This is a genomic window from Castellaniella sp., from assembly GCF_049673105.1.
GTDB lineage: Bacteria > Pseudomonadota > Gammaproteobacteria > Burkholderiales > Burkholderiaceae_B > Castellaniella.
In genome coordinates this window covers 1-56,573 of record NZ_JBATXG010000032.1, presented here as the reverse complement: position 1 = coordinate 56,573, position 56,573 = coordinate 1, and the positions used below count along the sequence as shown (strand labels likewise).

The 56,573-nt window shown below is 63.6% G+C and carries 56 protein-coding genes; 29 read left to right on the top strand and 27 right to left on the bottom strand.

Annotated elements, in window-relative coordinates; all coding sequences use genetic code 11:
• Positions 1–19: 19 nt before the first annotated feature.
• From groL to WBF69_RS12000, 4 genes are all read left to right on the top strand, one after another.
• Positions 20–1,666, top strand: a complete 1,647-nt coding sequence (groL, locus tag WBF69_RS12015; RefSeq protein WP_424264382.1) for a chaperonin GroEL — start codon at positions 20–22, stop codon at positions 1,664–1,666.
• A gap of 173 nt (positions 1,667–1,839) precedes the next feature.
• Positions 1,840–2,223 (top strand): diacylglycerol kinase, encoded by a 384-nt coding sequence (locus WBF69_RS12010; protein ID WP_424264381.1) that lies wholly within the window; start codon positions 1,840–1,842, stop codon positions 2,221–2,223.
• 36 nt (positions 2,224–2,259) lie between these two features.
• Positions 2,260–3,087, top strand: coding sequence for an orotidine-5'-phosphate decarboxylase (gene pyrF / locus WBF69_RS12005; RefSeq protein ID WP_424264380.1), 828 nt, complete (start codon positions 2,260–2,262; stop codon positions 3,085–3,087).
• Between the two features lie 151 nt (positions 3,088–3,238).
• Positions 3,239–4,702, top strand: coding sequence for a diguanylate cyclase (locus tag WBF69_RS12000; protein WP_424264379.1), 1,464 nt, complete (start codon positions 3,239–3,241; stop codon positions 4,700–4,702).
• Between the two features lie 56 nt (positions 4,703–4,758).
• On the opposite strand, the gene WBF69_RS11995 is transcribed toward WBF69_RS12000, so the two are convergent.
• From WBF69_RS11995 to ftsY, 7 genes are read right to left on the bottom strand one after another with little or no spacing between them, the layout of a single operon-like run.
• The gene (locus WBF69_RS11995; RefSeq protein WP_424264378.1) at positions 4,759–5,268 is read right to left on the bottom strand and encodes a CinA family protein; all 510 of its coding nucleotides are present in this window, start codon (positions 5,266–5,268) and stop codon (positions 4,759–4,761) included.
• On the bottom strand, positions 5,265–5,795 hold the full coding sequence (locus WBF69_RS11990; RefSeq protein WP_424264377.1) for a phosphatidylglycerophosphatase A family protein: 531 nt from the start codon (positions 5,793–5,795) through the stop codon (positions 5,265–5,267). Before WBF69_RS11990 ends, WBF69_RS11995 begins: the two co-directional genes overlap by 4 nt.
• Positions 5,792–6,772, bottom strand: coding sequence for a thiamine-phosphate kinase (thiL, locus tag WBF69_RS11985; RefSeq protein ID WP_424264376.1), 981 nt, complete (start codon positions 6,770–6,772; stop codon positions 5,792–5,794). The genes WBF69_RS11990 and thiL overlap by 4 nt, the downstream gene beginning before the upstream one ends.
• A 6-nt stretch (positions 6,773–6,778) precedes the next feature.
• Positions 6,779–7,261 carry a transcription antitermination factor NusB gene (gene nusB, locus WBF69_RS11980; RefSeq protein ID WP_424264375.1) on the bottom strand — a complete coding sequence of 161 codons (483 nt, stop codon included), beginning with the start codon at positions 7,259–7,261 and terminating at the stop codon, positions 6,779–6,781.
• Entirely contained in the window at positions 7,254–7,775 is a 522-nt protein-coding gene (ribH, locus tag WBF69_RS11975; protein ID WP_424264374.1) for a 6,7-dimethyl-8-ribityllumazine synthase, read from the bottom strand. Before ribH ends, nusB begins: the two co-directional genes overlap by 8 nt.
• Before the next feature lie 15 nt (positions 7,776–7,790).
• Positions 7,791–8,972, bottom strand: coding sequence for a bifunctional 3,4-dihydroxy-2-butanone-4-phosphate synthase/GTP cyclohydrolase II (gene ribBA / locus WBF69_RS11970; protein ID WP_424264373.1), 1,182 nt, complete (start codon positions 8,970–8,972; stop codon positions 7,791–7,793).
• A 36-nt stretch (positions 8,973–9,008) separates the two neighbouring features.
• A complete protein-coding gene (gene ftsY, locus WBF69_RS11965) occupies positions 9,009–10,226 on the bottom strand; it encodes a signal recognition particle-docking protein FtsY (RefSeq protein ID WP_424264372.1) in 1,218 nt (405 codons plus the stop codon).
• Positions 10,227–10,288: 62 nt separating this feature from the next.
• On the opposite strand from ftsY, the gene WBF69_RS11960 reads away from it, so the two are divergent.
• Both WBF69_RS11960 and coaD read left to right on the top strand, forming a co-directional pair.
• The gene (locus WBF69_RS11960; RefSeq protein WP_424264371.1) at positions 10,289–10,918 is read left to right on the top strand and encodes an RsmD family RNA methyltransferase; all 630 of its coding nucleotides are present in this window, start codon (positions 10,289–10,291) and stop codon (positions 10,916–10,918) included.
• A complete protein-coding gene (gene coaD, locus WBF69_RS11955) occupies positions 10,915–11,418 on the top strand; it encodes a pantetheine-phosphate adenylyltransferase (RefSeq protein ID WP_424264370.1) in 504 nt (167 codons plus the stop codon). The genes WBF69_RS11960 and coaD overlap by 4 nt, the downstream gene beginning before the upstream one ends.
• A 47-nt stretch (positions 11,419–11,465) precedes the next feature.
• On the opposite strand, the gene WBF69_RS11950 is transcribed toward coaD, so the two are convergent.
• Positions 11,466–11,852, bottom strand: a complete 387-nt coding sequence (locus WBF69_RS11950; RefSeq protein WP_424264369.1) for an MOSC N-terminal beta barrel domain-containing protein — start codon at positions 11,850–11,852, stop codon at positions 11,466–11,468.
• A gap of 26 nt (positions 11,853–11,878) precedes the next feature.
• On the bottom strand, positions 11,879–14,470 hold the full coding sequence (locus WBF69_RS11945; RefSeq protein ID WP_424264368.1) for an AsmA family protein: 2,592 nt from the start codon (positions 14,468–14,470) through the stop codon (positions 11,879–11,881).
• Between the two features lie 324 nt (positions 14,471–14,794).
• Between WBF69_RS11945 and WBF69_RS11940 the strand changes: the two genes are divergently transcribed.
• From WBF69_RS11940 to WBF69_RS11910, 7 genes are all read left to right on the top strand, one after another.
• Positions 14,795–15,913 (top strand): Re/Si-specific NAD(P)(+) transhydrogenase subunit alpha, encoded by a 1,119-nt coding sequence (locus WBF69_RS11940; protein ID WP_424264367.1) that lies wholly within the window; start codon positions 14,795–14,797, stop codon positions 15,911–15,913.
• On the top strand, positions 15,913–16,221 hold the full coding sequence (locus tag WBF69_RS11935) for an NAD(P) transhydrogenase subunit alpha (protein WP_322997762.1): 309 nt from the start codon (positions 15,913–15,915) through the stop codon (positions 16,219–16,221). The genes WBF69_RS11940 and WBF69_RS11935 overlap by 1 nt, the downstream gene beginning before the upstream one ends.
• Positions 16,218–17,654: an NAD(P)(+) transhydrogenase (Re/Si-specific) subunit beta gene (locus tag WBF69_RS11930; RefSeq protein WP_424264366.1), complete on the top strand. Its 1,437-nt coding sequence runs from the start codon at positions 16,218–16,220 to the stop codon at positions 17,652–17,654. The genes WBF69_RS11935 and WBF69_RS11930 overlap by 4 nt, the downstream gene beginning before the upstream one ends.
• Positions 17,655–17,790: 136 nt before the next feature.
• On the top strand, positions 17,791–18,534 hold the full coding sequence (locus WBF69_RS11925) for a flagellar brake protein (protein ID WP_424264365.1): 744 nt from the start codon (positions 17,791–17,793) through the stop codon (positions 18,532–18,534).
• Between the two features lie 187 nt (positions 18,535–18,721).
• A complete protein-coding gene (locus WBF69_RS11920) occupies positions 18,722–19,990 on the top strand; it encodes an NAD(P)/FAD-dependent oxidoreductase (protein ID WP_424264364.1) in 1,269 nt (422 codons plus the stop codon).
• Positions 19,987–20,922 carry a 4-hydroxyproline epimerase gene (locus WBF69_RS11915; protein WP_424264363.1) on the top strand — a complete coding sequence of 312 codons (936 nt, stop codon included), beginning with the start codon at positions 19,987–19,989 and terminating at the stop codon, positions 20,920–20,922. Before WBF69_RS11920 ends, WBF69_RS11915 begins: the two co-directional genes overlap by 4 nt.
• A gap of 2 nt (positions 20,923–20,924) precedes the next feature.
• A complete protein-coding gene (locus WBF69_RS11910) occupies positions 20,925–21,578 on the top strand; it encodes a GntR family transcriptional regulator (protein WP_424264362.1) in 654 nt (217 codons plus the stop codon).
• Here the strand turns inward: WBF69_RS11910 and WBF69_RS11905 are convergent.
• From WBF69_RS11905 to dctP, 5 genes are all read right to left on the bottom strand, one after another.
• Positions 21,575–23,056, bottom strand: a complete 1,482-nt coding sequence (locus WBF69_RS11905) for an aldehyde dehydrogenase (RefSeq protein ID WP_424264361.1) — start codon at positions 23,054–23,056, stop codon at positions 21,575–21,577. The genes WBF69_RS11910 and WBF69_RS11905 overlap by 4 nt on opposite strands.
• A gap of 10 nt (positions 23,057–23,066) precedes the next feature.
• On the bottom strand, positions 23,067–23,942 hold the full coding sequence (gene dapA, locus WBF69_RS11900; RefSeq protein WP_424264360.1) for a 4-hydroxy-tetrahydrodipicolinate synthase: 876 nt from the start codon (positions 23,940–23,942) through the stop codon (positions 23,067–23,069).
• 72 nt (positions 23,943–24,014) lie between these two features.
• Positions 24,015–25,334, bottom strand: coding sequence for a TRAP transporter large permease (locus tag WBF69_RS11895; RefSeq protein WP_424264359.1), 1,320 nt, complete (start codon positions 25,332–25,334; stop codon positions 24,015–24,017).
• Positions 25,334–25,864 (bottom strand): TRAP transporter small permease subunit, encoded by a 531-nt coding sequence (locus WBF69_RS11890; RefSeq protein ID WP_424264358.1) that lies wholly within the window; start codon positions 25,862–25,864, stop codon positions 25,334–25,336. Before WBF69_RS11890 ends, WBF69_RS11895 begins: the two co-directional genes overlap by 1 nt.
• A gap of 12 nt (positions 25,865–25,876) precedes the next feature.
• Entirely contained in the window at positions 25,877–26,932 is a 1,056-nt protein-coding gene (dctP, locus tag WBF69_RS11885) for a TRAP transporter substrate-binding protein DctP (RefSeq protein ID WP_424264357.1), read from the bottom strand.
• Positions 26,933–27,103: 171 nt separating this feature from the next.
• Between dctP and WBF69_RS11880 the strand changes: the two genes are divergently transcribed.
• On the top strand, positions 27,104–27,292 hold the full coding sequence (locus tag WBF69_RS11880; RefSeq protein WP_424264356.1) for a 4-oxalocrotonate tautomerase: 189 nt from the start codon (positions 27,104–27,106) through the stop codon (positions 27,290–27,292).
• A 12-nt stretch (positions 27,293–27,304) separates the two neighbouring features.
• Here WBF69_RS11880 and WBF69_RS11875 read toward each other — a convergent pair whose 3' ends face one another.
• Positions 27,305–27,682, bottom strand: coding sequence for a DUF4168 domain-containing protein (locus tag WBF69_RS11875; RefSeq protein ID WP_424264355.1), 378 nt, complete (start codon positions 27,680–27,682; stop codon positions 27,305–27,307).
• A gap of 241 nt (positions 27,683–27,923) precedes the next feature.
• On the opposite strand from WBF69_RS11875, the gene WBF69_RS11870 reads away from it, so the two are divergent.
• The 6 genes from WBF69_RS11870 to WBF69_RS11845 all read left to right on the top strand — a co-directional run bounded on the left by WBF69_RS11870 (position 27,924) and on the right by WBF69_RS11845 (position 35,203).
• Positions 27,924–28,595 (top strand): thiopurine S-methyltransferase, encoded by a 672-nt coding sequence (locus tag WBF69_RS11870; protein ID WP_424264354.1) that lies wholly within the window; start codon positions 27,924–27,926, stop codon positions 28,593–28,595.
• Between the two features lie 82 nt (positions 28,596–28,677).
• Positions 28,678–28,986, top strand: coding sequence for a high-potential iron-sulfur protein (locus WBF69_RS11865; RefSeq protein ID WP_424264353.1), 309 nt, complete (start codon positions 28,678–28,680; stop codon positions 28,984–28,986).
• A gap of 77 nt (positions 28,987–29,063) precedes the next feature.
• Positions 29,064–30,083 (top strand): UDP-glucose 4-epimerase GalE, encoded by a 1,020-nt coding sequence (gene galE / locus WBF69_RS11860; protein WP_424264352.1) that lies wholly within the window; start codon positions 29,064–29,066, stop codon positions 30,081–30,083.
• Between the two features lie 116 nt (positions 30,084–30,199).
• Positions 30,200–31,936 (top strand): methyl-accepting chemotaxis protein, encoded by a 1,737-nt coding sequence (locus WBF69_RS11855; RefSeq protein WP_424264351.1) that lies wholly within the window; start codon positions 30,200–30,202, stop codon positions 31,934–31,936.
• A 184-nt stretch (positions 31,937–32,120) separates the two neighbouring features.
• Positions 32,121–33,932, top strand: a complete 1,812-nt coding sequence (locus WBF69_RS11850) for a methyl-accepting chemotaxis protein (protein ID WP_424264350.1) — start codon at positions 32,121–32,123, stop codon at positions 33,930–33,932.
• Between the two features lie 122 nt (positions 33,933–34,054).
• A complete protein-coding gene (locus WBF69_RS11845) occupies positions 34,055–35,203 on the top strand; it encodes an ABC transporter substrate-binding protein (RefSeq protein WP_424264349.1) in 1,149 nt (382 codons plus the stop codon).
• Positions 35,204–35,251: 48 nt separating this feature from the next.
• Here the strand turns inward: WBF69_RS11845 and WBF69_RS11840 are convergent, their stop codons facing one another.
• The 3 genes from WBF69_RS11840 to WBF69_RS11830 form a co-directional block, all read right to left on the bottom strand.
• Complete coding sequence (locus WBF69_RS11840; protein ID WP_424264348.1) at positions 35,252–36,103, bottom strand: DsbC family protein; 852 nt, start codon at positions 36,101–36,103, stop codon at positions 35,252–35,254.
• 142 nt (positions 36,104–36,245) lie between these two features.
• Positions 36,246–37,430: an FAD-dependent monooxygenase gene (locus WBF69_RS11835; protein ID WP_424264347.1), complete on the bottom strand. Its 1,185-nt coding sequence runs from the start codon at positions 37,428–37,430 to the stop codon at positions 36,246–36,248.
• A 13-nt stretch (positions 37,431–37,443) separates the two neighbouring features.
• Positions 37,444–38,724, bottom strand: a complete 1,281-nt coding sequence (locus tag WBF69_RS11830; RefSeq protein WP_424264346.1) for a murein transglycosylase A — start codon at positions 38,722–38,724, stop codon at positions 37,444–37,446.
• 73 nt (positions 38,725–38,797) lie between these two features.
• Here WBF69_RS11830 and rpe point away from each other — a divergent pair, with 73 nt between their 5' ends.
• The 4 genes from rpe (at position 38,798) to WBF69_RS11810 (ending at position 43,481) form a co-directional block, all read left to right on the top strand.
• Positions 38,798–39,511: a ribulose-phosphate 3-epimerase gene (gene rpe, locus WBF69_RS11825; protein ID WP_424264345.1), complete on the top strand. Its 714-nt coding sequence runs from the start codon at positions 38,798–38,800 to the stop codon at positions 39,509–39,511.
• A 98-nt stretch (positions 39,512–39,609) separates the two neighbouring features.
• Positions 39,610–40,290, top strand: coding sequence for a phosphoglycolate phosphatase (locus WBF69_RS11820; RefSeq protein WP_424264344.1), 681 nt, complete (start codon positions 39,610–39,612; stop codon positions 40,288–40,290).
• A gap of 175 nt (positions 40,291–40,465) precedes the next feature.
• Complete coding sequence (trpE, locus tag WBF69_RS11815; protein ID WP_424264343.1) at positions 40,466–41,986, top strand: anthranilate synthase component I; 1,521 nt, start codon at positions 40,466–40,468, stop codon at positions 41,984–41,986.
• 148 nt (positions 41,987–42,134) lie between these two features.
• On the top strand, positions 42,135–43,481 hold the full coding sequence (locus WBF69_RS11810; RefSeq protein ID WP_424264342.1) for an autotransporter outer membrane beta-barrel domain-containing protein: 1,347 nt from the start codon (positions 42,135–42,137) through the stop codon (positions 43,479–43,481).
• Positions 43,482–43,498: 17 nt separating this feature from the next.
• Here the strand turns inward: WBF69_RS11810 and lldD are convergent, their stop codons facing one another.
• Complete coding sequence (gene lldD / locus WBF69_RS11805) at positions 43,499–44,635, bottom strand: FMN-dependent L-lactate dehydrogenase LldD (protein WP_424264341.1); 1,137 nt, start codon at positions 44,633–44,635, stop codon at positions 43,499–43,501.
• 420 nt (positions 44,636–45,055) lie between these two features.
• Here lldD and WBF69_RS11800 point away from each other — a divergent pair, with 420 nt between their 5' ends.
• The 5 genes from WBF69_RS11800 (at position 45,056) to WBF69_RS11780 (ending at position 49,549) form a co-directional block, all read left to right on the top strand.
• Positions 45,056–45,622: an anthranilate synthase component II gene (locus WBF69_RS11800; RefSeq protein ID WP_424264339.1), complete on the top strand. Its 567-nt coding sequence runs from the start codon at positions 45,056–45,058 to the stop codon at positions 45,620–45,622.
• 26 nt (positions 45,623–45,648) lie between these two features.
• Entirely contained in the window at positions 45,649–46,683 is a 1,035-nt protein-coding gene (gene trpD / locus WBF69_RS11795) for an anthranilate phosphoribosyltransferase (RefSeq protein ID WP_424264338.1), read from the top strand.
• A complete protein-coding gene (gene trpC, locus WBF69_RS11790; RefSeq protein ID WP_424264337.1) occupies positions 46,680–47,477 on the top strand; it encodes an indole-3-glycerol phosphate synthase TrpC in 798 nt (265 codons plus the stop codon). The genes trpD and trpC overlap by 4 nt, the downstream gene beginning before the upstream one ends.
• 50 nt (positions 47,478–47,527) lie before the next feature.
• The gene (locus WBF69_RS11785) at positions 47,528–47,992 is read left to right on the top strand and encodes an HIT family protein (RefSeq protein WP_424264336.1); all 465 of its coding nucleotides are present in this window, start codon (positions 47,528–47,530) and stop codon (positions 47,990–47,992) included.
• Positions 47,993–48,088: 96 nt separating this feature from the next.
• Positions 48,089–49,549, top strand: coding sequence for an amino acid permease (locus WBF69_RS11780; protein WP_424264335.1), 1,461 nt, complete (start codon positions 48,089–48,091; stop codon positions 49,547–49,549).
• Positions 49,550–49,761: 212 nt separating this feature from the next.
• Here the strand turns inward: WBF69_RS11780 and WBF69_RS11775 are convergent, their stop codons facing one another.
• The 8 genes from WBF69_RS11775 to atpB form a co-directional block, all read right to left on the bottom strand.
• On the bottom strand, positions 49,762–50,187 hold the full coding sequence (locus tag WBF69_RS11775; protein WP_424264334.1) for a F0F1 ATP synthase subunit epsilon: 426 nt from the start codon (positions 50,185–50,187) through the stop codon (positions 49,762–49,764).
• A 9-nt stretch (positions 50,188–50,196) separates the two neighbouring features.
• On the bottom strand, positions 50,197–51,618 hold the full coding sequence (atpD, locus tag WBF69_RS11770; protein WP_424264333.1) for a F0F1 ATP synthase subunit beta: 1,422 nt from the start codon (positions 51,616–51,618) through the stop codon (positions 50,197–50,199).
• Positions 51,619–51,660: 42 nt separating this feature from the next.
• Positions 51,661–52,560, bottom strand: a complete 900-nt coding sequence (gene atpG / locus WBF69_RS11765; protein ID WP_424264332.1) for a F0F1 ATP synthase subunit gamma — start codon at positions 52,558–52,560, stop codon at positions 51,661–51,663.
• 52 nt (positions 52,561–52,612) lie between these two features.
• Positions 52,613–54,154: a F0F1 ATP synthase subunit alpha gene (atpA, locus tag WBF69_RS11760; RefSeq protein WP_424264331.1), complete on the bottom strand. Its 1,542-nt coding sequence runs from the start codon at positions 54,152–54,154 to the stop codon at positions 52,613–52,615.
• Positions 54,155–54,190: 36 nt separating this feature from the next.
• The gene (locus WBF69_RS11755) at positions 54,191–54,730 is read right to left on the bottom strand and encodes a F0F1 ATP synthase subunit delta (RefSeq protein WP_424264330.1); all 540 of its coding nucleotides are present in this window, start codon (positions 54,728–54,730) and stop codon (positions 54,191–54,193) included.
• 12 nt (positions 54,731–54,742) lie between these two features.
• Positions 54,743–55,213, bottom strand: a complete 471-nt coding sequence (locus WBF69_RS11750; protein ID WP_424264329.1) for a F0F1 ATP synthase subunit B — start codon at positions 55,211–55,213, stop codon at positions 54,743–54,745.
• Positions 55,214–55,336: 123 nt separating this feature from the next.
• The gene (gene atpE, locus WBF69_RS11745; RefSeq protein WP_298014239.1) at positions 55,337–55,579 is read right to left on the bottom strand and encodes a F0F1 ATP synthase subunit C; all 243 of its coding nucleotides are present in this window, start codon (positions 55,577–55,579) and stop codon (positions 55,337–55,339) included.
• Positions 55,580–55,630: 51 nt separating this feature from the next.
• Positions 55,631–56,509: a F0F1 ATP synthase subunit A gene (atpB, locus tag WBF69_RS11740; RefSeq protein WP_424264328.1), complete on the bottom strand. Its 879-nt coding sequence runs from the start codon at positions 56,507–56,509 to the stop codon at positions 55,631–55,633.
• Between the last annotated feature and the right edge of the window lie 64 nt (positions 56,510–56,573).

The following is a 56,573-nucleotide window of genomic DNA, read 5'->3' as shown; positions in this document are numbered from 1 at the left end:
AATCCCAAGGAATTTCAACATGGCTGCAAAGCAAGTTTATTTCGGTGACGATGCTCGTACCCGCATCGTCCGCGGCGTCAACATCCTGGCTAACGCCGTCAAAACCACGATGGGCCCCAAGGGTCGCAACGTGGTCCTGGACCGCTCCTTCGGCGCCCCCACCGTGACCAAGGACGGTGTGTCCGTGGCCAAGGAAATCGAACTGAAAGACAAGTTCGAAAACATCGGCGCCCAGCTGGTCAAGGAAGTCGCTTCCAAGACCTCCGACAATGCCGGTGACGGCACCACCACCGCCACCGTGCTGGCTCAATCCATCGTCGAAGAAGGCCTGAAGTACGTGGCCGCCGGCATCAGCCCCATGGACCTGAAGCGCGGCATCGACAAGGCTGTGATCGCCGCCGTGGCCGAACTGCACGCCCTGTCCAAGCCTTGCACCACCAGCAAGGCCATCGCTCAAGTCGGCTCGATCTCGGCCAACAGCGACTCGTCCGTCGGTGAGATCATCGCCAACGCGATGGACAAGGTCGGCAAGGAAGGCGTCATCACCGTCGAAGACGGCAAGTCGCTGGAAAACGAACTGGACGTCGTCGAAGGCATGCAATTCGACCGCGGCTACCTGTCGCCCTACTTCATCAACAACCCGGACAAGCAAGTCGCCGTCCTGGAAGACCCGTTCATCCTGATCTTCGACAAGAAAATCAGCAACATCCGCGACCTGCTGCCGGTGTTGGAACAAGTCGCCAAGTCCAGCCGCCCGCTGCTGATCGTGGCTGAAGACGTCGAAGGCGAAGCCCTGGCTACCCTGGTCGTCAACAACATCCGTGGCATCCTGAAGACCACCGCCGTCAAGGCGCCTGGCTTCGGCGACCGCCGCAAGGCCATGCTGGAAGACATCGCCATCCTGACGGGCGGCACGGTGATCTCCGAAGAAACCGGCCTGTCGCTGGAAAAAGCCACGCTGGAACTGCTGGGCCAAGCCAAGCGTATCGAAGTGGCCAAGGAAAACACCACCATCATCGACGGCGCCGGCCAAGCCGCCAACATCGAAGCGCGCGTCAAGCAGATCCGCGCCCAGATCGAGGAAGCCACGTCCGACTACGACCGTGAGAAGCTGCAAGAACGCGTGGCCAAGCTGGCCGGCGGTGTGGCCGTGATTCGCGTGGGTGCCGCCACCGAAGTCGAAATGAAGGAAAAGAAGGCCCGCGTCGAAGACGCCCTGCACGCCACGCGCGCAGCCGTCGAAGAAGGCATCGTCCCGGGCGGCGGTGTTGCGCTCATTCGCGCCAAGGCCGCCGTGGCCAAGGTCAAGGGCGACAACGCCGACCAGGACGCCGGCATCAAGCTGGTCCTGCGCGCCATCGAAGCCCCGCTGCGCACCATCGTCACCAACGCCGGCGACGAAGCCAGCGTGATCGTCAATGCCGTTGAAAAGGGCGAAGGCAACTTCGGCTACAACGCGGCTACCGGCGAATACGGCGACCTGGTCGAGCAAGGCGTGATCGACCCGACCAAGGTGACCCGCACTGCGCTGCAAAACGCAGCGTCCGTGGCCAGCCTGCTGCTGACGACCGAAGCCGCTGTGGCTGAAATCGTCGAAGACAAGCCGGCCCCGGCCATGCCCGACATGGGCGGCATGGGTGGCATGGGCGGTATGGGCGGCTTCTAAGCCCCTACCTTCCCGGTCCCCGGCCAGGCGGTTCATCCGCCTGCGGGGACAGCCTTCAAGATCCCCGTTGCGGTTCGCCGCAGCGGGGATTTTTCATGGCCCGGCCCAAGAAGGTCAAAGCATTGCGCCGAGCCGTACCTTACAATGCGGGCATCCTGCAGACATCTCGACCCATGACCCAGCCTTCCCCCTATAAAAGCACCGGCGGCCTGATCCGCATTGCACGCGCTTTCGGCTATTCGCTGCAAGGGCTTGGCGCGGCATGGCGGCACGAAGCCGCCTTCCGCCAGGAAGTCGCGCTGGCGATCGTACTGATCCCTCTGGGCCTCTGGCTGGGCGATACCGTCCTGGAACGGCTGCTGCTGGTCGGTGTGCTGGTGCTGGTCCTGATCGTGGAACTGATCAATTCCGCGATCGAAGCCTTGGCCGACGCCATCAGCACGGATCACCATCCCCTGCTGGGGCGCGCCAAGGACATCGGCAGCGCCGCCGTCCTGTTGATGCTGATCCTGGCCGGTGTTGCCTGGGCCTGCGTGCTGCTCCCCCGCTGGCTATAGCCCTCCCCTTCAATCCGCTCTCTTCCAAAGCCTCTCATGACTTTCATCGACAAATTGAATCGCGCCTGGGCCAGCCAGGATTCTCTGCTGATGGCTGGGCTGGACCCGGATATCCGCCGCTTTCCGGCGGAACTGGCCGAGCGACCGGATGCCGTGTTCGAGTTCTGCCGCCGCATTGCGGACGCCACCGCCCCCTATGTGTGCGGGTTCAAGCCGCAAATCGCCTATTTCGCAGCGCTGGGCGCGGAAGACCAACTGCAGGACCTGTGCCGCTATCTGCGCGAACACCACCCCGCGCTGCCCATTGTGCTGGACGCCAAGCGCGGCGACATCGGCAGCACCGCCGAACAATATGCCCGCGAAGCCTTTGAACGCTATGGCGCCGATGCCGTCACGGTCAATCCTTACATGGGCCGCGACTCGGTCCAGCCCTATATCGACTATGGCGACCGAGGCGTGATCATTTTGTGCCGCACCTCGAATATGGGCGGCGCCGATCTGCAGGATATGCGCCTGGCCAACGGCACGCCGCTGTACCTGCATGTCGCTGACCAAATCGCCCGCGTCTGGAACACGACCGGGCAATGCGCCCTGGTCGTGGGGGCGACCTTTCCCGAGGAAATCGCCCAAGTGCGCCGCCGTGTGGGCGATATGCCGCTGCTGATCCCCGGCATCGGCGCCCAAGGAGGCAACATCCCGGCCACCGTCCAGGCAGGCCGGACCGCAAGCGGCTACGGCATGATGATCAATTCATCCCGCGCCATCCTGTATGCCAGCCAGGGCGACGACTGGGTCGAAGCAGCCGCGAAAACCGCGCGCGCCACCCGCAGCGCCATCCGGCTGGCCCTGGGCAGTGCCACCTAGGCGTCGGATCACGCCAGCATTTCGCATTATGCAAAAAACGCATGCTTCATCCGCATGATTTGAGCGAACATCCATCACAATTCGCATATAAGCCCGTAAAAGAAAGAAACCAGTTCTACATTTGTAATATTGTTCAGTAGAATCCGGCATCATGCACCGGACCATCAGCAGCAGCCTGTCCAGTACGCGACAGGTATGGCGGTTTATCTTAGTCGCTGCATTGGCCTCTCTGCTCATCCACCTCAGTCTCGTCTTTCGACCCGCCCTGGGAGAGATCGGCTTCTGGCCAGCGACCGCGCTCTTGGCCGGCGTGCTGCTGCGCATGCCCCGATCTCAGGATCTGCCCACATGGCTGATGGTGCTGGCCGGCACCATCTTGGCCTACGGCAACTGGTACGGTTCCTTGCAAGCGGCCCTGATGCACACGGTGGTCGATCTATCCGGGGTGTGTGCGACCTGGTATTTGTTGGGCCGGATCTGGCATCTGGAGACCCTGCGCACCCCACAGGCCATCGCCAGAGTCCTGGTGGCAGGACTGGCAGGCGCCTTCTGTACAGCCCTGGCGGGGCTGATCGCCCAGATCCGGACGGACGCGCAGCTGCAAATTGCCATCGAGGTGTTCTTTCGCCAATGGCTGGGTTACAGCGCCATCCTGCCCGTCTGTCTGCAAGCGGCGCTGTCCCGCCGCCCTGCGACGGACAAACGCGGTCGTGCCTGGGCGCACCTGCCGCACCATCTGAAAATCGGCAGCCGCCACTGGCCGCTGCTGTCGCTGCTGGCGGCGGTCTCTCTTGCCGCTTTGCTGGGCGGTCCCGGTGCCGTGGCCTTTCCGATTCCCGCCCTGCTGTTCTGCGCCTATGCGTATCAGCAGCAGACGACCACCTGGCTGACCCTGGCATCCGTCCTGACCCTGGTGCTCTGCCATGCCCACGGTTTGGTCGTGATCGAGCCGCTATCACCCACGCTCTGGACACAGGTGTCGCTGCAAATGGGCCTGCAGCTGATGGTCGCCACGCCCTTGTTGGTGTCCAGTTCTCTGGCCGCCCGCAACGACCTGATCATGGCGCTCAACCAGGCGCTGGACCACGACGAACTGACGGAAGCCCTGTCGCGCCAGGCCTTCATGCGCGGCGCCGTGGAATACCTGCAGCAATCGCCTGCGTCGTTCTACGGCAACGGCGTCATGATGCTCGATATCGATCACTTCAAACGCCTGAACGACAATCACGGCCATGCAGCCGGAGACAGCGTGCTGCGCGAGTTTTCCCGCATCACCCAGTCCGCCATCCGTCCGGCGGATTTGTTCGGTCGCCTGGGGGGCGAGGAATTCGGCATTCTGCTGCCCAATACGACCCTGCAAGACAGCCTGGACATTGCAGAAAGACTGCGCGCCTGCGTGGAACAGATCCGCCTGTACTACGACAGCGACGAACCCTTGCGCGTGACGGTCAGTATCGGGGTGGTACACGATTCGCAAGCGCCTGGAGGCGCCCTGAGCACGCTGCTGGCCCTGGCGGATCAGGCGATGTACCGCGCCAAACATCAAGGCCGCAACCAGGTGTATTCGCCAGCGCAGGAAGAAATACGCGACCTCAGCCCCGTGCCGCAGATCTAGTATGCTGCGATACCGGGCGGCCTGCTCACAAATCTTTGACCGGTCCAGCAGCAGGTTCAGCTGCCGTGCCGCAGATCGTCCAGCGCCGCCTGCAAGGCAAAACGCACCGCCGCCAAGCGAACGGCTTCCCGATCGCCTTCAAAGATCCGGGTGACGGCCCGCGTCGTGATGCCGGCGCCGACCCGGCGCGCGATCCCAAAGCACACCATGCCGACGGGCTTGCCCGCTGTGGCGCCGCCCGGCCCGGCGATCCCGGTGGTGGCCAGAGCCAGCCGCGCCGAAGACACGGCCCCCAAGGCCCCGCCGGCCATTTCCATCGCGGTTTCCTCGCTGACGGCGCCGTAATGCTCCAGCGTATCCGCCGAGACCCGCAACTGCTCGATCTTGGCGACATTGCTGTAGGTGATGAAACCCCGCTCGAACCATTGACTGGACCCTGGGCAGGATGTGATGGCACCCGCCAGCAAGCCGCCCGTGCAGGATTCAGCGGTCACGCACAAACTACCCGCTGCCCGCAGCGCGGCCCCCAGTTCGCCCGCCAGGGCGCGCAGATCACGATCCATCATGGCAGAACCCCAAAGTGGATAAGCACGGCTGCCGCCAGCAAGGCATATAAGGCCGCCAGAATATCGTCGATCATGACGCCGAAGCCATTCTTGAAGCGCCGATCCAGGATGCTGACCGGCGGCGGTTTCAGAATATCAAACACACGAAACAGCACGACGCCGATCAATTCGGGCCAGAAGCCTGGCGGCATCAGCCACAGCACCAGCCAGATGGCGACGATCTCATCCCAGTTGATGCCGCCGTGATCGGCAACCCCCAGATCATCGCCGCAGCGCTGGGTGGCCCAACAGCCCAATACAAATGACGCCAGCAAGATGACGGCCATCCAGCCATCCGGGACATCGCGCAGAAACACGGCCCATAACAGCCAGCCCGCCAAAGTGCCCCACGTGCCAGGCGCCGGATGGATCAGGCCGGACCCGAAACCGAACGACAGGATGCGTTCCGGGCGGGCGAACACCCAGGCGGCGGAGGGCCGCTCGGGATTGTCGGGCGCGCGGCCCGGACCGGGATGATCGGACATCATGCGGTTTCTGAAAAATGGTCAAAACCCCGGTGCGTGATGGGCAATGCCTGCCCATCCGCATCCAGCACGCGCACCCCGGTCCCGCGCTGGATCGTGCCAACCCGCGACACGGCCAGGCCCAGTTGTCGTCCCAGGGTCTCGATCTGCTCGCGGCGGCGCGGATGCGCCATGAAGCATAGTTCGTAGGCGTCCCCCCCAGCCAACAGGGCATCGAGACGGATGGACTCATCCAGACCGTCGAGCACGGGATCGGCAGGCAAGGCATCCAGCCACACCTCGGCAGCGCATTGGCTGGCATCGAGAACGTGCCCAAGATCCTGCAACAGACCATCTGAAATATCGATGGCGGCGTGCGCCACCCCGGCCAGATAGCGGCCCAGTTTCAGCCTCGGTACCGGGAGTTCCAGGAAAGTACGAGCTGCCTGCCAACGCGCCGGGTCCGGCGGCATGCGGCCCTGAGCCAGACGCAGTGCAATATCCGCCCCACCCAGCGTGCCGGACACCCAGATGTCATCGCCGACTCGGGCCGCATCGCGACGCAGCGCCTGATGGCGACGGACTTCGCCCATGACGGTGACGCACAGCACCACCCCGGGAGATCCTCCGGTGGTGTCGCCGCCGACCAGAGGGCAGCGGGATTCGCGCGACAAGGCATGAAAGCCATCGGCAAACGCCTGCAGCCAGGCCTCGTTGATGCTCGGCAGGGAAATCGCCAGGGTGCATGCCAGGGGGCGCGCGCCCATCGCAGCCAGATCCGACAGGTTCACCGCCAGCGTCTTGTGGCCCAGCAGGCGGGGGGCGATATCCGGAAAAAAATGCCGGCCCTCGATCAGCATATCGGTGCTGACGGCCAGCTCGCAGCCCTGGGCGGGCGACAGCAGCGCACAATCATCACCCACCCCCAACATGCCGCTGGGGGCCGGCCGGTCAAAATACCGGGAGATCAGATCGAATTCGCCACCTGACGGCATAGGCATGGCGCGTCAACGACGCGCAGTGGATTGCACCTCGGCTGCGCGGACTTCGGCAGCCAGTTTGTCCAGGACCCCATTCACAAAACGATAGCCATCGGTGCCGCCGAAGGACTTGGCCAGTTCAACGGCCTCGTTGATGGCGACCCGGTAGGGCACTTCGACATGATGAACCAGTTCGAAACTGCCGATCAGCAGGACCGCGTGTTCGATCGGTGAAAGTTCGGCCAAAGGACGGTCGATGTAGGGCACGAAGCTGGCGCGCAGGGATTCGGCCTGACGGGCCGCCCCCTGCAGCAAGGTCTGGTACCACTGGCCATCCGCCTGCTCGAAGCCTTCGCCGTCACGGATGTGCGCGTCGATCTCGCCTAGTTCACCCAGATCGGCGCCCCCGCGCAGCAACCAGGCATAAATTCCCTGCAGCGCGAATTCACGCGCCATGCGGCGGGCGCTGCGGGCATTGGCCCGCCCGTTACGCGCCTTGGATTCAGTCATCGGTATCTTCTTCGAAATCCTCGTCGTCGTCCTCGTCGTCATCGTCTTCCGATTCCGGCTCGAGCGCGGCGACCAGATTGGCCATTTCGACAGCGGCGCGCGCGCAGTCGCGGCCTTTATCGGCTGCCCGGACCTGGGCCTGCTCCTCGGTGTCAGCCGTCAGCACCCCATTGGCGACCGGGATGCCGGTTTCCAAAGAGATGCGGCTGATCGCAGAAGCGGACTCGTTGCTGACGATTTCGAAGTGGTACGTTTCGCCGCGGATCACGGCGCCCAGAGCGATCAGGGCATCGAATTCGAAGGTTTCGGCCATCTGGGCCAGGGCGACGCCCAGTTCCAGCGCGCCCGGCACGGACACCACCATCATGTCGCGTTCGTCGACGCCCAGGGCGGCGAGTTCGTCCAGGCAGGTTTGCAGTTCGGCTTCGCCGATTTCAGCATTGAAACGGGAACGCACGATGCCGATGTGCAGGCCTTCGCCGTTCATGTCGGGGGTCATCACATAAGGGTTCATAGTCGCGATTCCATATCAGTTGGTGGCGTTAGACACGCCAGGTTCGTTATGGTACCCCGTAATGGTCAGGGAAAACCCAGCCATACTGGGCATTTTTCTGGGGCGCGCCAACAGACGGGCCTGACCGACACCCAGATCGCGCAGGATCTGAGCGCCGATCCCGAAGGTGCGCAGGCCGTGGCGTTCGCCATCGGGCACGGCGGACGCCATGGGCGCATCGCCCGGGCTGCGTGCCCAGGCATCGAACTGCGCGAACAGCAGATCGGCTTCGCCGTGGCAGTTCAACAGCACCAGCACGCCGCTGGGCGCGGCAGCGATCGTCCGCAAAGCCTGAGGGATCGTCCAACTGTGCCGGGTCGCGCCTTCGCACAACACGTCCAGTACGCTGGTAGGTTCGTGCACCCGCACCAGGGTTTCCGTATCCGCCTGGATCTGCCCATGCACCAGCGCCAGATGCGGCGCATTCGAGGCGCGGTCGCGATACGCCACTGCCTGGAATTCCCCCCAGGGGGTGGTCACCGTGCGTTCGACCAGGCGTTCGACCATGGTTTCGTGTTCGCTGCGGTACTGGATCAGATCCGCAATCGTGCCGATCTTCAGGCCGTGTTCCTGGGCGAACGTCATCAGGTCCGGCAGACGGGCCATGGTGCCGTCCGGCTTCAGGACTTCGCAGATCACGGCGGCGGGCGTGAGGCCTGCCATCGCGGTCAGGTCACAACCGGCTTCGGTGTGGCCGGCGCGCACCAGCACACCGCCGGGCACCGCGCGCACCGGGAAGATATGACCGGGCTGCACCAGATCGGACGGGCGGGCATCCCGCGCCACGGCGGCCTGAATGGTGCGCGCGCGATCCGCCGCGGAAATGCCGGTGCTGACGCCCTGGGCGGCCTCGATCGAAACGGTGAAATTGGTGCCATAGCGGGTGCCGTTCTGATTGGCCATCAGCGGCAGCTGCAATTGCTCGCAGCGTTCCTGGGTCAGCGTCAGGCACACCAGGCCGCGCGCGTGCGTGACCATGAAATTGATCGCATCGGGCGTGACAAAGTCGGCGGCCATCACCAGATCGCCCTCGTTCTCGCGGTCTTCCTCGTCCACCAGAATGACCATATGCCCGGCGCGAAGCTCGGCCACGATTTCCTGGACGGGAGCGATCCCGAAGGACGTCGACGCATTGTGCGTCTCGGTATCCGTACTCATTTCAATCTTGTCCCAATAAAAGACGATGACGCCATTTTAGCGGTTGTCCAGCAAGGCCTCGGCGAACTCCGACGCCACGAAAGGTTGCAGGTCCTGCATGCCTTCGCCCACACCGATCCAATAAACCGGCACGGGCCGCACGCCCTGGCTGCCCGCCGCCACCGCCGCCAGCGTGCCGCCCTTGGCGGTACCGTCGAGCTTGGTGACGACCAGCCCGGTCAAGCCCAAAGCGGCGTCAAAGGCGCGGATCTGCGCCAAGGCGTTCTGGCCGGTGTTGCCGTCGACCACCAGCAGCACTTCGTGCGGCGCCCCCGCATCCGCCTTGCCGATGACCCGTTTGATCTTCTTCAGTTCTTCCATCAGATGCAGTTGGGTGGGCAAGCGGCCCGCCGTGTCCACCAGCACCACATCGGCGGCTCGGGCGCGACCGGCATTCACGGCATCGAACGCCACCGCGGCAGGGTCGCCGCCCTCCTGGGCGATCACGGTCACCCCGTTGCGCGCCCCCCAGGCCACCAGTTGCTCGCGGGCCGCGGCGCGGAACGTATCCCCCGCCGCCAACAGGACCGTCGCCTGACGCGCCTGCAGCGCATGGGCCAGCTTGCCGATCGAGGTGGTCTTGCCCGCCCCGTTCACCCCGGCGATCATCACCACCGTGGGCGCGGCCTCGCCGACGACAAAGGGCTTTTCCAGGACGCGCAGGTGATCGGTCAGGATATCTTGCAAGGCGGCCCGGACGGCATCGGGCTGATCGATGCGCTGCTTGCGCACGCGCGCACGCAGTTCCGTCAAGAGTTTATCGGTGGCCTCGACCCCGGCATCCGCCATGATCAGCGCGGTTTCCAGCTCGTCGAACAGGGTTTCGTCAACCTTGACGCCGACGAACAGCCCCCCCAGATTCTGCCCCGTGCGCGACAAGCCCCGACGCAGGCGGGTCAGCCAGGACCCCGTGTCGGGTTCGGCAGCCTGGTCCAGGCGCGCCAAGGGATCGCCGGACGCATCCACGGCCTGAGACCAGGGGTCGGGCGGCGGAACCTGCTCGGGCGCCGCCGCGTCAGGCGCATCGGCGACCAGATCCGGAGACGGCGCATCGACCGGCACGTCGGCGGCAGTGTCAGGCGCATCAAGGCTGACGGTCAACGCTTCTGGCGGCAACTCGGTGGGCGCCACCGGCGCAATTTCCGGCACATCGGCGGGCAGGTCGACTGCTTCCGGCTGCGGCTGGGGTTTTTTGCGTTTAAAAAAACTGAACATAGGCTTTACACTGAACGATCCGGCGAACTGCACGACGCCGTGCCGAACACCACGGGCCGCGCATGAAGAAACATCAGATCCGTATTGTAGGCGGTCAATACCGCAAAACCCCGATTCCGGTTCCGGACGGCGACCATTTGCGTCCCACGCCGGACCGTGTCCGGGAAACGCTGTTCAATTGGCTAAGCCATTTCTGGGATGGCGAGTTCGCCGGACGGCGGGTGCTGGATCTGTTCGCCGGCACCGGGGCCCTGGGTTTCGAGGCCGCGTCGCGCGGCGTGGCCCTGGCGCAGCTGGTGGAACGAGCGCCGGTCGCGCTGGCCGGCCTGCGCGCCGTCCAAAGTCGTCTGCAGGCGCCAGCGATTCGCATTCATGCAGGGGATGCGCTGGCCTATCTGCAATCCCTGCCCGCCCCTTCATTCGACCTGCTGACGCTGGACCCGCCCTTCGGCGGCGACTGGCTGACGCGGGTGCAACCGCTGATCCAGCGCGCGCTGTTGCCAGGAGGGCTGCTATACCTGGAATCGGGCACGCCGCTTGACGACACGCCCGCCGACTGCGAACTGCTGCGCCAGGGCCGGGCAGGACATGTGCACTATGCCTTGTTGCAGTTTGCTGCGATGCAAAAAAATCGCAATAATGATCGACTGGAATCGGGCTGCGACGCCCCTACGCTATCGGAGAGTGCATGATCACCGCCGTCTATCCCGGAACGTTCGACCCCCTGACCCGCGGCCACGAGGACCTCGTGCGACGCGCCGCCAGCCTGTTCGACCAGGTGGTGGTGGGCGTGGCGGTCAGCCAGAACAAGCGCCCCTTCTTCAGCGTGCAGGAACGCCTGGAAATCGCCGAAGAAGTCCTGGGGCACTATCCCAACGTGCGCGTGCGCAGCTTCAGCGGCCTGCTGAAGGACTTTGTGCGCGAACAGGAAGCCCGCGTCATCGTGCGCGGCCTGCGGGCGGTGTCCGATTTTGAATACGAATTCCAGATGGCGGGCATGAACCGCCATCTGCTGCCGGAAGTCGAAACCCTGTTCATGACGCCGTCGGATCAATACCAGTTCATTTCCGGCACCATCGTGCGGGAAATCGCCATCCTGGGCGGCGACGTCAGCAAATTCGTGTTTCCGTCGGTCGAACGCTGGCTGCACACCAAGGCCAAGGCGCTACGCGAACAGCAGGGATCGACCTAAGCACGGCGCGCCCCCAGACGGTCATCCGGCGCCCGGGCCGGGCCGCATCAAACCTGATCCGGCCAGCTGACCGCTCCCGCGTCGGGGTGGACCTTCAGCAAACGACAGGGCTGCCCCAGCCATTCCGCAAACCAGGCTGCCGCCAGCTCGCCTTCATCCACGGCACGCACCGCCGCTTGTCCTACTCGCGCCACGCGCTCCACGCTGACATCGTCTTCGATCACGTCCAGGGGCACATCCAGGCGCAGCATGCCGGGGGCTTTGATCACCAGATACCCGAAACGCAGTGTGAGTTCCAGTTGCCCCAGACGCGGCGCCTGGCCGGAGTCCAGCCAGACGTCTGCCTGATCGACGATCAGCCAGCGGCGGTCATAATCGCCGGCCTCATTCAAGGCCGGGCCGCCAGCGATGGGTTGGGCGACAGAGGTGCTCATTCACAGTTCCTTGTTCAGAGAAGCGTTCATTGGCCCAGCAGGCCCTTCAGCGCATTGCCGATGCGTTCCACGGGGTCGGACTTGGCCGCATCCGTCTTGGGTCGCGAGGGTTCGGCGTCGGGACTGGGCAGAGCCTGTTCGATCAGATCCTTGCCCTTGATCAATTCCATCAGCCCCGACTTGACCGCCTGCTGGATCGTCTGGTTGTGGATGGCATCCCACTGCACCACGAAATCCGGCTGCGCCCAAGCGCCCGTGACACGGATCGGAATCGTCGCCCCCAACAGCGACGCCACCGCGCCCGACAAGGGCTTGGGTACGCGCGCGGCCACCTGCGCCAGCAGCTGCAGATCCAGCGTCTGACCCGGCACATCGATCAAGGCCGGCTTGCCCGCCGTCACCCGCACCAGGCCGGAGGCCAGCAGCAGCTTGGACACCGTGCCCTTGCCGCCTTTCAGATCGACACGGCCTTCCAGCGTACTAAAGGGCGTACTGCGCTGTTTCTGGAAAGGGGACGCGACGGCGTCCAGACGGCCTTTCAGGATATTGCCCAAGGCAGCGGAGACCTCTGACAGGGTCTGCCCGGCGTCAATGCCCTGCACGGCGCCATCGCGCACCTGCCAGGCCGCCCGGCCCGCCAGGCCCCGCAACCAGGCATCCATCGTATTACCCTGCGTTTTGAGATCCAGCTGGACGGCGCCCTGACCAGACAGCAGCGTGCGCCCCAGCACCGCCTGCAAGAAGGGTTCGACCGCCACTTTGTCCAGATTCAGCTTCAGCCCCAAGGTCTGATCCGCCGCCAGCCGCGCCTGCGCCGTCAAGCCGCCTTCGTACAGTTTGGCCGTGAGCTTGGGCAGGGTCAGTACGCCATCGGCGATCTTGACCGGCGCTTCCACCTGGGTCAGCTGCACATCGCGCATGCGAAGGTCGGCGATTTTCACGTCGCCCTGGATATCCTGCCCCTTGAGAAAAGACAGATCGATCACGGTCGGTGTAGTGGTCGGCGCTTTGGTCTCGTCGGTCGCCGGCTCGCCATCCGGCGGGGGGGGCGAATCATCCCCCTGAGCAGAGGCGGGCGCCGCCGCGGCGGGCGCGGGCACCGGTGTGGGCATCCAGTGATTCAGATCGATTTTTTCGGCATTCAGGGAAAACCGGGTACTGGGCTGCGCCTCCAGGCCGGTTGTCGCGACCTTGAGCGCGGTCTGGCCGCCGTCCATGACCGCATTCAGATCGATCTCCAGGGCATCGCGCACCAGATCCAGATGCGCGCTGCCGATCATGGGAAACTCATTGATGGCTTTGGATTGATCCTGGTTGCGCAGCACGACGTCGCCTTTGAGCGCCGTCAACGCCCCCTTGCGCAGCGATGTGTTCCAGGCCAGCGGCGAGGTCAGCTTCATCCGGACCAGGCGCGGCCCCTGCGCCAGCGCGCCATCCAGGCTGACCTTGCGAAACTGCCAATCGTTGGCATTGCCCGTCAGGCCTTCCAGCCCCAGCGAGATCGCCAGCGTCTGATCGCCGCTTGACTTCAAGGTGGCCGCCACGGGATCGGCCTGGGCGGATTCGGGTGACACCGCCAGCGCCGGCGCATCCAGAGCGAGTTCCAGATTGCGCCCCTGATCCTGGGCGGACGCCCGCAAGGCAAGCTTGGCGACCTTCAGTTCCAGGTTGCGCGGGTCCAGGTGCAGCTGTCCCGCCGTCAGGTTGGCTTTGAGGTTCTGAATGGGATGCGCCCCGACGATATTGCCGGCCAGCGTCAGTTCCAGATTGCCGGCGGTCAGGCGACGCTCGCTGCCCTTGTAGCCCAGACTGCCTTTCAAGGCGGCGCTGGCCTGATCCAGATTGCCCAGACGGCCCGTCAGCTGGACGTTGATTTTTTGTGCCGAATAGTCGCCGCGCCCACCCGGATTCAGACGCAGCAGCGCCTGAGCCTGCAACTGCGCATCCTGCACCGGATCATCCCCGGCTACCTGCGCCTTCAGAGAAACATCGAAAGGTTGATCGTAGGTCACGCGCCCGGTGTTGGCCTCGATCCCCGACAAAGTCGTCGACAAGCCGCTGCGTTGATCCAGGTAGTGAATCTGCCCCCCCTTGAGATCCAGCCCTGCGATATCGATGTTCAGGTCCGAGCGATTATCGGACTCACCGATCGCGGCAGTGGCTGCAGCGGCAACCGCCGCCGTGGCGGGCGAGGCGGGCGAAAGGGCAGCCGCCTGGTCGGATTCCAGCAGATCGCTGAAATTGAAATTTCCATTGGCATCCCGCACGACCCAGGCCTTCAGGCCCGCGATGGCCACGTGATCCACCACCAACTGATTGGACAGCAGAGGCCAGATCGCCACCGCGAACCGGGCGCTGTCCACGGACACGAAGGTGTCTTTGGACTGGTGATTGGACAGTGCCACATTGCTGACCGACAAACCAATGCGGGGAAACAGGGACAGTTCGATATCCCCGCCGATGGTCAGGGTCCGCGCATAGCGTTCAAAGACCAGATTTTCCAGCCTCGATTTATAGGCGTTCGGATTGAAGGTCAGCAGGAAAATGGCCAGACCGACCACGGCCACCAACAAGGCCAGGACCAGGCTGAACAGACCCCGCTTCAACCACACATTCATGATGAATCCCGCATATCCAGAGTGCCGACCGCCACCCGGGCGGACAATTAAGCGAAATGCTAACCCATGCCCGCATCCGATAGTCCCCGAAACCGGCGCAGCATGCGAGTTTATGTCGCAAAATCTTAGCAAACATGCAAAACACGACTCTATATAGCCAAACGCTATATGTAAATCGCCTTGCCGACCTGTGTTTCAAACGCCAATCCCCGCTACCATGATTCCCTGTCAGGGCAGGAGACAGCCGCACGCGGCCCAGCCCGGCGGATAAAACATACAAGGAGAAGCCATGCCCACATCTGTCTTGATCGACGGGAGACCGCTATGCTGATCGGCATACCCCGCGAAACGCTGCCCGGTGAAACCCGGGTCGCCGCCACCCCGGAAACCGTCAAAAAGCTGGCGCAGGCCGGCCATCAGGTGCAGCTGGAACGCGGCGCGGGCCTGTCCGCCCGCTACCGTGACGGCGACTACGAACAGGCAGGCGCCGTTCTGGTGGACGCGGCCCAAGCGCTGGGCAGCGAGCTGGTCCTGAAGGTCCGCCGCCCGAACACCGCCGAACTGGCGCACATGAAAACCGGCAGCGTGCTGCTGGGCATGCTGGACCCCTTCGACGCCGACGGCCTGCACACGCTCGCCCAGGCCGGATTGACCGCTTTCGCCCTGGAAGCCGCCCCCCGCACCACTCGCGCCCAAAGCCTGGATGTGCTGTCTTCCCAGGCCAATCTGGCAGGCTACAAGGCGGTGCTGCTGGCCACCCAATACTACGGTCGCATTTTTCCCATGATGATGACTGCCGCCGGCACCTTGAAGGCCGCCCGCGTGGTGGTGCTGGGCGCCGGCGTGGCCGGCCTGCAGGCCATCGCCACGGCGCGGCGCCTGGGCGCCGTGGTCGAGGCATCCGACGTGCGGCCTGCCGCCCGCGAACAGGTGGAGTCCCTGGGGGGGAAATTCATCGACGTGCCTTACGAGACCGACGAGGAACGCGAAATCGCCCAAGGTGTGGGCGGTTACGCCCGCCCCATGCCCGCAGCCTGGATGACGCGCCAGGCCGCTCTGGTCGCCGAGCGCTGCAAACAGGCGGACATCGTGATTTCCACGGCGCTGATCCCCGGACGCCCCGCCCCGGTGCTGATCCAGCCCGAGACGGTCGCCGCCATGAAGCCGGGTTCGGTCATCGTCGACCTGGCAGTCGAGCGCGGCGGCAATTGCCCGCTGTCGGTCCTGGACCAGGTCGTCGAACACGACGGCGTCACCCTGGTCGGCCTGAGCAACCTGCCCGCCCTGCTGGCGACGGATGCATCCGCCTTGTACGCCCGCAACCTGCTGGATTTTCTGAAACTGGTCATCGACGCCGAGGGGCGCTTCGCCCTGCCTGCCGACGACGACATCATCACGGCTTGCCTGGTCTGCCAGGACGGCAAGGTTCTAAGGAGCGCCTGATGGAAGCGGTCAACCCGACACTCATCAACATCATCATCTTCGTGCTGGCAGTCTATGTCGGCTTTCACGTGGTCTGGAACGTCACCCCGGCGCTGCACACGCCGTTGATGGCGGTGACCAATGCCATTTCCGCCATCGTCATCGTCGGCGCCATGCTGGCCACCGGCCTGACCGACGGCGGCCTGGCGCAGGGCATGGGCGTACTGGCCGTCGCACTGGCCGCCGTCAACGTGTTCGGTGGCTTTCTCGTCACCCAGCGCATGCTGGAAATGTTCAAGAAAAAGGATCGCAAGGGGGGCCAGGCATGATTTCCGCCAATCTCGTCACCCTGCTTTACCTGGTCGCCTCGGTCTGCTTCATCCAGGCGCTGAAAGGCCTGTCGCATCCCACGACATCCCGGCGCGGCAACGCCTTCGGCATGGCCGGCATGGTGATCGCCATCCTGACGACGGCGGCGCTGATCATTGGTCTGGCCCGCGACGGCACCGCCACGCTGGGGCTGGGCCGCGTCATTCTGGGCCTGCTGGTCGGCGGCACCATCGGCACCATCCTGGCCCGCAAGGTCGAAATGACCAAGATGCCGGAACTGATCGCCTTCATGCACAGCATGATCGGTCTGGCCGCCGTCGCTATCGCGGTCGCGGTGGTGGCCGAACCCCATGCCTTCGGCATTGCAGCCGCCGGCGATCCTATCCCGACCGGCAACCGCCTGGAACTGTTCATCGGCACCTTCGTCGGCGCCATCACGTTTTCGGGTTCGGTCATCGCCTTTGGCAAACTGTCAGGGAAATACAAGTTCCGCCTGTTCCAGGGCGCACCGGTGGTCTTCCCCGGCCAACACCCGCTGAATCTGATCCTGGCCATCGTCATGCTGGCCTGCGGATTCTGGTTCATGGCCACACAGTCCTGGCTGCCCTTCGTGCTGATGACGGTCATCGCCTTTTTGCTGGGCGTGCTCATCATCATTCCCATCGGCGGGGCCGACATGCCGGTGGTGATTTCCATGCTGAACAGCTATTCGGGCTGGGCGGCGGCGGGCATCGGCTTTTCCTTGAACAACCCCATGCTGATCATCGCCGGTTCGCTGGTGGGCTCGTCGGGCGCGATTCTGTCCTACATCATGTGCAAGGCCATGAACCGGTCTTTCTTCAATGTGATCCTGGGCGGCTTCGGGGCGGAAGCCTCTGCCGGCGGCGGCGCAGCGGCAGGGGAGCGCAGCGTCAAATCAGGCAGCGCAGACGATGCCGCCTTCCTGATGAGCAATGCGGACACCGTCACCATCATCCCAGGGTACGGTTTGGCGGTGGCGCGCGCGCAGCACGCCTTGAAGGAACTGGCCGGCAAGCTATCCAGCCAGGGGGTCACGGTGAAATACGCCATCCACCCGGTGGCGGGCCGCATGCCCGGCCACATGAACGTGCTGCTGGCCGAGGCCGAAGTCCCCTATGATCAGGTGTTCGAAATGGAGGACATCAACGGGGAATTCGGCCAGACCGACGTAGTGCTGGTTCTGGGCGCCAATGACGTCGTGAACCCCGCCGCCAAGAACGATCCCAATTCCCCGATTGCGGGCATGCCGATCCTGGAGGCCTACAAAGCCCGCACCGTCATCGTCAACAAACGCTCCATGGCGGCTGGATATGCCGGACTGGACAATGAACTGTTCTATATGGACAAGACCATGATGGTCTTTGGCGACGCGAAAAAAGTCCTGGAAGACATGCTGAAAGCACTGGAATAGCGGCTTGTCTGCCCGCCCCGGCGATTTCCGCCGGGGCATCCAGACTTTCCCGCATGGCACTTGTCGGCCCGAGAATCCGGGCCGATTTCGTTTAAAATCGGAATTGACGTCATTAAATCCCGGCATCTTCATACATATGGCCATCGAGGAAAACGATCCTTTTGCGGTGTCGCAAAAATTCGAGATACAGAGCATTCTCCAGAGATTGCTGGATAAACGCACCTTGGTGCGTTTGGATATCCCGGGCCATGCGGTTTCGATCATCTCCACGATGCTGGAGCTCGATCCCAAAAAAGGCTTTCTGATCGTCGACAACGCCTCTGACGATGCCGTGAATTCCCAGTTGCTGCGGGCACCGTCAGTCCGTCTGCAGGGCATGCTCGATCGGGTCCTGATCGAATTCCAGGGCCACCTGCAGCCCACCATGCAAGACGGAAAGCCGGCGCTGTCCATGCCCTGGCCCAGCCAGTTGCGCCGCATCCAGCGGCGGGAATTCTTCCGCATGGACGTACCCACCATCAACCCAGCCACCTGCCTGATCGAAGACCCCTCTCTGCCCGGCGGGCAGATCACCCTGCCGCTGGGCAACATCAGCGCAGGCGGCCTGCAACTGATCGATCGCAACAAGATCCTGGCCGATCAGGTCATCGGGACCTTCTTCGAGGAATGCACGCTGCATATGCCCGATGTCGGCGACCAGGACATCAGTCTGCGCCTGATGCGCCACGACCAGCTTCTTCAAGAAGGCGACAAACCGCCGCTGCATGTGGTGGCATGCCGATTCTTCAATCTGTCCGCCAATCACCAGATCCCCATCCAGCAATACGTCGGCATCCTCGAACGCGCCATCCTGGCCCGCCGCTGGGGTACCGAAGAATAAAATCCGCTGCCGCCGGGACACGGCGATCTCAGTAAATATATCAATTGCATATTTATATGGGCTGTGCCACCATCAAGGTGGCGCCTCATGCTGCACGCCTGTCCGGGCCGATGCCGCACGGCGCCTTTCCTGAAAACTTGCCTGTCGGCCATCCCTGGCAGACGGACGACTGCACTCGAAGGACTCCATGCACGCGTCTTCCTGCGACATCGCCATCGTCGGCGGCGGCATCATCGGTGTCAGCTGCGCCCTGGCTCTCAGCGAGACGGGTCAGCGCGTCACCCTGATCGAACCCCAGGACCTGGCCAGCGGCGCCAGCAAAGGCAATGCCGGCGGGCTGGCGTTCGCCGACATCCTGCCGCTGGCCTCGCCCCGCATTCTGCGCAAGGCAATCCACTGGCTCTTCGATCCGCTGGGGCCGCTCAGTCTGCCGCCCGCCTATCTGCCCCGCATTGCCCCGTGGCTGTTGCAGCTGTGGCGCGCCAGTCTGCCGGACCGCTACCCCGCCAACATCCGGGCGCAAGCGGCCCTGATGACCCTGTCCCAAAGCGAAATGCTGGCACAGCTGGCATCCACCGGGCTTACCCACCACCTGCATAGCCAGGGGGTGCTGGAAGTCTACGAAGGCGCCAACCGCTACCAGGCATCGCTGGTCACCGCACAATGGCGCGAGCGCTACGGCATCGAATCCCACCTGCTGCAAGGCGCGGATCTGGCCGCGCAGCAGCCTGGCCTGGCGGCGCGCTTCACCCACGGCGTCCTGATCCCCGAATGGCGCAACGTGGCCGACCCACAGGCATTGGGTCAGGCGCTGGGGGAACAAGCCATCACGCGAGGCGTGCGCTTGCTGCGCCAGTCGGTGCGCTGGCTGCAACCCGCGACCGGCGGGGTACAGCTGATCCTGGAAGACGGCAGCCAGTTGCAGGCCCGGCAGATCGTGCTGGCGGCCGGCGCGCGATCCCATCAGCTGGCGCGTGGCCTGGGCGACCGCATCCCGCTGGAAACCGAACGCGGCTACAACACCACCCTGGCGCCCGATGCACTGGACCTGCGCCAGCAAGTCACCTTCAGCGATCACGGCTTCGTGATTTCACCCCTGACCTGCGGCATCCGCGTGGGCGGCGCCGTCGAACTGGCCGGCCTGGATCGGGCGCCCGACTACCGCCGGGCGCAGGCCATGCTGGACAAGGCCAAATCCTTTTTCCCCGACCTGAACACGGCGGACGGCGTCCAGTGGATGGGCTTTCGCCCCAGCCTGCCGGATTCCCTGCCCATCATCGCCCGTTCGCCCCGTCATCCGGCGGCCATCTACGCCTTTGGCCACGGCCATCTCGGCCTGACCCAAAGCGCCGCCACCGCGCGGCTGGTACGTGACCTGGCGATGCACCAGCCTGCCGCAATCGACCTGCATCCTTACCGGGTTGACCGGTTTTCTCTTTTTGGCGCCCGCTCATGAAACGCATTTCCATCCTGGATTCCCATACCGGCGGCGAACCCACCCGGCTGGTGCTGGACGGCTTCCCCGACCTGGGGACGGGCGACATGGCCCAACGCCGCACCCGCCTGGCCAAACAGCACGACGACTGGCGCAAAGCCGTCATCCTGGAACCACGCGGCCACGACGTGCTGGTCGGCGCGCTGCTCTGCCCGCCCCAGGACCCGAACGCCGCTGCCGGGGTCATCTTTTTCAATAACACCGGCTACCTGGGCATGTGCGGTCACGGCACCATCGGCCTGATCGTGTCCCTGGCGTATCTGGGCCGTATCCAGCCCGGCACGCACCGGATCGAAACCCCGGTCGGCACAGTCGACGCCACACTGCACTCGGACGGCAGCGTCAGTGTGCGCAACGTGGCGTCGTATCGCCACCGCCAGGACGTCACAGTGGATGTCCCCGGCCTGGGTCCCGTCACCGGCGACATCGCCTGGGGCGGCAACTGGTTCTTCCTGGTCAACGCCCCCGACCGCGTACATCCCGGCGCCGACACCCGCCAGCTGACCGAACACGCGGCGGCCATCGGCAACGCGCTGGAAGCCCAAGGCATCCGGGGGCGCGACGGCGGCCTGATCGACCATATCGAACTGTTCGGCGCGGATCCCGACGCCGACAGCCGCAGTTTCGTGCTCTGCCCCGGCAAGGCCTATGATCGGTCACCTTGCGGCACCGGCACCAGCGCGAAAATCGCCTGCCTGGCCGCCGACGGCAAACTGCAGCCCGGCCAGATCTGGCACCAAGCCAGCATCATCGGCAGCCGTTTCCAGGCCAGTTATGAACCAGGGCCGGACGACACCGTCATTCCCACCATTCGGGGCAACGCGCACATCAGCGGCGAAACGACCCTGATTCTGCAGGACGACGACCCCTTTGCCTGGGGTATTCAAACCTAATCATGCCATCCACCACGCCCACGAAAACCCGCGCCACCGAGGCCGCTTACGACGCCATCGAGCAAATGATCGCCACGCTGCGGCTGGAACCCAACCAGCCCATCGTGGAAAGCGATCTGATCCAGATGACCGGCCTGGGGCGCACCCCCATCCGTGAAGCCCTGATGCGATTGGTCGCCAGCGGCCTGATCGAGCAACAACCGCGCCGCGGCTTGCGCGTCAGCGAGATCCGCATCGCGGAACACCTGATCCTGATCGACACCCGCCGGGTGCTGGAACGCTTGATCGCCACCTCGTCCGCCCGCCGGGCGACACCCGATCAGCGCGCCCGACTGCTGCAATGCGGCCAGGACATGGTGGATGCCGCACAGCGCAACGACCTGGCGGCCTACATGCAGGCCGATCAGGCGCTGGATCGCATCAATCACGAGGCCTGTCGCAACCCCTATGCCGTCCAGGCCATCGTGCCCATGATCATTCAGTGCCGGCGGTTCTGGTACGCCTATCAGCACGAGGGCGATCTGGAGCGCGGCGCGCGCAGCCACCTGCTCGAAGTCCAGGGCATCCACGCCAACGACCCCGAACAAGCGGTCGCCGGCGCTGATGCGTTGATGGACTATCTGACGGAATTCACCCGGACGGTGATTGAAGCCTAATTCACGTACCAGATCGTTTTGGTCTGCTGGTACTGATCCAGGGCTTCCAGACCGTTGTCGCGACCGCCGAAACCGGACTGTTTGTAGCCGCCGAACGGAGTGCTGATATCGCCTTCGGAAAAGCCGTTGATGGACACCGTGCCGGCCTGGATGGCGCGGGAAACCCGCTGAGCGCGACCGACGTCTCGCGTATACAGGGAAGCAGCCAGACCATAGGCGCTGTCATTGGCGAGCTCAATCGCCTCGGCTTCTGTTTCGAAGGGGGTCACTGCCAGGATGGGGCCAAAGACCTCTTCCCGGAACAGCCTTGAATCCGCCGACACCTGATCGAAAATCGTCGGTTCCACGTACCAGCCACTGCCCAGTTCCGTGTGGATGCGACCGCCATGCACCAGTCGGGCGCCTTGGGCTGGGGCATCATCCAGGAAGCTGCGCACCTTGTCGAAATGGGCGCGTTCAACCATCGGCCCGATCTGGACGGATTCATCCGTGGGCAACCCCACTGTCCAGGTGGACAGCCGTTCCTGCAGACGCGCCAGCAAGGCGTCCTTGATCCCGCTTTGCACGATCAAGCGCGAGCCGCAACTGCAGTTTTCTCCCATGTTCCAGAACGCTGCCGCCAGCACATGATCGACCATGCCGTCCAGGTCGGCATCGTCGAAAATCACCTGGGGACTCTTGCCGCCGCACTCCAGCACGATTTCCTTCAGGTTGCTCTCGGCGGAATACTTCAGGAAATAGCGACCGACCTCGGTCGAGCCGGTAAAAGACACCACGTCCACATCCATATGCCGGCCCAAGGCCTGCCCGACGTCCTCGCCCAGGCCGGTGACCAGCATCAGCACGTCTTCCGGCACCCCGGCCTCGTAGGCCAGCTGTGTCATGCGGTAGGCGCTCAGCGAGGTCAGCTCGGCCGGTTTGACGATGACGGAATTGCCCGCCACCAGGGCCGGAGCGACTTTCCAGGCATACATCTGCGCCGGGAAGTTCCAGGGCAGCACAGCGCCCACCACGCCGATGGGTTCCTTGACGATCAGGCCCAGGGCATCCGGGCCGGTGGGTGCGATGCGCCCAAAGCATTTGTCGATGGCCTCGGCGTACCAGCGGAAGGTATCCAGGGTCGCCGGCATATCGGTGTTCAGGCATTCCGTGATGGGCTTGCCCGCATCGACGCAGTCCAGCGCAGCCAATTCTTCTGCGTGGTCGGCCATCAGGTCCGCCCAGCGCAGCATGACGCGCTTGCGTTCCGACGGCGCCAGTTGGGACCAGGCGCCCGCCTTGAAGCTCGCGCGCGCGATCTTGACGGCGCGATCCACATCGGCTGCCGTGCCTGCCTCGATGGCGCCGATGACGCTGGTGTCGATGGGCGTGATGTTTTCCAGGCGCGTGCCCGACGCCGACTGGCCCGGAATCAGGTTCCCGGCCCATAATCTGGCGGCGCGGGCCTGCTCGAAAATCTGTTCTTTGGTCTGCGGCATGATGATCTCCTTAGCGCTTATAGGCGTCGAGCATGGACAGGAAGTCCCGCGCGTCGGCATCCGACAGCGGTGCCAGCGGCAGGCGGACCGTGCCGGCCTCGACGCCGTGGCGGCGGCAGCCCAGCTTGGCCTTCTGGTTGTAGTCGCCGGACTCCATGGCCAGGATGAGCGGATACATGCCGTCCATCAACGCGCGGACCTCGTCCCAGCGGCCTTCGCTGGCAGCCTTGACCATCTGCACTTGCTCGGCTGGGAAGACGTTGGCGCCGCCGCTGATCCAGCAGCGCACGCCCCAGAACAGGAAATCGGCCGCCATGTCGTCGGACCCGCTGATGATCTGGAAATCCGGGATACGGGCCTGGATCAGGCGCAGGGCGCGGTTGAAATTGCCGCTGCTTTCCTTGATGGCGACGATGTTCGGGACCTTGGCCAGCTCGATCACGGTTTCCACCTCGATCTGCACGCCCACGCGCTGGGGGAAGTCGTACAGGATGATGGGCAGCGGGGTGGCGGCCGCCACGGTGCGGAAATGCTGCAGGATCCCCGTCTGTTCCGGCAGGCTGTAGGGCGGCGTGGCAAGCATCAGGCCGTCGTAGCCCAGGGCCTGGGCGCGCTGGGCATGGGTGATCGACTCCTGCGTGGACAGCGCGTTGATCCCGGCGATGGTCTTGGCGCGCCCGCCGACTGCCTCGACCACGGTGCGCAGGACCAGATCGCGCTCTTCGTCGTTCAGCGCATAGTATTCGCCGGTGGTGCCGCAGGCCACGATGCCGGCCACGCCAGCCTCGACGAAACGGTTCACCAGTTGCGTCAGCGCCTGCGCATTGACCTGACCATCCGCCGTGAACGGAGTGATGATGGGAACCAGGATACCTTCGATATTCATATGCCTTCCTAATGACAAAAGGATGCCCGGCCAACCGGGCGAATGCCAGGGCCAGCGGCCCCGCGCAAAAAATCAGAAACCCACGATGCGCTGCGGCAGCCATGTCGCCAAGATCGGAAACATCGCCACGATCGCCAGCGTCAGAAACTGCACCAGAATGAAGGGGACGACCCCCCGGCAGACCTGGCCGTATTTCATATCCGGCGGCGCGATCGACAGCAGGTAGAAAATCGACGAGGCCATCGGCGGGGTCAGGTAGCTGGTCTGGATGACGATGATCACCAGCGTGCCGAACCAGATCGGATCGACTCCCGCCGCGGTCAGCACGGGCAGGAACAGCGGCACGCAGATCAGGACGTTGGCCGTCCAGTCCAGCACGAAGCCCAGCAGGAACACGATGCACAGGAACAGCACCAGGGTACCCGTCAGGCCCAGCCCCATGTCGGAAATCAGCGCCTGGATCAGACGCCCGCCCCCATTGGCGGCGAAGATCCCCGTGAACATGATCCCGCCGGCCACGATCAACAGGATCATGGCGGAAATCCGGACCGTGATGGCCAGGGACTGGCGCATCATCGGCACGCTGAACTGCCCGTAACAGATGCACAGGATCAGGGCGCCGATGGCCCCCACGGCGGCGGCCTCGGTGGGCGACGCGATACCGGCCATCAAAGACCCCAGCACCGCGAAAATCAGCAGCATGGTCGGCAACAGGCCGCTGGCCGTGATCCGCAGCTTTTCAGCCAGCGGCAGGAGCATGTCCGGATCATCCGCGCGAGGGCCTTTTTCGGGGTTCAGGATGCACACGCCGATGATGTACAGGATGAACAGCCCCACCATGATCAGGCCGGGAAAGAGCATCGCCGCAAACAGCTCGCCCACGGAGATCTGGGCCAGCGATGCATACACTACGGCCACCACGGACGGCGGGATCATGGTCCCCAGGGACCCGCCCGCGCAGATGGTGCCCGCGATCAGGGAATTGTCATAACGAAAGCGCTGCATGGCGGGAATCGCCATCAGGCCGACCATGACCTCGACCGCCCCGACCACACCCGCCGCAGCGGCAAAGGTAGCGCCCATGGCGATGGTCGCCACGGCCAGGCCACCCGGCAGACGCCCGAGCCACAGCTGCATGGTGCGAAACAGCCGCGCCGCGATGCCGGAACGTTCCAGGATTGCGCCCATCAGCACGAACATGGGGATCGCGGACAGTATGTAATTGGTGGTGGCCGAATACAGGCCGCCATACAGCTGATTGAAGACCTGATCGCCAAAAGCGAACCACCCGGCGACCAGGGCGGGGATGATCAGGGAAAATGAAACCGGGATGCCCAGGAAGATCAGCAGGAACATCCCCGGGAACATCAGGGCGGCAACAGTCGGATTCATCAATGTTCCTTCTTGGCGCCCAGGCCCCGGCCGCAGAAGGCCCGCAGGCCTTCCGCCACCAGTTGCAGTGCCAGAGCGGTCAGGCCGATGGCGATGAGCAGGTAGAACGGCCACATCAGCGGCGCCCAGGGACTGACGGTCTCCACCTCGTGATGCACCCAGGCCCGCCAGGTGTGCGACCAGGCGATCCAGGACAACATGCCGAAAAACGGCGCCAGGATCAGCAGGTACGCTACCCCTTGCACCGCACCATTGAAGCGCGCGGGCAGGCGATTGCGCAGGACGTCGATGCGGATGTGTGCATCCTCGCGCAGCACATAAGCCACCCCCAGCAGGAAGACGGCGCCGTTGGCCATATAGGCGATGTCGAATGCCCAGACCGTGGGTGCATCGAACACGTAGCGGGCGAAGACCTCGTAGACCATCGAGACCGTCAGCACGGCCGCCGCCACGCTCGCCAGCTGGGAAGCGCACCACGACACGCCATTTGAAAATCGGGTCAGGGCATTGAGCATCATCGCCTCGCGCACGGGAGTTCCGCGTCAGTCTCGGATCAAGTAGTTGCTTTCAGCCTTCCAGCGCTTGTGGTAGGCCTCGTAGTCGGCCAGCACTTCCGCCATTTCCGGCTTGCCGGCGGCCTTCTGGGCGTTGGCCGTCTTGTGCATCCAGTCATAGCCGGCATCGGACAGCTGCTTGATGAAGGCTGGGTCCAGAGTGATGATTTCATTGCGACCGCTGCGGTACTTCTCCATGGCCTTCATGTCCGCATCGTAGAAATAATCCAGGCTCTGTTCCGTGGTCAGCTGCGCAGCGGCTTCGATCAGCGGCTTCAGATCTGCGGGCACCTTGTCCCAGGTGTCCTGCTTCAGGAAGACTTCCCACATGAAGGTCGGCTGATGCACGCCGGGCACCACGATGTATTTGGCCGCCTGGTGGAAGCCTTCCGGCATGTTGGCCGACGGTGGCGCCCATTCGACGGCGTCCACGCCCTTGCGCTGCAACAATGTATAGGTCTCGCCTGCCGGCACGACAGTCGGAACCGCGCCGAAATAATCACGCATCACTTCGGCCCAGGCGCCCGACGTGCGGTACTTCATGCCCTTCAGATCTTCCGCGCTGCGGATCGGCTTGTTCGAATGCGCCAGGATCTCGGTCGAGCCGATGCCGACGATCATGGTCTTCAGGCCTTGTTCGGCCCGCAGCTTTTCAAGCTTTTCCTTACCACCGCCCTGATACAGCCAGGCCTTGTAGGCATCAGGCCCCATGCCGCCCGGAAAACCGGCGAAGATGGCGTTCACGGGATTCTGGTTCACCAGGTAGCTGGACGTGGAGTGCCCTGCCTCGACCACGCCGTCCTGCACCGAATCGAAGACCTTCAGCGCCGGCACGATGACGCCCGCCCCAAAAGGCTGGATCTCCACGCGCCCGGACGTGATCGTCTTCACGTTGGTGGCGAAGCGTTCGAGAAAATTCTGGTAGAACGGCGAGCCTTCAGGCACCGACGTGGGCACACGCCACATCACGTCGGCAGCGGACGCTGCGCCCACTGCGCACGCCGACAGGGCCGCAACGGCCAGACTGCGAAAAATGGTCTTCATGTTTCCCCCGGATAGTAGTAGGTGTCAGCATTTTCGCTGAGCAATCAGTCTAATATCCATTAAATATATTTACAACATATTAAGGGTAAACACCGAAAGGCGGGGCCGTGAGGGGATCGCATCCGGATATGCTAGGCTTGCCAGTCTTTCCCATCACCCAAGGAGACCGCCATGCCCACCATGCATATTGAATTATTCGAAGGCCGCACGGCGGAAAAGAAACGCGAACTGGTGCAGGCCCTGACGGAACGCACCTGCGAAGTGCTGGGCTGCCAACCAGGGGCCGTGGACATCATCCTGACCGAGATCCGCAAAGACCACTGGGCAACCGGCGGCGTCCTGTGGTCCGAAAAGTCGTAACGGCTGTCAGGCCTACTGCTGCTGACCGACCAAGCGCTCGACCTTCTTGCGCAGTTCCGGGTCCTTGCGCACCGCGTGGCTGATGCCGTTGTATTCGGCCACGCTCATGCCGCCCGCCTCGACACGATCCACCATTTGCTGATCCGCTTCGACCCGGACTGCCTGTTTGGCGTTATTGTCCTGCGCGGCTTCAAGGCGGGGCTGATATTCCGCCACCACACCGCTGACCGCGCGCACCGCGCTGGCGTAGCGCTGCAATTGTTCATCTGTCGGCTGTTCAATGGCCTCGTAGGCGGCGCCTGCACCCGCCGCGCGCGCCACCGAGATCGGCCCGGCCAGGCCCAAGGCAATCACGGAAGCGGCCATGAACGCTTTCATCATCTGATTCATTTCGGACTCCTGATGCTCGTGAACGATGTTTCCATGATGGCGACGCCCCCTACCCGTTTCAAGTTTCCCGATGCGCTGTCCTGTAACGGCATACCACGGACGCCACTGGCTGAATGCGCGCGCCGACGACTACACTGAACGGATGGATCGCCCTGCACACGCGTCTGGCGGCTGCCTGAGGCGGTCGGCAACCGGAATCCGGCGATGTTTCCCGGCCCGCCACTGGATGGAGAATACACAAATGGATACGGATTTCTGGCTGCAGCGCTGGAAACTTGGCCAAACCGGCTTCCACCAGGACCGCGTGATGCCTCTGCTACAAAAACATTGGCCGGCCCTGGGGCTGACCCGCGACAGCCGGGTGTTGGTGCCCCTGGCCGGCAAATCCCTGGATGTCGCCTGGCTGGCGGCGCAAGGTCATCGCGTCCTGGCTGTCGAAATCTCGCCCCTGGCGGTTCAGCAGTTTTTCGCCGAACACCAACTGACGCCCGTGGCGCGCAACACACCACAGGGCCTGCTGTATCAGACAGAGGGCATCGACTTCCTGTGCGGCGATATTTTCCAACTGGACGCCGCGACGCTCGCCAGCTGCCAGGCCTGTTACGACCGGGCTGCCCTGATCGCCCTGCCCCCCGCGCTGCGCGCACGCTATGTCGCGCATGTCTACGGACAACTGCCGGCGGGCTGCCGCGCCCTGCTGCTGACGCTGGACTATCCTCAAACCGAAATGGATGGCCCGCCCTTTTCGGTGCCGGAAACAGAAGTCCACACCCATTACGGCGCCCGCTGGCAGATCGACGCCCTGGAAACCCGCGATATCCTGGCGCACGAACCCAAATTCGCGGAACGCGGCATTACCCGCATGAACACTACGGCCTACCGCCTGACCGCTCACGACACCGAAGCCGGCTAGGCAACTTGCCACATCAGGCGGCCAGGCGAATAATGGGTAGCAAAAGACACACTGGCTCGTGGGGGATCGTTCAGGAATCCTCATGAAAACATCTCGCCGCACTTTCTTGATCACCAGCGCCGGACTGGTATCCAGTCTCGCGCTGTCCCGCCAAGCCCTGGCGGCTGAGCACGTCGATGAAAACAGCCCCATGGCCAAACAGCTGGGGTACAAACACGACGCCGCCCAAGTCGATAAAGCATCCCAACCCAAATTCAAACCCGGCGAGCATTGCGCCAACTGCCAGCTCTACCAGGGCAAAGCAGGCGATGCCTGGGGTCCCTGTCCGATCTTCAGCGGCCAGGACGTGTCTGAAAAAGGTTGGTGCAGCGCCTATACCCCCAAGGCCTGAACACCGGCTGGCCGCCAGCGCCCTCCTGTCAGCCAAGCTGATAGCATGGAGCCTTTCCATCGCATCGGCTTTTCACCATGACGCTTTTGATCACGGGCGGCGCAGGCTATATCGGCTCACATACCGTTCTGGAATTGCTCAGCACCGGCCACGACGTGCTGGTGCTGGACAATCTCAGCAATAGTTCTCGCGAATCTCTAGCGCGGGTCGCTGCCCTGACGGGTCGCACGCCCGGCTTCGTACAAGGCGATGTGCGCGACCGGACGCTGCTGGATCGGCTGTTCACCCAACACGACATCAGCGGCGTGGTGCACTTCGCCGGCTTGAAGGCCGTTGGCGAAAGTGTGCGTGAACCGCTACGGTATTACGACAACAACGTCACCGGCACCCTGACGCTGTGCCAGGCCATGATGGCCGCCGACGTACACCGCCTGGTCTTCAGTTCATCGGCCACCGTGTATGGCGACCCGGCCAGCACGCCGATCTCTGAAGCCTGCCCGACCGGCCAACCCACCAATCCCTATGGGCGATCCAAATTGATGGTCGAACAGATCCTGCAGGATCTGGCCGCCGCCGACCCGCGCTGGTCCATCGCCCTGCTGCGCTACTTCAACCCGGCAGGGGCTCATGCCAGCGGCCGCATCGGCGAAGACCCTCGCGGCACTCCCAACAATCTGCTGCCCTACATCAGCCAAGTCGCCGTCGGGCGCCTGGCACAGGTCTCGGTCTTCGGCGGCGACTATCCGACGCCGGACGGCACCGGCATCCGTGACTACATCCACGTGGTCGATCTGGCATTGGGGCACCTGGCGGCGCTGGACTATCTGCAGCGACATCCGGGCCTTCAGGCCTGGAATCTGGGAACGGGCACCGGGTATTCCGTGTTGGACATGATCCATGCCTTTGAGGCAGCCTGCGGCCATGCCATTGCCTACACCATCGCCCCGCGTCGCGCCGGCGATATCGCCGCCTGCTGGGCAGACCCCGGCAAAGCCGCCCGCGATCTGGGCTGGCGAGCACAACGGGGGCTGGCGCAGATGATGGCCGATACCTGGCGCTGGCAATCCGGCAATCCGGACGGCTACCCAGGCGACTGATCGCCCGCATCCAAAAAACTAGATGGATATTTCCAGCCTACTGCCCAGATCAAAAACACAGGGTTTCCCCTAATATCCCAGGAATCATCCTTGGATATAACTCGGGCGAATCCCCCATGAAAAACCTTAAGATCCGCACACGGCTGGCTGCTGCGTTTGGCTTCCTGTTGCTCCTGGCCCTGGTGCTGGCCTCCATCGGCATCTGGAGCGCCCAAAATTCTCAGGACATTACCCGAGAAATCGTAGAACGCCAGAAAATCAACCAGCTGATGACGGAATGGGCCCGCGCCGTCGAAGTCCGGGCCAACCAAGTCATCGGCTACGCGCTGGTGTCCGATCCGGATGTGATCAAACACCTGAAGACCGGCATTGATGCGGCCACGGACAGCATCACCCAGTACGACATCCAGGTTCGCGCCCTGCTGACATCCCCCGAGTCTCTGCGCACCTACGACGTCATCCTGGACTGGCGCAAGCAGTACCTCGCCGCGATGAACGCTGCGTTCAAGGCGCTGGATTCGCACCAATCCATCGTCGCGACCGAGATCGTGCGCGACCAGTTGCCTGCGCTGGGCAAATCCTATGTCGACAGCATCGATGAACTGCGCGCCTTTCACCAGGCCGGCATCAACACGGCCCAGGCCCGACTGGCCGACAACGCCCAGACCAGCGAAACAATACTGCTGATCGCCACCCTGTTGGCCTTCATTTTAGGGCCGCTGTTCGCCTGGCGCGTCATGCGAGCCATCACCCACCCGCTGACAGAAGCCGTCTCGATCGCGGAAAGCATCGCCCAGAACGATCTCAGCCGACGCGTCGACAACACACGCGGCGATGAAATCGGCCTGCTGCTGCAGTCGCTGGGACGCATGAGCCATAATCTGCGCAGCACGGTCGGTGAAGTCCGCACGGGCGCCGACTCGATCGCTTCGGCGGCCAGCCAGATTTCCGCCGGCAACCTGGACCTGTCCTCGCGCACCGAACAGCAGGCCAGCTCCCTGGCCGAAACCGCCGCCACGATGGAACAGATCACCGCCACCGTGCGCCAGAACGCCGACAATGCCCAACAAGCCAACTCCCTGGCGGCGGCTGCCGCCAAGACCGCTACCGACGGCGGCACGCTGGTGTCGCAACTGGTCGGCACCATGAGCGAGATCAACGGCAAGTCCCAGCAAGTCGCCGACATCATCGGCGTGATCGATTCCATCGCCTTCCAGACCAACATCCTGGCCCTGAACGCTGCGGTGGAAGCCGCCCGCGCAGGCGAACAGGGCCGCGGCTTCGCCGTGGTCGCCGCCGAAGTCCGCGCCCTGGCCCAGCGTTCCGCCAGCGCCGCCAAGGAAATCAAGGATCTGATCGATACCTCGGTTGCGGCCACCGCCAAGGGCAACGAGCAGGCCGCCAGCGCCGGTAACACCATGCAGGAAATCGTCGACAGCATCAACCGCGTCACCGACATCATGGGCGAGATCAGCGCCGCCAGCCGCGAACAGACCACCGGCATCGAGGAAATCAATTCCGCCATCACGCAGATGGACGACGTCACGCGCCAGAACGCCAGCCTGGTCGAGGAATCGGCCTCTGCCGCCAACAGCCTGCAAGAACAGGCCGACACCCTGGCTCAACTGGTCTCCACCTTCAAGCTGGGCGCAGGGGCAGACACGCCCACCAACACGCGCGCTGCCGCTCCCCGCCTGCCCTCGGCGCCCGAAAAGACGGTCAGCCCGGCGCCTCGGCGCCCCGCCCCAAAAACCGAAGCCGCCCCGCCGGCGCGCCGCCCGGCGCCGGCCCTGAGAGCGCCCGGCAAACCGGCGCCGGCCACCACCGATACGGCTGAATGGGCTGAGTTCTGATCTGTCGGCGGCCTGCACCACAGGCCGCCGATCACCTGTCCAGAAAGAAAAGCCCCCCGACACGGCCCCTGTTGGACCGTTTGGATCCGGACACTCTTCGTACAATCGAGAGAAAAATTGTCCGGTCCGCATCGGGAAGGTTGCCCGCGCGGTTCCGAAAGCCCTTATATACCTCGAGGACCTCATGCGTAACCTCAACATCGGCACCCGGCTGGCGCTGGGCTTCGGCCTTATCATCATTTTGCTGCTGCTCATGTCCAGCATCGGCGCCTGGCGCATGGTCGCCACCGACCAGGACAGCAACGCGCTGATTCAACGCCAAACCATCAATGCGCAAGTCCTGCGCTGGGCGCGTCAGGTCGAGGTCAACGCCAACCAGGCGCTGGCCGCCGCCAACCTGACCAATCCGGACGTCCTGAAGATCTTCAAAGAAGGCATGGATGCCTCGGACGCGCACTCCGACACACTGCGCGCTGACATCCAGGAACGGCTGGTCAGCCCGGAAGCCATCGCTCAGTTCAAGAAAGCCCTGGCCGTCCGCGATCTCTACCACAATGGTCGCCAACAGGCCTTCCAGGATCTGGACAACGGCGACTACGCCAAAGCCGACACCTTCTTCAACCAGGACATGCCAAAAATCACGGCGGAATACATCGCCGAGATCGACAAGCTGTCCCAACTCCAAAACAGCCGTGTCGAGCAGACGTTTGCCGACAGCAGCGCCGCCAACCAGTTGGGCCTGACGCTGCTGGGTATCGCCACACTGCTGGCGCTGATCCTGGGGCCGCTGTTCGCCTGGCGCGTCACGCGATCCATCACCCACCCTCTGCGCCACGCGGTAGATCTCGCCGAGGCCGTCGCCCGACGCGATCTCAGCCACGCCATCCACGCCGATGGCAAGGACGAAATCGGGATGCTGCTGCGCGCCCTGGACGCGATGGAAACCAGCCTGCGCGGCGCCGTCAGCGAAGTGCGCAGCGGCGCGAATTCCATCGCTTCGGCGGCCAGCCAGATTTCCGCCGGCAACCTGGACCTGTCCTCGCGCACCGAACAGCAGGCCAGTTCCCTGGCCGAAACCGCCGCCACGATGGAACAGATCACCGCCACCGTGCGCCAGAACGCCGACAACACGCAGCAGGCCAACACGCTGGCCGCCGCTGCCGCCAAAACGGCCACCGATGGCGGATCCCTGGTGTCGCAAGTGGTCGACACCATGGGCGAGATCAACAATAAATCCCAGCAGGTCGCCGACATCATCGGCGTGATCGAGTCCATCGCCTTCCAGACCAATATCCTGGCCCTGAATGCCGCGGTGGAAGCCGCCCGCGCAGGTGAACAGGGCCGCGGCTTTGCCGTGGTCGCCGCCGAAGTCCGCGCCCTGGCCCAGCGTTCCGCCAGCGCCGCCAAGGAAATCAAAGACCTGATCGATACCTCGGTCGCCGCTGCCGCCAAGGGCAACGAGCAGGCCGCGCATGCCGGCAACACCATGCAGGAAATCGTCGACAGCATCAACCGCGTCACCGACATCATGGGCGAGATCAACGCGGCCAACCGCGAACAGACCACCGGCATCGAGGAAATCAATTCCGCCATCACGCAGATGGACGACGTCACGCGCCAGAACGCCAGCCTGGTCGAAGAATCCGCCGCCGCCGCCAACAGCCTGCAATCCCAGGCCAACACCCTGGCGCAGTTGGTGTCCACCTTCAACCTGGGCGCTCAAGATCAAAGCGCCGACCCACAGGCCCACGCCAGCCGGTCGACCGGCGCCTCTGCCGGCGCTCAGCAGCACAGCGGCGGCACCACGCAGCAACGCAGCCAGGCCGCACGCCTGCCGTCGGCCCCTGAAAAAGTCGTCAGCCCGGCGCCCCAACGGCCCCGGCGCGAGACCAAGGCCGAACAGCCGGACACGGCCGCCACCAGCCGTCCGGCCCTGCGCGCACCGGGCAAGCCGGCGCCCGCCACGGCAGATACCGAAGAATGGGCTGAATTCTAAAACGCCCGCCTGGCATCACCCCCAAAGCCCCGTTCCCCGGAACGGGGCTTTTCAATACAATTCACGCATGATCCGCAAGCGGCCCGCGTAATGCCGCCTGTAACCCCCAGGAGACAAACCCCGTGCGTACTGGCATCCTGGCGGCCACCCTGGCCGCTGTTCTGTTCACCCTACCGTTGTCCAGCCAAGCCCAAGTCAAGATCGGCGTCGTCACATCCGCCTCCGGCCCCACGGCGCTGGTGGGCATCCCGCAAAAAAATACGGTCCCCCTGTTGCCCGCCAAGGCTGGCGACCTGAGCATCACCTACATCAGCCTGGATGACGCCAGCGATCCCACGCAAACCGTCACTGCATTCAAAAAACTGATCTCCGAAGACCAGGTGGACGCCATCATCGGCCCCACCGGATCCCCCAACGCCATGAGCGTGCTGCAATTTGCGGCGGAATCCGGCACGCCGATGCTGGCACCGGTGGGGGCGGCATCCATCGTGCTGCCCATGACGGATCAGAAAAAATGGGCCTTCAAGACCACGCAGAATACGGACATCATCGCCCAGGCGCTGGTGCGCGACATGGTCTCGCGCGGCATCCGCACGGTGGGCTTCATCGGCTTTTCAGACGCCTATGGGGATGATTGGTATCAGGTGTTCAGCAAGCTGGCCCAGGAAAACGGCCTGCAACTGACCGTGACCGAGCGCTATCAGCGCACCGATAGCTCCGTCACCGGGCAGGCGCTGAAACTGCTGGCCGCCAAACCGGATGCCATCCTGGTTGCCGGCACAGGCGGAGCCGCCGCGCTGCCCCAGACCACGCTGGTTCAGCAGGGCTACAAAGGCCAGTTCTACCAGACGCACGGCGCGGCGCTGCCCGCCTTTCTGAAGCTGGGCGGCAAAGCTGCCGAAGGCACGATTCTGGCGGCCAGCCTGATGTTGGTGCTGCCGGAAATCGCCGACAGCAACCCATCAAAACCCATTACCCAGGACTACATCCAGCGCTACCAGGCCCGTTATAACGAACGCCCCGCGACCTTCGGCGCCAACGTATACGATGCGGGTCTATTGCTGCAGCACGCCATCCCCATCGCCGCCAAAACTGCGCAGCCCGGCACCGCCGCCTTCCGGCAGGCGCTACGCGATGCCTTGGAACAGACACGCGAATTGGTCGCCACCCAGGGGGTCTACAACATGAGCCCAGCCGACCACAGCGGTTTTGACGAGCGTGGCCGCGAACTGATCACCGTGAAAAACGGTGCCTGGACACTGCTGCGCTAACGCACCCGGAGCGGCTTGCAAGCCGCTCCGATGGGTCAGACCTGGGGGTCAGCCCGCAGACGCAGGCGCAAGCCCGGACTCATTCAGCTTCTTCTTCAGGGCGTCCAGCGGCAGGGCGCCATTGACCCGGCTGCCATCGGCAAAGAACAGGGCCGGCGTCCCCTGGACGTTCAGCTTACGGCCCAGGGCCAGATTTTCCTCGATGGGCGTCGGGCAATCCGCCGTCGCCGGCTGTTCGCCGTTCAGCATCCAGGCCTTCCAGGCCTTGGCCGGATCGGGCGCGCACCAGATATCCCGTGACCGGGTCGTCGAATCGGGCGACAGAATCGGGAACAGAAACGTGTAGACCGTCACGTTGTCCACGTCTTCCAGGCTGCGATGCAACTGCTTGCAATACCCGCAGTTGGGGTCCTCGAAAACGGCGACCTGGCGCTCGCCCGTGCCCTTGACCTGACGGATCGCCCGATCCAGCGGCAAGCTGGAAAATGCGACTTGTCGCAGGGTTTCCAGCCGCTCGGCCGTCAGATCGCGACGCGCCTTGGCGTCGACCAGAGACCCCTGCAGCACATAATCCACCTGCGCATCGGTATAGATCAGGTCCAGGCCGACCTGCACCTCGAAGAGGCCGTGCATGGGTGTCACGCGGATTGCATCGACCCGGATGCCGGGAAAGCGCTGCTCAAAGGCCTGGGTGATTGCCTGGGCCTGCTCGGGCGGGAGCGCCGTGGCGGTGATCACGGCATCGGCGGGCGACGAAGCGCCCCCGGTGGCTGTCACCACGCCATTCGCAGATGCAGCAGGATGATCAGGCTGCGTGCTCAGCACCCGAGCCGCCGGCTGCGCCTGCACCGCCAGGCTGGCGCATAGCAGGATGCTGGCCAGACTTAAAGAATATTTCATGAGAACCTCTGGGAACATCATCGAATCGGCCTGGATCATACCGGCATTCATCAATGCTTGAGTGTAAATAATCGTGTTGAGCGGCATCCGAGGCAGGGCCAGTCGCCAGACCCGGCACCTGCCATCTGCCGCCCGCCGGGGTTCAATCCCCCGCCGCGGCGCGGATCAGGCGGCGCTTCAGAAAAGGCACCTGATCTGCAATCTGCATCCCCTGATTCCTGGCCCAGACCAAAGGGGCGCATTGGGCGCCAAACAGGCGGTGCAGGCCGTGCGTCACCGCTCCCATCGCCCAGACGGGTTCCGCTCGTCGGCGTCGGTAACGGGCCAGCAGCTGCGGATCGCCGATGGCGCGATGCGGCTCGCGCTCGCTCAGCACCTGGATCAGCGTCTGCACGTCGCCCAGCCCCAGATTCAGGCCTTGTCCCGCCAAGGGATGCACGCGATGCGCGGCATCGCCCACCAGCGCCACGCCAGGCGCCACCATCGCCGTCCTTTCCAATGTCAAAGGGAATCCCTGGGGGCGCGTGCGCAAACGCAGCCGGCCCAGACGCCCCCCCGTGATGGCCTGCGCGTGCGTGGCCAGATAGGCCTGCTGCGCCTCGGCATCCAAGGCCATCCAGCGGCGGGCGGGGCTTTCGGGCATGGACCAGACCAGAGAGGCCTGCGGCCCGTCCGCCGTATCCGGCATCGGCAGCAACGCGAATACGCTGTCTCCGGTGAACCACTGGCAGGCCCGATTCTGGTGCGGCAGTTCGATATCCAGATGCGCGACCACCCCCATATCGCCATACGGGGTGTACTCGTGATGGATGCGGGCCGCCTGACGCACCGGCGACCGCGCGCCGTCAGCGCCGATCAGCAGACCAGGATGCCAGTGCCGACCCTGAGCCGTCGTCACCCGGACGCCCTGGCTGCCGGCATCCAGCCCCGTGAATTGGTCTTCGTGCCAGACCACCCCCATCACCTGCACGGCCTGCTGCAGCGCGCGCTCGATCTCGCCGGATTCCACAATCCAGGCCAGGGTGTCGCGGGCGTCCTGCCAGGCGGACAGATCCAGGGAGCCTTGGGCATCGCCGTGAATTTCCATGGTCTCGACCGGCGTGATGCGCCGGTCATCGATCAGGCGCCAGGCGCCCAGCTTGTCCAGCAAGGCCCGGCTGGCCTCGGAAATCGCATAAACCCGCGGATGATAATCATCGGCACCCCGCACCGGCGGCGTCTGACGCGGCCCCAGCAATTCGACCGACAAGCCAGCCCGCGACAGCCCCAGCGCGCACGCCAGACCAGCAATGCCAGTACCGCACACAAGAACGGACGTTTGCTTCATGGTGGATTCCTTGTCAGCGGGCGCTGGGCGCGCCGGCCTGAGCCGGCCACAACAGCCACATCTGGCCCGCCTGCTTCATGCGACCGGCAGATGCGCCCGCCTGATCGCCCGTCCCCCAATAAAAGTCGGCGCGCGCCGCCCCGCGAATGGCTGCGCCCGTATCCTGGGCGAACACCAGGCGCTGCAGCAACCCGGCGCCGCCAGGCTGACGGGTATCCAGCCAGACCGGTGTGCCCAGCGGTACGAAATCCGTATCGACGGCAATCGCCCGTTGCGCCATCAAGGGCACACCATAGGCGCCCCGAGGGCCAAGCTCGGGATCATCAATGGCTTCCTCGCGGAAAAACACCATGGCCGGATTCACGTTGAGCATCTGTTGCACCCGACCGGGGTGATCGATGGCCCACTGTTTGATGTTCTGCATCGAGGTCTTGGCCAGCGGCATTTCGCCCTGCCGCGCCAGCCACTGTCCGATAGAAACGTAGGGACGCCCGTTATGATCCGCATACGCCAGTCGCATCATGGACCCATCGGGCAATACCCCCCGCCCGGATCCCTGGATCTGCAGGAAAAAGGCCTCGACAGGATCATTGGCCCAGACAATCACCGGCGGCTGGCGCGCCGGGTCGGCCATGATCTGCGCCCGCGTGTCGTACGGCACGACGCGCCGCCCATCCAGTTTGCCCCGCACCCGCTTGCCGGCCAGTTCCGGATAGACCGCCCCCAGATCCACGATCAGCAGATCGGCAGGCGCGGCATAGAGCGGCCATTGATAGACATTCGTGCGGCTGCGCGAAACGCGGATCAGCGGTTCATAATAGCCGGTGGCGGTCCCGCTGGCGGGCTGCCCGGATGCCTGATCCAGCCGCCAGGGCCGCAAGTGCATCTGCAGAAAGTCACGCACCGCCGCACCCGAAGCCTGCGGCCCCAGCCCTGCCTGGACGGCAGCCTGACAGACCGGTTGCCAGGCGCGAGGCGCCGCACGCGCGGGCGTCGCCAGCGACCCGGACACAGGGCGCATCAAACCCCGGCAGTTATTGAGCACGCCCTTCCAGGCATGCGCCAGATCGTCGCCCGCCCACCCCGGCACCTGCTGCCAGGACACCTGTGTATAGCGTCCTTTCAGCGTCCGGGCCGGGGTTTCGGGCAAGGCGGACAACGCCGGCACGACCAGCGGTTGGATCACGGCAGGCTCGCCGCCTGCCAGCTCGCCCGTTGCGCTTTCTTCCAGAGGAACCGAAGAACAAGCGCTTAAAAGGGCCAGCACGGCCGCAGACCACAGAAGCTTTTTCATGCCAAAACCAAGTGCACTAAAATAGACGGGACAACCAAACCGCCATCATGACACATCCAGGCCCTGTTTCGCCATGACCGACCTGCCCACCGCCCGTATCGCTCCCAGCCTGCTGTCCGCCGATTTCGCCCGTTTGGGCGAGGAAGTCGCCGCCGTCGTGGCCGCCGGCGCCGACTGGATCCATTTCGACGTCATGGACAACCACTTTGTCCCCAACCTGACGATGGGCCCCATGGTCTGCGCGGCGCTGCGGCCTCATACACAAGCGCCCATCGACGTGCACCTGATGGTCGAACCCGTCGACGCGCTGGTGCCCGCTTTTGCCAAGGCCGGGGCCAACATCATCAGTTTCCACCCCGAAGCCTCGCGCCACGTGGACCGCACCCTGGCCCTGATCCGCGATCACGGCTGCCAGGCAGGATTGGTCTTCAACCCGGCCACCCCGCTAGACTGGATGGATCATGTCATGGACCGACTGGATCTGGTCCTGCTGATGTCGGTCAATCCGGGCTTCGGCGGGCAATCCTTCATCCCCCACACCCTGCAGAAACTGCAGCAGGCGCGCGCGCGCATCGACCGCTGGCAAACCCTGGGGGGCCAGGCCATCACCCTGGAAGTCGACGGCGGGGTCAAGGCCGACAACATCGCCGATATCCGCGCCGCGGGGGCCGATGCCTTCGTGGCTGGTTCTGCGATTTTCGGCCAGCCGGATTACACCCGGGTGATCGCCCAACTGCGCCAGGGCATCGCCCAGGGCGACGCCTTGCGACGCACCTCGGCCCCCTAAGATGAAACCGTTTCCAGCACAGTGGCCTGATCACGGCACAGCAGGGCTGGAAATGCTACCATTGGCCGATTTGACGCATCGACTCTTTTAGCAGCCTCATGCACTTTGCCGGAATACTCTTTGACCTGGATGGCACCTTGGTGGATAGCATCCCCGATTTGGCGGATGCCGCCAACGCCATGCGCCAGGACATGAACCTCCCCCCGCTCCCTGAAGCCCTGCTGGCGACCTTCGTCGGCAAAGGCGTCGAGCAACTGGTCATCCGCACGCTCAGCCACGATGGGCAAGCCCCCAGCGTCGAACAGGTGATGCGCGGCCTGGCCCGCTATCAGGATCACTACCGTGTCCTCAATGGTCGCCACAGCCAGCTGTACCCAGGCGTGCTGGCGGGGCTGGAAGCTTTCCGCAGTCAGGGCGCACGGCTGGCCGTCGTCACCAACAAAGATTCGCAATTCACCATCCCCCTGCTGCAACACATGGGTCTGGACACGTACTTCGATGTCGTGGTCAGCGGCGACACCTGCGAACGCAAAAAACCGGATCCGCTCCCGCTGCTCCATGCCTGCGATCTGCTGGGCATCCAGCCCTCGCAAGCCCTGTTCATCGGCGACTCCATCAATGACGCGCTGGCCGCCCAGGCAGCCAATATGCGCGCGCTGGCCCTGCCCTATGGCTACAACGAAGGCCAGCCCGTGCAGAGCCTGCCGGTGGATGCTATAGTGGATTCCCTTGTCGAAGCCGCCCAGTGGGCCGCCGACCAAACCGCACAATTCGCATGAACAGCTTTCGCTATTACCCGACCACCACCCGCGCCACCTGGCGCTGGTGGTGTTGGCGTTCCGGGTAATGGCATCCCGGGTGGCACCGATATGTTGCGCCACCCTCTTTCGACAGCCCGGACCTTCGATTGGCCGGGCTTTTTTGTCTCGGCTGCCCTTATCCTAAAAGACCGCTATGACAGAAATCGAATTCAATGCACTGGCCGCCCAAGGCTACAACCGCATTCCGCTCATTGCGGAAACTTACGCCGATCTGGATACGCCGCTGGCGATCTACCTGAAACTGGCCCACGCCGGCCCAGAAGCCGGGCGCAACAGCTGCCTGCTGGAATCCGTGGTCGGCGGCGAACGTTTCGGGCGCTATTCCTTCATCGGGCTGCCCGCCAAGACCCTGATCCGCGCCACCGGCACCACGACCGAAGTCGTGCGCCAGGGCCAGGTGGTGGAAACCCACGAAGGCGACCCGCTGACCTTCATCGAATCTTTCCAGCAACGCTTCCGCGTGGCGCTACGCCCCGGCATGCCGCGCTTTGCAGGCGGCCTGGCGGGTTATTTCGGCTATGACACGGTACGCCACATCGAACCGCGCCTGGGTCCCTGCGTCAAACCCCGGCCCGCCGGCCAGCAGCCGGGCACCCCCGACATCATGCTGCTGCAGGTCGATGAGCTCGTCATCGTCGACAATCTGGCAGGCCGCACCTACCTGATCGTCTATGCCGACCCGGCGCAGCCCGAAGCCTACGCCCTGGCCCGCCGCCGCCTGAAAGCTCTGCGCGAAAAACTGCGCACGCCGGTCGTCATTCCGTATGCCTACGCCAGCATGCAGACCCCTACCGAGCGCGATTTCAAAAAAGAAGACTACATCGCCGCCGTATTGAAAGCCAAGGAATACATCGCTGCGGGCGATCTGATGCAGGTGCAGGTCGGCCAGGTGATCGCCAAGCCCTTCCGCGACTCGCCCCTGTCACTGTACCGGGCGCTGCGGTCCCTGAATCCGTCCCCCTACATGTATTACTGGAATTTCGATACCTTCCATGTGGTAGGGGCCTCGCCGGAAATCCTGGTGCGCAAGGACCGTGAAGTGGAAGACGGCGAAAGCCGGGAAATGGTCACCATCCGCCCCCTGGCGGGCACCCGTAAACGCGGCGCCACCCAGGAAGACGATCAGCGCCTGGAACAGGAACTGCTGGCCGACCCCAAGGAACGCGCCGAACACGTCATGCTGATCGACCTGGCACGCAATGATATTGGCCGCGTCGCCAAGACCGGCTCGGTCGAAGTCACCGACACCATGACGATCGAGCGCTATTCCCACGTCATGCATCTGGTGTCCAATGTCTGCGGCGAACTGAACGACGGCATGAGCAACATCGACGTGCTGCGGGCGACGTTCCCCGCCGGTACCCTGACGGGCGCGCCAAAAGTCCGCGCCATGGAAATCATCGACGAGCTGGAACCGGTGCGTCGAGGCATCTACGGCGGGGCAGCCGGTTATCTCAGCTACGGCGGTGAAATGGATCTGGCCATTGCGATTCGCACCGGTGTCATCCGCGACGGCATGCTGTACGTGCAGGCCGCCGCCGGCATCGTCGCCGATTCGGACCCCGAAAAGGAATGGCAGGAAACCGAGGCCAAGGCCCGCGCTCTGCTGCGCGCGGCGGAACAGGTGCAGTTCGGGCTGGACGAACCCATCTGATCGCACCCTGAACACAGCAACCCTTCGCCGCGCAGTCTGCCGACTGCGCGGCTTTGTTTTGGGTGACTTTTGGGTGGCGCCGCCCGCCTATTATGAAACCAATCGTTTCATGTGATAATCCACCCGTTCTCCTGCCCGCGAGATCCTCTTGACGCGCTTCTATTCCCTGGGCCTGTGCGCCCTGCTGTGCGCGTCCATTCCAGCCCTGGCCTCCCCCCTCGCCCGCAGCGATGATGGCGGCAACTTATACAAGGCCAGCGATCCCGGCATTGCCTCTTGCGTGTCGGACGACAGCGGCCTGGAGACCTGCACCTTGAGCGGCGAAGCTCTGCCAGGGAAGGCAGACGACGGCGCCTCATCCCAGAGGCGCATCCATGGCAGAGACCGTTTTCACAGCGCCGCCCACGGGTACATGACCATACATGGGGATCTCGAGGGTGGCCGGAGCTTCGCCGGCGACGCAGCCGGCAATCGCATCGTCCTGAGCGATGCGCCCGACATCCCGAACAACCCGCAGCACAGCGGCGCCCATCCGGACCGCAACACCCTCCTGGAACAGAGCAAGGCCCCCGTCGAAAGTCGCGCCAGCACCCTGGCGCTGATCTCGCAGGCCGGCGATCTGGTCAGTGGCGCCGGCATGGCGCGCGCCCAGGCCGCCACCGAGGGCGTCCGCGACACCATGACCTTCGGCGCCACCACAGAGGATAGTTCCCGCTACCATAGCGGCTCGCACATCGACGCCGACAGCCTGAACCTGCTGATCGGCGCAGCCAGACGCTTCCCCGCCGTCACCGGCCAGTGGATGGCCGGCGTGTTCGTGGAAGGCGGCTATGGCAGCTACGACACCCGCAATGACTTCTCCAGCTCGCCCACCGTGCTGGGTTCCGGCGCCAGCCATTACTTTGGCGGCGGCCTGCTGCTGCGCCGCGACTGGGCAGGCGCCGGGCAGGCAGGCCCTTATATCGAAGGTTCGCTGCGGGCGGGCCAGATGGCCTCGGATTGGGACAGCGGCGACATGATCGGCAGCGATGAGGATGCGTCCTACGACACGTCCGCGCTGTACTACGGCGCCCACCTGGGCGCGGGCTACATCCTGCCGCTGAGTGACGAGACCTCGCTGGATGCGCACGTCAAAGGCTTCTGGACACACCAGAACGGCGATTCCGTCATGATCGCAGACGATCCCTATGACTTCAAGGCAACGGATTCCTTCCGCACCCGCCTGGGCCTGCGGCTGAACCATACTCTGACCGAACAGATCACCGGTTACGTCGGCGCAGCCTGGGAACATGAATTCGACGGCCAGGCGCGCGCTACGGCCCACGGCATGGATACTCCGTCGCCCAGCCTGAAAGGCGATACTGGCGTGTTCGAGATCGGCTTCGACATCAAGCCCAAGACCGACGGACCGCTGACGATGGGCCTGAGCATGCAAACCTATACCGGCGTGCGCGAAGGCTTCGGCGGTACCGCCAGGCTGATCTGGCTATTCTGAAAATTGCCGGACAGCGCTTAAGACTGAACGAGCGAGTCCCGCGTGATATCGGCAATGGTGCGCGCGCCGGTCAGCGTCATGGCCACGCGCATTTCCTTCTCGATCAGGTCCAGCAGATTCGCCACCCCGGCCTGGCCGTCTGTCGCCAGGGCATACAACCAGGCGCGCCCCAGCAGCACCGTGTCCGCGCCCAGGGCCAGCATGCGCACCACGTCCAGCCCGGTGCGCACACCCGAATCGGCCAGCACGGTGATCTGCCCTTTGACCGCGTCCGCGATCGCCGGCAGCGCGCGAGCCGTGGACAGTACACCGTCCAGCTGGCGACCACCGTGATTGGACACCACGATCCCATCAGCGCCAAAGCGCACCGCTTCGCGAGCGTCTTCCGGATCCAGGATACCCTTGATCACCATCGGCCCCTTCCAGAAATCACGGATCCACTGCAGATCCTTCCAGGAAATCGAGGGATCGAAATTATTTCCCAACCACCCGATGTAGTCTTCCAGGCCGGTGGGCTTGCCCAGATATTTGGACACATTGCCCAGATCGTGCGGTCGCCCCCACAGACCCACATCCCAGGCCCAACGCGGGTGCAGCACCGCCTGCACATAGCGGCGCCAGGCGGCGTAGGGGCCGCTCATGCCGGCGTGCGCATCGCGATAGCGCGCCCCCGGCACCGGCATGTCCACCGTGAACACCAGGGTGGACACGCCCGCGGCCTGGGCGCGTTCCAGCACGCTTTTCATGAAACCGCGATCCTTGAGCACATACAGCTGGAACCACATCGGGCGGCTGATGGCGGGCGTGACTTCTTCGATCGGGCAGACCGACACCGTGGACATGGTGAAGGGAATGCCATGCGCATCGGCAGCCCGCGCCGCCTGGACCTCGCCCCGGCGGGCGTACATGCCCGTCAGGCCGACCGGGGCCAAGGCGACCGGCATGGCCAGCGTCTCGCCAAACAGCCGAGTCGTCAGATCCAGTTGCGACATATCGTTCAGCACCCGCTGACGCAACGCCACCCCGGACAGATCGCTGACGTTGTGCTGCAGCGTATATTCAGCATACGCCCCGCCATCGGCATAATGAAACAAAAAGGGCGGCAGGCGGCGCTGGGCGGCAGCGCGATAATCAGTGGACGCGGAAATGATCATATGGACTCAACTCAATCTGAAAACGCACATGAAGCGTGTTTCCACAAACTGCACGATGTTTGGTGTGGCGGCTCATTCGCGCCCAAAGAACGCTATGTAGATCAATAAAATTATAGAAATCAGCTATTTACCCGGTCAAGCAAGAATATTTCCACTGACACTGGAAAAAATTTCCACCCGGCGATTAAATATCCCCTTCCACATACTGGCGTTTTCCCCTGCTCGACAGCCCCCCGGTCGTCACGGTAGAATCCTGACATGATTTCTCACGCGACTGCTCACGTATCCACTTGGTGGCGCCTCTCTTAGGGGCGGCATCCTCATGCGTGTTTTTCGCACTTTGCCGTCGTTCTGGCTGGCAAAGCATTTTCTCCCCTCTGTCTCCAGCACGGCGGTTTCTGACCAAGGAAAGGCTTGATCATGAAGCTTCTGATGCTCGACAATTACGATTCCTTCACCTACAACCTGGTCCAATACTTCGGTGAGCTGGGCGCGCAGGTCGATGTGGTGCGCAACGACCAGATCGACCTGGCCGGCGTGGAATCCCTGAACCCGGATCGCATCTGCGTCTCGCCTGGCCCCTGCACCCCCGCCGAGGCCGGCATTTCCATCGAACTGATCCGGCACTTTGCCGGTCGCAAGCCCATTCTGGGGGTCTGCCTGGGGCACCAGGCCATCGGCGCCGCCTTCGGCGGCGACATCATCCGCGCCCAGACCCTCATGCACGGCAAAGTATCCGCCATCACGCACACCGGCACCGACGTGTTCACCGGCCTGCCCTCGCCTTTCGACGTCACGCGTTACCATTCCCTGGCCATCGACCGCAACACTCTGCCCGACTGCCTGACCGTCACAGCCGAAACCGCCGACGGGGAAATCATGGGGGTCGCGCACAAGACCCTGCCCATCTACGGGGTGCAATTCCATCCGGAATCCATCCTCAGCGAACATGGTCACGCACTGCTGCGCAATTTCCTGAACCTCTGATACCAGACCCCTTAAGGAACCCCGTCATGCCACCGATCACCCCCAACGAAGCCCTGGTCCGCTGCATCGAGCATCGTGAAATCTTCCACGACGAGATGCTGGAACTGATGCGCGCGCTGATGCGCGGGGAAATGTCCCCGCAGCTCGCCAGCGCCCTGCTGCTGGGCCTGCGCGTCAAAAAAGAAACCGTGGGCGAAATTACCGCCGCCGCCCAGGTCATGCGGGAATTCGCCCTGGGCGTCACCACGCCCTACCCGCAGGACCTGCTGGATATGTGCGGCACGGGCGGCGACGGCTCGCACACCTTCAATATTTCCACCGCCGCCATGTTCGTGGCCGCCGCAGGCGGGGTCAAGATCGCCAAACACGGCAACCGCAGCGCCTCGTCCTCGTCGGGCAGCGCGGACGTGCTGGAAGCCCTGGGCATCCGCATTTCGGCCACCCCCGAACAGGTCGCCGAATCGATCGACGCCACCGGCATCGGCTTCATGTTCGCCCCGGCCCACCACGGCGCCATGAAAAACGTCGCCGCCGTGCGCCGCGAACTGGGGGTGCGCACCATCTTCAACATCCTGGGTCCCCTGACCAATCCCGCCGGCGCCGAAAACCAACTGATGGGCGTCTTTCACCCGGACCTGGTGGGCATCCAGGTGCGGGTGCTGCAGCGCCTGGGATCGCGTCACGTGCTGGTCGTGCACGGCAAGGACGGCATGGACGAGGCTTCTCTGGGCGCCGCCACCCTGATCGGCGAACTGAAAGACGGCGAAGTACGGGAATACGAAATTCACCCGGAAGACTTCGGCATGGCCATGGTGTCCAACCGCAGCATCAAGGTCTCCAATCGCGAGGAATCCGCGCAGCTGGTCCACGCCGCCCTGAACAACGCCGCCGGCGCCGCGCGCGACATTGTCATATTGAATGCCGGCTTGGCCCTGTATGCTGGCAACCAGGCCGACTCCATCGCACACGGCATCTCCCGCGCAGCGGAACTCATCGCCTCGGGCGCCGCCCGCGACAAGCTGGAACAATTCCGTCAGTACACGCAAAGGTTTGCATCATGAGCGACATTCTCAAACAGATCCTGGACACCAAGCGCATCGAAGTCGCCACGGCCCGGCAGATGCGCAGCGAGTCCGAACTGCTGCGCGAAGCCCGCAGCCGCAAGGATATCCGGGGCTTCGTTCGCGCCATCGAAGACAAGATCGCCCAGGGCAAGCCCGCCGTGATCGCCGAAATCAAAAAAGCATCCCCGTCCAAAGGCGTGATCCGCGCCGACTTCCATCCCAGCGAGATCGCGGCCAGCTATGCGTGCCACGGCGCCGCGTGCCTGTCGGTCCTGACCGACGTGCAGTATTTCCAGGGCGGCTACGATCACCTGCGCCAGGCCCGCGCCGCCTGCAGCCTGCCGGTTCTGCGCAAAGACTTCCTGATCGATCCCTATCAGGTCATCCACGCCCGCGCGCTGGGCGCCGACTGCGTGCTGCTGATCGCCGCCGCCCTGGAAGCCGCCCAGATGCGTGACCTGGAAGCCGTCGCCATCGAACTGGGCATGGATGTCCTGGTCGAAATCCACGACCGCAACGAATTGGACGCCGCCCTGACGCTGCAAACACCGCTGCTGGGCATCAACAACCGCAACCTGCGCACCTTTCACACCAGCCTGGACACCACGCTGGCCATGCTGAAAGACCTGCCCGAAGGCAAGCGCGTCGTCACCGAAAGCGGCATCCTGCAACCAGCGGACGTCGACACGATGCGCGAACACGGCGTCCAGGCCTTTCTGGTGGGCGAGGCCTTCATGCGGGCCGAAGACCCCGGCACCGCTTTGCACGAGCTGTTTTTCAAACGGCCCTAAGGCGTGCTCCGGCGCCCGCCGGTTCCCCCTCTGCCCCCCCGATGCACACCATGACGCCTGCCCTGACCCAGCCCGATCCCGCCTGCCCGCTCTGCGGCCCCGCGCCCGCCAATATCCTATGGGAAGACGCGCAACAACGCGTGATCCACGTGGGCGACAGCCCGTTCCCAGGCTATATCCGCGTCATCTGGCGCACCCATGCCGCCGAAATGACCGACCTGTCAGCCGCCGAACGCGACCGCCTGATGCAGACGGTCTACCAGATCGAGTCCCTGCAGCGCCGCATCCTGCAACCCGACAAGATCAACCTGGCCAGCCTGGGCAATCAGGTGCCGCATCTGCACTGGCACCTGATTCCCCGCTGGCGCGCGGACCCGTGCTTCCCGGATGCCATCTGGGCCTCAGCCAGTCAGAACCCAGACCGCTTGGCGGTCTGGCGGCAGCAGGTGGACGAGATCCGCGCCCGCGTTCCCGCCCTACGCCATGCCATTGCAGACGCGCTGGGCGCCGCCTGAACCCGACGAATACACGCTCCATTGCCCGAGCGCGCACCTGCTGCGCCCCGTGCGATGTTCTTCCCCATGAACCGCTTGCCCCTGATGTGCCGTCCCATGCCTGACCCTCACTCGACACCCCACGCTGACCCAGCCCCCGCCACCCTGGCGAGATCCCTGAAAAACCGCCACATCCAGATGATCGCGTTGGGGGGCGCCATCGGCACCGGCCTGTTCTACGGCTCGGCGGCCTCCATCCAGATGGTCGGCCCCGGCATCATCCTGTCTTACCTGATCGGCGGGCTGATGATCTACCTGATCATGCGCATGCTGGGAGAAATGTCCACCCAGGAACCCGTTTCCGGCGCCTTCAGCCATTTCGCCTACCGCTATTGGGGCGGCTTCGCGGGCTTTCTGTCGGGCTGGAACTATTGGCTGCTCTATGTGCTGGTCAGCATGGCCGAACTGTCGGTCGTCGGCATTTACGTCAACTACTGGCTGCCGGATTTCCCCGCCTGGGCCAGCGCCCTGATCGTGCTGCTGAGCATCACCGCCCTGAACCTGCTGAACGTCCGCCTGTACGGCGAAAGCGAATTCTGGCTAGCCTTCATCAAGATCGCGGCCATCATCGGCATGATCGTCCTGGGGCTGGTGCTGATTCTCCTGGGTCGCGATCAGCAAGCCAGTGGCCTGAGCAATCTATGGATCCACGGCGGCTTCCTGCCCAACGGCATCCACGGCTTGCTGCTGTCGCTGGTGGTGGTGATGTTTTCCTTTGGCGGCACCGAGCTGATCGGCATCACCGCCGGCGAAGCCGACGACCCGCGACGCAGCATCCCCAAGGCCATCAATCAGGTACTGTGGCGCATTCTGCTGTTCTACGTGGGCGCACTGACGGTGCTGGTGATTCTGTATCCCTGGAACCATATCGGCGATCAGGGCAGCCCTTTCGTGCTGATATTCTCGAACCTGGGTATCCCGGCGGCGCCCCACATTCTGAATCTGGTGGTGCTGACCGCCGCGATTTCGGTCTACAACAGCGGCATGTACAGCAATGGCCGGATGCTCTACAGCCTGGCGCAACAGGGCAATGCCCCGCGCATCTTCCTGCGGCTAAGCGCCAAACACGTGCCGTGGGTGGGCGTCCTGTTTTCCTCGGCCTGCACGCTGGTGATCGTGGTGATCAATTTCCTGGTGCCGGAAGGCGCATTCATGCGGATCATGGCGGTGGCCACTGCGGCAGCCGCGACCACCTGGATGATGATCGTACTGGTGCACTTACGGTTTCGACGGGCGCACAACACGGCAGAACTGCATTTCCTGGCGCCTGGCTTCCCTTGGGTGAACTATCTGTGCGCGGCGTTTCTGGTCGGCCTGGTCGCGCTGATGACGCAGCTGGACAGCACCCGACTGGCAGTCTATGTGCTGCCGGTGTGGCTGCTGGTGCTGTATGTGGGATATCGCTTGCGCACCAGCCTGAACCACCCCAGCGGTGCGGGAAGGACTGCCGGCGCGCCCAGTCGGACGGCGCCGGATGCTTCTGAAGGGAGAGCGGGGGAAGTCGGCGGGCGTGTCTGAGGAGCGAAGCGACGAGTTCGCCCGCCGCCCGCTCTGACGAAGAAGATCCGGGAAGTCCGGCCAAAGGCCGGACCGCCGTCTGGGGCACACCGGCAGCCCTTCCCGCACCCCTGCGCATGAAGCAAACACAGCCCGCAAAAAACCAAACCCCAAACGCAAAAAGGGGCGCCCCAAAGAGCACCCCTTTTTCATCACAACCGATCAACAATCGATCAGTGCGACGTCCGTTTCTGGCTGAATTTCCGAGCGGCGGCAGCCTGAGCAGCCAGCATCGCCAGTTCGGCTTCCACGACAGCCATGTCGGCCTTGTCCTTCGTGTTGCGCAGGGCTTCCTCGGCGCGCTCACGCGCCTTGACTGCCTTGGCCTCGTCCAGATCCGCAGCACGGATTGCCGTATCGGACAGCACCGTCACCGAATTCGGCTGAACTTCCAGAATGCCGCCGGCTACGAAGATGTTTTCTTCCGTGCCGTCGTCACGCTTGATCTTCAGCGTACCCGGACGGATGCGTGAAATCAGGGGAGTATGCCCCGGCAAGATGCCGAGGTCGCCGGATTCTCCGGGCAGGGCAACGAACGTTGCCTCGCCCGAATAAATCGAGGCCTCCGCACTGACCACTTCGATGTGAAGAGTCGCCATGTGCAATCCTTATTGGAGGGTTTTGGCCTTTTCAAAGGCCTCGTCGATGCCGCCCACCATGTAGAAGGCCTGTTCCGGCAGCGCATCGCACTCGCCGTCGACAATCATCTTGAAGCCGCGCAGGGTTTCGGTCAGCGGCACGTATTTACCCGGCGAACCCGTGAAGACCTCGGCCACGTGGAAAGGCTGCGACAGGAAACGCTGGATCTTACGAGCGCGGGCCACAGCCTGCTTGTCTTCGGGAGACAGCTCGTCCATACCCAGAATCGCGATAATGTCACGCAGTTCCTTGTAGCGCTGCAGCGTCTGCTGTACACCACGGGCGATGTTGTAGTGTTCCTCGCCCACGATCTGCGGATCCAGCTGACGGCTGGTGGAATCCAGCGGGTCGACGGCCGGGTAGATACCCAGGGCGGCGATGTCACGCGACAGCACCACGGTCGAGTCCAGGTGCAGGAAGGTCGTGGCAGGCGACGGGTCGGTCAAGTCATCGGCAGGCACATACACGGCCTGGATGGACGTGATGGAACCGGTCTTGGTGGACGTGATCCGTTCCTGCAGTTTGCCCATTTCCTCGGCCAGCGTCGGCTGATAGCCCACGGCGGAAGGCATACGGCCCAGCAGAGCGGACACTTCGGTACCGGCCAGCGTATAGCGGTAGATGTTGTCCACGAAGAACAGCACGTCGCGGCCTTCGTCGCGGAAGGATTCCGCCATCGTCAGACCGGACAGCGCCACGCGCAGACGGTTGCCGGGAGGCTCGTTCATCTGACCGAACACCATGGCGACCTTGGATTCGGCCAGGTTGTCGAGCTTGATGACGCCGGCATCCGACATTTCGTGATAGAAGTCGTTGCCTTCGCGGGTGCGTTCACCCACGCCGGCGAACACCGACAGACCGCTGTGGGCCTTGGCGATGTTGTTGATCAGTTCCAGCATGTTCACGGTCTTGCCCACGCCGGCACCGCCGAACAGGCCGACCTTGCCGCCCTTGGCGAACGGGCAGACCAAATCGATGACCTTGATGCCGGTTTCCAGCAGTTCCACCGAGGGCGACAGTTCGTCGAATTTCGGGGCCGGCTGGTGAATGGCGCGCTTTTCATCGGACTGGATGGCGCCGCGCTCGTCGATGGGGCGGCCCAGCACGTCCATGATGCGGCCCAGGGTGCCCTGGCCGACCGGCACCGAAATCGGGGCGCCGGTGCCGGCCACGGACATGCCGCGGCGCAGGCCGTCGGACGAACCCATGGCAATGGTGCGCACCACGCCGTCGCCCAGCTGCTGCTGGACTTCGAACGTCAGACCTTTTTCCGCGAAAGCGGAGGACTCGTCAGTCAAGGTGAGCGCGTCGTAGATGTTGGGGATGCTGTCGCGGGGGAACTGAATGTCCACCACTGCGCCGATGCACTGAACGATAGTACCGTTGCTCATGTTTAGTCCTATAGATTCTGGGGTTGACCTGGCGTGCGTCGATCAGACCGCCGCAGCGCCGCCCACGATTTCCGAAATTTCCTTGGTGATGGCCGCCTGACGGGTCTTGTTGTAGACCAGCTGGAGGTCGCCGATGACTTTCTTGGCGTTGTCGGAGGCCGCTTTCATGGCTACCATCCGCGCAGACTGCTCGCTCGCCATGTTTTCCGCCACGGCCTGGTACACCAAGCCTTCGACATATCGCATCAGCAGATCGTCGATGACAGTCTGGGAATCCGGCTCGTACAGGTAATCCCAACCGTACTGCGTATCCAGCGAGTCGTCTTCTTGTTCGCCCGCCTGGAACGGATCGCTCAGCCCCGAAGGCAGCGGCAACAGACGGATGAAACTGGGGTCCTGCTTCATCGTGTTGATGAAGCGGCTGGTCGCCAGATAAACCGCGTCGACCTTGCCATCGATGAAGTCATCGATCTGGGCCTTGATGGCGCCGATCAGCCGTTCCAGGTTGGGAGCATCGCCCAGCTGGACTTCCGAAGACACCACGTTGACGCCCACCCGATTGAGCAGGCTCAGGCCCTTGGAGCCCAGCGCTGTCGCCTGGACGCGCACGCCTTGCTGTTCGAATTCCTTGATTCGCGCCAATGCCAGGCGCGAGATGTTGGTATTCAAACCGCCGCACAGACCTTTGTCGGTCGTGACCAGCACGACGCCGACAGCCGACAGCTTCGGACGTTCCACCATGTACGGGTGGGTGTAGTCCGGGTTCGCCTGCATCAGGTGCGCGGCAATCGCACGGACCTTGGTGGCGTAGGGACGACCAGCCCGCATGCGATCCTGCGCTTTGCGCATTTTCGATGCGGCGACCATTTCCATCGCCTTGGTGATCTTGCTCGTGTTTTGCACGCTCTTGATCTTGGTTCGAATTTCCTTGATTCCGGCCATTCCACTATTTCCTTGGGCTGACCAGGGCGCCTGTCAGCGCCCCGGATGCAACTTAAAACGTGCCGTGCTTCTTGAACTCTTGGATTGCGGCGCCCAGTGCGGCGTCGTCTTCCTTGGACAGTTCCTTCACGTCTTCGATGCGCTGGATCAGGGCTTCGTGCTTGGACTTCAGGAAGTCCTTCAGGGCCTTTTCGAACGACAGCACCTGAGCGACTTCCAGGTCGTCCAGATGACCGTTGTTGACTGCGTACAGAGCAACGGCCAGTTCCCAGACCTGCTGCGGCTGGTACTGAGGCTGCTTCAGCAGTTCGACCACGCGCTTGCCGCGTTCCAGCTGGCGACGGGTGGCGTCGTCCAGATCGGAGGCGAACTGCGCGAAGGCAGCCAATTCACGATACTGAGCCAAGTCGGTACGAATACCGCCGGACAGCTTCTTCACGACCTTGGTCTGAGCCGAGCCACCCACGCGCGACACCGAGATACCGGCGTTGATGGCGGGGCGGATACCGGCGTTGAACAAGTCGGTTTCCAGGAAGATCTGGCCGTCGGTAATCGAGATGACGTTGGTCGGCACGAAAGCGGACACGTCGCCGGCCTGCGTTTCGATGATCGGCAGCGCCGTCAGCGAACCGGTCTTGCCCTTGACGGCGCCGTTCGTGAACTGTTCGACATAGTGTTCGTTGACACGAGCCGCGCGTTCCAGCAGGCGGGAGTGCAGGTAGAACACGTCGCCGGGGTAGGCTTCGCGCCCAGGCGGGCGGCGCAGCAGCAGCGAGACCTGGCGATAGGCCCAGGCTTGCTTGGTCAGATCGTCATAGACGATCAGCGCGTCTTCGCCGCGATCGCGGAAGTATTCGCCCATGGTGCAGCCGGAATACGCAGCCAGATACTGCATAGCGGCGGAATCAGAGGCGGCAGCGGCCACGACAATGGTGTATTCCAGCGCGCCGTGCTCTTCCAGTTTGCGCACCACGTTGTTGATCGTGGAGGCTTTCTGGCCGATGGCGACGTAGACGCAGGTAACGCCCTTGCCTTTCTGGTTGATGATGGTGTCGACGGCCACGGCGGTCTTGCCGGTCTGACGGTCACCGATGATCAGTTCGCGCTGACCGCGACCAATCGGCACCATCGAGTCGATGGCCTTTTGGCCGGTCTGCAGCGGCTGAGACACGGATTGACGTGCGATCACGCCCGGCGCGACCTTTTCGATCACGTCGGTTTCCTTGGCATTGATCGGGCCCTTGCCGTCGATCGGAGTGCCCAGGGCATCGACCACGCGGCCTTTCAGTTCGGGGCCGACCGGCACGGCAAGAATCTTGCCCGTGGTCTTGACCGAATCGCCTTCGGACACGCCGACGTAATCACCCAGCACCACGGCGCCGACGGAGTCGCGCTCGAGGTTCAGGGCCAGGCCGAAGCGGTTGTTGGGGAATTCGAGCATTTCGCCCTGCATCACATCGGACAAACCGTGGATGCGGGTGATACCGTCGGTCACGGACACCACCGTGCCCTGCGTGCGGACATCGGTGGACGCGCCCAGGCCTTCGATGCGGCTCTTCAGCAGTTCGCTGATCTCGGACGGGTTAAGTTGCATGGTAAGACTCCTGGAATCCTGTTGTGTGGCCCGCCGTCATGCGGCCAGCGTATCGCGCAGACTGGCCAGACGGGCCTGCACGGAAGTGTCAAGCACATGATCGCCGACGGCGACGCGCACCCCGCCGATCAGTTCCGGATCAACCGTCACCTGCGACTTGAGTTTGAGGCCGAACTTGCGCTCCAGACCCTGCAGCAGACTGGACACCTGCGCATCATCCAGCGGGAAGGCGCTGGTAATCCGGGCCAAGGCCGTGCCTTCGACCCGGTTACGCAAGAGTTCGAATTGTTCCGCCACCTGCGGCAGCACCTGGACCCGGCCGTTTTCGACGACCAGCTCCACCAGATTGGCGGCCTGAGGCGGCAACTGCTGGGGCACCAGACTGGTCAGCAGCTGAACGCGTTGTGCATTGTTCAGGCGCGGATCGCCCAGGGTTTCCAGCACATCGGGCAGGCTGGAAACCTGTGCCAGCAGGGACAGCACGCCAGACCATGATTCAAGACCCTGCGCGTCGTTGCGCACAGCCTCGAACAGGGCTTCGGCGTAAGGCCGCGCGATTGTAGATAGTTCAGCCATGACCCGCCCCGATCAGAGTTGTGCCTGGAGCTGATCCAGCAGATCAGCATGCGCCTTGGCGTCGACTTCGCGGCGCAGGATCTGTTCAGCACCCTGCACAGCCAGCGCGGCGACTTCAGCACGCAAAGTTTCACGTGCGCGCTGCGCTTCTTGGGCCGCATCCTGCCGAGCCTGAGCAACGATGCGGGCCTTTTCGGCTTCCGCTTCGCGGCGGGCTTCGTCAATCAGCATGGCTGCCTGCTTTTCAGCTTCGGCCAAACGGGCATGATTGTCCGTTTTGGATGCCGCTTCGATCAGGCTGACACGAGCCTGCGCCTGGGCGAGATCAGCCTTGCCCTTTTCGGCGGCAGCCAGACCGTCGGCGATTTTCTGGCGACGATCATCGATTGCCTTCGTCAGGGGCGGCCAGATGAATTTCATCGTAAACCAGCCCAGAACGAAAAACACGATCATCTGGAAAAAGAGAGTCGCGTTTAAATTCACGGTCGTTTCCCTAATTTACCCACTCGTGCCTTGTGGCGAACCCACAAGGCACCAAACCTGGCTGCCCGCCCTCTGAAACAGTGGTCGGCTCAGCCCCTGGCCTGCCCAGGCAGGCCTGCGCGATCAGCCGACGAACGGGTTGGCGAACGCGAACAGCATGGCCAGACCCACGCCGATCAGGAAGGCGGCGTCAATCAGACCAACCAACAGGAACATCTTGGTTTGCAGGGTGTTCATCAGTTCGGGCTGGCGTGCGGAGGCTTCGAGGTATTTGCCACCCATCAGGCCGATACCGATGCAAGCACCGATGGCGCCCAGACCGATGATCAAACCGCAAGCCAGAGCAACGAATGCAACGTTGGTCATAACAACTCCTTGGTAAGTAAACGTTGTTTAGTCAGAAAACAAAATCAGAAATTAGTGGCCTTCGTGCGCCAACCCGATATACACCAGAGTCAGCATCATGAAGATGTATGCCTGCAGCAGCACGATCAGGATATGGAAGATCGCCCACGCCGAGCCGGCCAGCACGTGCCCGAATGCCAGGCTGATGCTGGTCGCATCCGCCCCCACCCAGGCCCCCCCCAGCAAGGCGATCAGCATGAACAGCAGTTCGCCCGCATACATATTGCCGAACAGCCGCATGCCCAGAGAGACGGTCTTGGCGACGTATTCGATGAGATTGAGCAGCAGATTGAACGGGGACAGCACCAGGGCGCCCACACCATGCGCGTGAAACGGCGCGGTGAAGAGTTCTTTGACGAAGCCGCTCACGTGCTTCATTTTGATGCCGTAATACAGAGTCAGCAGCAGCACGCCCAGCGACATGCCCATGGGGATGTTCAGGTCGGCGGTGGGCAGGATGCGGTGATAGTACAGGGGATCGGAATGATCGGCGCCCAGGCCGACCATGCGGAAGATCCAGCCCACCAGATCCACAGGGATCAGGTCCAGCGTATTCATCAGGGTGATCCACAGGAATACGGTCAGGGCCAGAGGCGCTGCGTACAAGCGGGATTTTTCATTGGGGACGATGTTCTTGGCTTCTTCGTAGACCATGCCCACCAGCATTTCCACGGACATCTGGAAACGACCGGGAACGTCGGTCGTGGCACGCCGGGCGGCACGCCACAGGAAGTAGATGACAATGGCCCCCGTCAGGATGGACCAGAACAGGGAGTCGTAGTTCACGACGCCGAAGTTGGCAATGATGTCCTGCTTGTGCCCGAGGTTATTCAGGTGCACCAAATGGTGTTGAATGTATTCGGACTGAGGCGTCGTTACTGCGTCGGTCATCGGTAAGCCCTTCAAACGTAATCAAATCATGGCAGGCGGCGCAAGGCCAGCAACACCACATACC

Bases quoted from the DNA above. Each gene is read 5' to 3' on its own strand.
- groL (WP_424264382.1), top strand. From the start codon at position 20: ATGGCTGCAAAGCAAGTTTATTTCGGTGACGATGCTCGTACCCGCATC.
- WBF69_RS12010 (WP_424264381.1), top strand. From the start codon at position 1,840: ATGACCCAGCCTTCCCCCTATAAAAGCACCGGCGGCCTGATCCGCATT.
- pyrF (WP_424264380.1), top strand. From the start codon at position 2,260: ATGACTTTCATCGACAAATTGAATCGCGCCTGGGCCAGCCAGGATTCT.
- WBF69_RS12000 (WP_424264379.1), top strand. From the start codon at position 3,239: ATGCACCGGACCATCAGCAGCAGCCTGTCCAGTACGCGACAGGTATGG.
- WBF69_RS11995 (WP_424264378.1), bottom strand. From the start codon at position 5,268: ATGATGGATCGTGATCTGCGCGCCCTGGCGGGCGAACTGGGGGCCGCG.
- WBF69_RS11990 (WP_424264377.1), bottom strand. From the start codon at position 5,795: ATGATGTCCGATCATCCCGGTCCGGGCCGCGCGCCCGACAATCCCGAG.
- thiL (WP_424264376.1), bottom strand. From the start codon at position 6,772: ATGCCTATGCCGTCAGGTGGCGAATTCGATCTGATCTCCCGGTATTTT.
- nusB (WP_424264375.1), bottom strand. From the start codon at position 7,261: ATGACTGAATCCAAGGCGCGTAACGGGCGGGCCAATGCCCGCAGCGCC.
- ribH (WP_424264374.1), bottom strand. From the start codon at position 7,775: ATGAACCCTTATGTGATGACCCCCGACATGAACGGCGAAGGCCTGCAC.
- ribBA (WP_424264373.1), bottom strand. From the start codon at position 8,972: ATGAGTACGGATACCGAGACGCACAATGCGTCGACGTCCTTCGGGATC.
- ftsY (WP_424264372.1), bottom strand. From the start codon at position 10,226: ATGTTCAGTTTTTTTAAACGCAAAAAACCCCAGCCGCAGCCGGAAGCA.
- WBF69_RS11960 (WP_424264371.1), top strand. From the start codon at position 10,289: ATGAAGAAACATCAGATCCGTATTGTAGGCGGTCAATACCGCAAAACC.
- coaD (WP_424264370.1), top strand. From the start codon at position 10,915: ATGATCACCGCCGTCTATCCCGGAACGTTCGACCCCCTGACCCGCGGC.
- WBF69_RS11950 (WP_424264369.1), bottom strand. From the start codon at position 11,852: ATGAGCACCTCTGTCGCCCAACCCATCGCTGGCGGCCCGGCCTTGAAT.
- WBF69_RS11945 (WP_424264368.1), bottom strand. From the start codon at position 14,470: ATGAATGTGTGGTTGAAGCGGGGTCTGTTCAGCCTGGTCCTGGCCTTG.
- WBF69_RS11940 (WP_424264367.1), top strand. From the start codon at position 14,795: ATGCTGATCGGCATACCCCGCGAAACGCTGCCCGGTGAAACCCGGGTC.
- WBF69_RS11935 (WP_322997762.1), top strand. From the start codon at position 15,913: ATGGAAGCGGTCAACCCGACACTCATCAACATCATCATCTTCGTGCTG.
- WBF69_RS11930 (WP_424264366.1), top strand. From the start codon at position 16,218: ATGATTTCCGCCAATCTCGTCACCCTGCTTTACCTGGTCGCCTCGGTC.
- WBF69_RS11925 (WP_424264365.1), top strand. From the start codon at position 17,791: ATGGCCATCGAGGAAAACGATCCTTTTGCGGTGTCGCAAAAATTCGAG.
- WBF69_RS11920 (WP_424264364.1), top strand. From the start codon at position 18,722: ATGCACGCGTCTTCCTGCGACATCGCCATCGTCGGCGGCGGCATCATC.
- WBF69_RS11915 (WP_424264363.1), top strand. From the start codon at position 19,987: ATGAAACGCATTTCCATCCTGGATTCCCATACCGGCGGCGAACCCACC.
- WBF69_RS11910 (WP_424264362.1), top strand. From the start codon at position 20,925: ATGCCATCCACCACGCCCACGAAAACCCGCGCCACCGAGGCCGCTTAC.
- WBF69_RS11905 (WP_424264361.1), bottom strand. From the start codon at position 23,056: ATGCCGCAGACCAAAGAACAGATTTTCGAGCAGGCCCGCGCCGCCAGA.
- dapA (WP_424264360.1), bottom strand. From the start codon at position 23,942: ATGAATATCGAAGGTATCCTGGTTCCCATCATCACTCCGTTCACGGCG.
- WBF69_RS11895 (WP_424264359.1), bottom strand. From the start codon at position 25,334: ATGAATCCGACTGTTGCCGCCCTGATGTTCCCGGGGATGTTCCTGCTG.
- dctP (WP_424264357.1), bottom strand. From the start codon at position 26,932: ATGAAGACCATTTTTCGCAGTCTGGCCGTTGCGGCCCTGTCGGCGTGC.
- WBF69_RS11880 (WP_424264356.1), top strand. From the start codon at position 27,104: ATGCCCACCATGCATATTGAATTATTCGAAGGCCGCACGGCGGAAAAG.
- WBF69_RS11875 (WP_424264355.1), bottom strand. From the start codon at position 27,682: ATGAATCAGATGATGAAAGCGTTCATGGCCGCTTCCGTGATTGCCTTG.
- WBF69_RS11870 (WP_424264354.1), top strand. From the start codon at position 27,924: ATGGATACGGATTTCTGGCTGCAGCGCTGGAAACTTGGCCAAACCGGC.
- WBF69_RS11865 (WP_424264353.1), top strand. From the start codon at position 28,678: ATGAAAACATCTCGCCGCACTTTCTTGATCACCAGCGCCGGACTGGTA.
- galE (WP_424264352.1), top strand. From the start codon at position 29,064: ATGACGCTTTTGATCACGGGCGGCGCAGGCTATATCGGCTCACATACC.
- WBF69_RS11855 (WP_424264351.1), top strand. From the start codon at position 30,200: ATGAAAAACCTTAAGATCCGCACACGGCTGGCTGCTGCGTTTGGCTTC.
- WBF69_RS11850 (WP_424264350.1), top strand. From the start codon at position 32,121: ATGCGTAACCTCAACATCGGCACCCGGCTGGCGCTGGGCTTCGGCCTT.
- WBF69_RS11840 (WP_424264348.1), bottom strand. From the start codon at position 36,103: ATGAAATATTCTTTAAGTCTGGCCAGCATCCTGCTATGCGCCAGCCTG.
- WBF69_RS11835 (WP_424264347.1), bottom strand. From the start codon at position 37,430: ATGAAGCAAACGTCCGTTCTTGTGTGCGGTACTGGCATTGCTGGTCTG.
- WBF69_RS11830 (WP_424264346.1), bottom strand. From the start codon at position 38,724: ATGAAAAAGCTTCTGTGGTCTGCGGCCGTGCTGGCCCTTTTAAGCGCT.
- rpe (WP_424264345.1), top strand. From the start codon at position 38,798: ATGACCGACCTGCCCACCGCCCGTATCGCTCCCAGCCTGCTGTCCGCC.
- WBF69_RS11820 (WP_424264344.1), top strand. From the start codon at position 39,610: ATGCACTTTGCCGGAATACTCTTTGACCTGGATGGCACCTTGGTGGAT.
- trpE (WP_424264343.1), top strand. From the start codon at position 40,466: ATGACAGAAATCGAATTCAATGCACTGGCCGCCCAAGGCTACAACCGC.
- lldD (WP_424264341.1), bottom strand. From the start codon at position 44,635: ATGATCATTTCCGCGTCCACTGATTATCGCGCTGCCGCCCAGCGCCGC.
- WBF69_RS11800 (WP_424264339.1), top strand. From the start codon at position 45,056: ATGAAGCTTCTGATGCTCGACAATTACGATTCCTTCACCTACAACCTG.
- trpD (WP_424264338.1), top strand. From the start codon at position 45,649: ATGCCACCGATCACCCCCAACGAAGCCCTGGTCCGCTGCATCGAGCAT.
- trpC (WP_424264337.1), top strand. From the start codon at position 46,680: ATGAGCGACATTCTCAAACAGATCCTGGACACCAAGCGCATCGAAGTC.
- WBF69_RS11785 (WP_424264336.1), top strand. From the start codon at position 47,528: ATGACGCCTGCCCTGACCCAGCCCGATCCCGCCTGCCCGCTCTGCGGC.
- WBF69_RS11780 (WP_424264335.1), top strand. From the start codon at position 48,089: ATGCCTGACCCTCACTCGACACCCCACGCTGACCCAGCCCCCGCCACC.
- WBF69_RS11775 (WP_424264334.1), bottom strand. From the start codon at position 50,187: ATGGCGACTCTTCACATCGAAGTGGTCAGTGCGGAGGCCTCGATTTAT.
- atpD (WP_424264333.1), bottom strand. From the start codon at position 51,618: ATGAGCAACGGTACTATCGTTCAGTGCATCGGCGCAGTGGTGGACATT.
- atpG (WP_424264332.1), bottom strand. From the start codon at position 52,560: ATGGCCGGAATCAAGGAAATTCGAACCAAGATCAAGAGCGTGCAAAAC.
- atpA (WP_424264331.1), bottom strand. From the start codon at position 54,154: ATGCAACTTAACCCGTCCGAGATCAGCGAACTGCTGAAGAGCCGCATC.
- WBF69_RS11755 (WP_424264330.1), bottom strand. From the start codon at position 54,730: ATGGCTGAACTATCTACAATCGCGCGGCCTTACGCCGAAGCCCTGTTC.
- atpE (WP_298014239.1), bottom strand. From the start codon at position 55,579: ATGACCAACGTTGCATTCGTTGCTCTGGCTTGCGGTTTGATCATCGGT.
- atpB (WP_424264328.1), bottom strand. From the start codon at position 56,509: ATGACCGACGCAGTAACGACGCCTCAGTCCGAATACATTCAACACCAT.